At 71.4% G+C, this 42,190-nt stretch carries 31 protein-coding genes (1 of these 31 cut by a window edge); 15 read left to right on the forward strand and 16 right to left on the reverse strand.

Annotated features, from left to right (window positions below):
* Positions 1-1,059, forward strand: partial view of a lipopolysaccharide biosynthesis protein gene (locus tag ACGFZK_RS11115; RefSeq protein WP_393848590.1) — the 3' portion only. Its footprint begins 708 nt before the window's first position; the window shows 1,059 of its 1,767 coding nt (coding positions 709-1,767); its start codon lies off the left edge, out of view; its stop codon occupies positions 1,057-1,059.
* Positions 1,056-2,288, forward strand: coding sequence for a hypothetical protein (locus ACGFZK_RS11120; RefSeq protein ID WP_393848591.1), 1,233 nt, complete (start codon positions 1,056-1,058; stop codon positions 2,286-2,288). Before ACGFZK_RS11115 ends, ACGFZK_RS11120 begins: the two co-directional genes overlap by 4 nt.
* A 153-nt stretch (positions 2,289-2,441) precedes the next feature.
* Here the strand turns inward: ACGFZK_RS11120 and ACGFZK_RS11125 are convergent, their stop codons facing one another.
* Positions 2,442-3,965 (reverse strand): hypothetical protein, encoded by a 1,524-nt coding sequence (locus ACGFZK_RS11125; protein WP_393848592.1) that lies wholly within the window; start codon positions 3,963-3,965, stop codon positions 2,442-2,444.
* A gap of 95 nt (positions 3,966-4,060) precedes the next feature.
* Here ACGFZK_RS11125 and ACGFZK_RS11130 point away from each other — a divergent pair, with 95 nt between their 5' ends.
* On the forward strand, positions 4,061-4,600 hold the full coding sequence (locus tag ACGFZK_RS11130) for a WcaF family extracellular polysaccharide biosynthesis acetyltransferase (protein WP_393848593.1): 540 nt from the start codon (positions 4,061-4,063) through the stop codon (positions 4,598-4,600).
* Positions 4,597-5,709, forward strand: a complete 1,113-nt coding sequence (locus ACGFZK_RS11135) for a glycosyltransferase (protein ID WP_393848594.1) — start codon at positions 4,597-4,599, stop codon at positions 5,707-5,709. Before ACGFZK_RS11130 ends, ACGFZK_RS11135 begins: the two co-directional genes overlap by 4 nt.
* A gap of 22 nt (positions 5,710-5,731) precedes the next feature.
* Here the strand turns inward: ACGFZK_RS11135 and ACGFZK_RS11140 are convergent, their stop codons facing one another.
* The 4 genes from ACGFZK_RS11140 to gmd all read right to left on the reverse strand — a co-directional run bounded on the left by ACGFZK_RS11140 (position 5,732) and on the right by gmd (position 10,864).
* On the reverse strand, positions 5,732-5,947 hold the full coding sequence (locus ACGFZK_RS11140; RefSeq protein WP_393848595.1) for a DUF6458 family protein: 216 nt from the start codon (positions 5,945-5,947) through the stop codon (positions 5,732-5,734).
* A gap of 108 nt (positions 5,948-6,055) precedes the next feature.
* Entirely contained in the window at positions 6,056-6,730 is a 675-nt protein-coding gene (locus ACGFZK_RS11145; RefSeq protein WP_393848596.1) for a hypothetical protein, read from the reverse strand.
* A 96-nt stretch (positions 6,731-6,826) separates the two neighbouring features.
* Entirely contained in the window at positions 6,827-9,604 is a 2,778-nt protein-coding gene (locus tag ACGFZK_RS11150; RefSeq protein WP_393848597.1) for a LamG-like jellyroll fold domain-containing protein, read from the reverse strand.
* 246 nt (positions 9,605-9,850) lie between these two features.
* Entirely contained in the window at positions 9,851-10,864 is a 1,014-nt protein-coding gene (gene gmd, locus ACGFZK_RS11155) for a GDP-mannose 4,6-dehydratase (protein WP_266605102.1), read from the reverse strand.
* Positions 10,865-11,275: 411 nt separating this feature from the next.
* Between gmd and ACGFZK_RS11160 the strand changes: the two genes are divergently transcribed.
* Positions 11,276-12,220, forward strand: coding sequence for a GDP-L-fucose synthase family protein (locus ACGFZK_RS11160; RefSeq protein WP_393848598.1), 945 nt, complete (start codon positions 11,276-11,278; stop codon positions 12,218-12,220).
* A gap of 22 nt (positions 12,221-12,242) precedes the next feature.
* On the opposite strand, the gene ACGFZK_RS11165 is transcribed toward ACGFZK_RS11160, so the two are convergent.
* Positions 12,243-13,718, reverse strand: coding sequence for a sugar transferase (locus ACGFZK_RS11165; RefSeq protein ID WP_393848599.1), 1,476 nt, complete (start codon positions 13,716-13,718; stop codon positions 12,243-12,245).
* A 382-nt stretch (positions 13,719-14,100) separates the two neighbouring features.
* On the opposite strand from ACGFZK_RS11165, the gene ACGFZK_RS11170 reads away from it, so the two are divergent.
* Positions 14,101-16,371, forward strand: coding sequence for a M4 family metallopeptidase (locus tag ACGFZK_RS11170; protein WP_393848600.1), 2,271 nt, complete (start codon positions 14,101-14,103; stop codon positions 16,369-16,371).
* 102 nt (positions 16,372-16,473) lie between these two features.
* On the opposite strand, the gene ACGFZK_RS11175 is transcribed toward ACGFZK_RS11170, so the two are convergent.
* The 3 genes from ACGFZK_RS11175 to ACGFZK_RS11185 all read right to left on the reverse strand — a co-directional run bounded on the left by ACGFZK_RS11175 (position 16,474) and on the right by ACGFZK_RS11185 (position 20,704).
* Positions 16,474-17,121, reverse strand: coding sequence for a hypothetical protein (locus ACGFZK_RS11175; protein WP_393848601.1), 648 nt, complete (start codon positions 17,119-17,121; stop codon positions 16,474-16,476).
* A gap of 166 nt (positions 17,122-17,287) precedes the next feature.
* Positions 17,288-19,924, reverse strand: a complete 2,637-nt coding sequence (glgP, locus tag ACGFZK_RS11180) for an alpha-glucan family phosphorylase (RefSeq protein WP_393848602.1) — start codon at positions 19,922-19,924, stop codon at positions 17,288-17,290.
* A gap of 498 nt (positions 19,925-20,422) precedes the next feature.
* Entirely contained in the window at positions 20,423-20,704 is a 282-nt protein-coding gene (locus ACGFZK_RS11185; RefSeq protein WP_393848603.1) for a hypothetical protein, read from the reverse strand.
* Positions 20,705-21,218: 514 nt separating this feature from the next.
* Here ACGFZK_RS11185 and ACGFZK_RS11190 point away from each other — a divergent pair.
* From ACGFZK_RS11190 to glgB, 4 genes are all read left to right on the forward strand, one after another.
* Positions 21,219-23,213 (forward strand): maltotransferase domain-containing protein, encoded by a 1,995-nt coding sequence (locus tag ACGFZK_RS11190; RefSeq protein WP_393848604.1) that lies wholly within the window; start codon positions 21,219-21,221, stop codon positions 23,211-23,213.
* On the forward strand, positions 23,210-24,928 hold the full coding sequence (gene treS / locus ACGFZK_RS11195; protein ID WP_393848605.1) for a maltose alpha-D-glucosyltransferase: 1,719 nt from the start codon (positions 23,210-23,212) through the stop codon (positions 24,926-24,928). The genes ACGFZK_RS11190 and treS overlap by 4 nt, the downstream gene beginning before the upstream one ends.
* 155 nt (positions 24,929-25,083) lie before the next feature.
* Positions 25,084-26,529, forward strand: a complete 1,446-nt coding sequence (locus ACGFZK_RS11200) for a maltokinase (protein WP_393848606.1) — start codon at positions 25,084-25,086, stop codon at positions 26,527-26,529.
* Entirely contained in the window at positions 26,526-28,820 is a 2,295-nt protein-coding gene (glgB, locus tag ACGFZK_RS11205) for a 1,4-alpha-glucan branching enzyme (protein WP_393848607.1), read from the forward strand. Before ACGFZK_RS11200 ends, glgB begins: the two co-directional genes overlap by 4 nt.
* Before the next feature lie 19 nt (positions 28,821-28,839).
* On the opposite strand, the gene ACGFZK_RS11210 is transcribed toward glgB, so the two are convergent.
* The gene (locus ACGFZK_RS11210; RefSeq protein WP_393848608.1) at positions 28,840-29,181 is read right to left on the reverse strand and encodes a thioredoxin family protein; all 342 of its coding nucleotides are present in this window, start codon (positions 29,179-29,181) and stop codon (positions 28,840-28,842) included.
* Positions 29,182-29,201: 20 nt separating this feature from the next.
* Complete coding sequence (locus tag ACGFZK_RS11215) at positions 29,202-29,594, reverse strand: MerR family transcriptional regulator (protein ID WP_393848609.1); 393 nt, start codon at positions 29,592-29,594, stop codon at positions 29,202-29,204.
* Positions 29,595-29,987: 393 nt separating this feature from the next.
* Between ACGFZK_RS11215 and ACGFZK_RS11220 the strand changes: the two genes are divergently transcribed.
* The gene (locus ACGFZK_RS11220) at positions 29,988-30,611 is read left to right on the forward strand and encodes an XRE family transcriptional regulator (RefSeq protein ID WP_393848930.1); all 624 of its coding nucleotides are present in this window, start codon (positions 29,988-29,990) and stop codon (positions 30,609-30,611) included.
* A gap of 67 nt (positions 30,612-30,678) precedes the next feature.
* Here the strand turns inward: ACGFZK_RS11220 and ACGFZK_RS11225 are convergent, their stop codons facing one another.
* Positions 30,679-31,704: an ATP-dependent 6-phosphofructokinase gene (locus ACGFZK_RS11225; RefSeq protein WP_393848610.1), complete on the reverse strand. Its 1,026-nt coding sequence runs from the start codon at positions 31,702-31,704 to the stop codon at positions 30,679-30,681.
* Positions 31,705-31,928: 224 nt separating this feature from the next.
* On the opposite strand from ACGFZK_RS11225, the gene pta reads away from it, so the two are divergent.
* From pta to pyk, 3 genes are all read left to right on the forward strand, one after another.
* On the forward strand, positions 31,929-34,085 hold the full coding sequence (pta, locus tag ACGFZK_RS11230) for a phosphate acetyltransferase (RefSeq protein WP_393848611.1): 2,157 nt from the start codon (positions 31,929-31,931) through the stop codon (positions 34,083-34,085).
* Positions 34,086-34,138: 53 nt separating this feature from the next.
* Positions 34,139-35,353 (forward strand): acetate kinase, encoded by a 1,215-nt coding sequence (locus ACGFZK_RS11235; RefSeq protein WP_393848612.1) that lies wholly within the window; start codon positions 34,139-34,141, stop codon positions 35,351-35,353.
* A 63-nt stretch (positions 35,354-35,416) separates the two neighbouring features.
* A complete protein-coding gene (pyk, locus tag ACGFZK_RS11240; protein WP_393848613.1) occupies positions 35,417-36,847 on the forward strand; it encodes a pyruvate kinase in 1,431 nt (476 codons plus the stop codon).
* Between the two features lie 111 nt (positions 36,848-36,958).
* Here the strand turns inward: pyk and ACGFZK_RS11245 are convergent, their stop codons facing one another.
* The 4 genes from ACGFZK_RS11245 to ACGFZK_RS11260 form a co-directional block, all read right to left on the reverse strand.
* Positions 36,959-38,242 (reverse strand): hypothetical protein, encoded by a 1,284-nt coding sequence (locus ACGFZK_RS11245; protein ID WP_393848614.1) that lies wholly within the window; start codon positions 38,240-38,242, stop codon positions 36,959-36,961.
* Positions 38,232-38,822, reverse strand: a complete 591-nt coding sequence (locus tag ACGFZK_RS11250; protein WP_393848615.1) for a DUF6114 domain-containing protein — start codon at positions 38,820-38,822, stop codon at positions 38,232-38,234. The genes ACGFZK_RS11245 and ACGFZK_RS11250 overlap by 11 nt, the downstream gene beginning before the upstream one ends.
* Before the next feature lie 107 nt (positions 38,823-38,929).
* Entirely contained in the window at positions 38,930-39,571 is a 642-nt protein-coding gene (locus ACGFZK_RS11255; protein WP_393848616.1) for a DUF6230 family protein, read from the reverse strand.
* A 628-nt stretch (positions 39,572-40,199) separates the two neighbouring features.
* Positions 40,200-41,204 carry a tetratricopeptide repeat protein gene (locus ACGFZK_RS11260; RefSeq protein WP_393848617.1) on the reverse strand — a complete coding sequence of 335 codons (1,005 nt, stop codon included), beginning with the start codon at positions 41,202-41,204 and terminating at the stop codon, positions 40,200-40,202.
* A gap of 249 nt (positions 41,205-41,453) precedes the next feature.
* Between ACGFZK_RS11260 and ACGFZK_RS11265 the strand changes: the two genes are divergently transcribed.
* Positions 41,454-42,074 carry a TetR/AcrR family transcriptional regulator gene (locus ACGFZK_RS11265; protein ID WP_393848618.1) on the forward strand — a complete coding sequence of 207 codons (621 nt, stop codon included), beginning with the start codon at positions 41,454-41,456 and terminating at the stop codon, positions 42,072-42,074.
* The last annotated feature ends 116 nt before the right edge of the window (positions 42,075-42,190 follow it).

Consider the following 42,190-nt stretch of genomic DNA (forward strand, 5'->3'; position numbering starts at 1 on the left):
GCGCCCCCCGGAGCCGACGGCCCCGGCATCCTGATGTCCCTCGCGCTCGGCGCCGCCGTGGGCCTCGCCCTCGGCCTGCTGGCCGCATGGGTCCGGCTCGTCTTCGACCCGGCCCCGCGCTCCGAGGGCGATGTCGCACGGGCGCTGCGCGCGCCCGTCCTGGGCTATCTGCCCCGGGACCGGACGGGCGGCGGACCGCTGCTCGCCGCCGGTGAGGCCGATCCCCGGCTCGCCGAGGAATACCGCTCGGTGGCCTTCCGCCTCGCCTACGACTCCCGCTTCGCCGACCGGCGCCGCCTGCTCGTCGTCGCCCCGCGCGGCAGCAGCGAGACCGCCGCCGCGGTGGCCGTGAACCTCGCCGCCTCCTTCGCGGAGACCGGCAAGGACGTGCTCCTCATCGAGGCCGACCTGCGCACCCCGGTCCTGGCCAGCCAGTTGCCGACGGACGCCGGCGGCCGGCCGCGCTGGAGCCAGACCCCGGGCAGCCCGACCGGCGGCGGACGCCACTCGGACACCGAGTGGCCCGACGGACGCCAGCTCGTCGTGGACGCCGGGGAGTCCGGCTCCTTCGACCTGATCCCGGGCGAGCGCGCGCGCAACGTCCCGCGCTCGCTGACCTCCGCCCGCGCCACCCGGCTGATCTCCGAGGCCGACTCCCCCAACTCCACGGTGGTCGTGCTCGCGCCTCCCGTGCTCTCCTACGCCGACGCCCTCGCCCTCGTCGACCGCGTCGACGGCGTCCTGGTCGTCTGCGACCCGCGCGCCGTGCACCGCACCGACCTGTCCCGGATCCGCGAGCTGATCAGCGGCGCCGGCGGCACCGTGCTCGGCGCGGTGCTGCACGCGCCGCTGCCCGGCGAGAAGCGCGGGCGCGGCAAGGACAAGGGCGGCCCGGCCCCGACCGGCCCCGGCGGGGGCCCCGGGACCGCCCCGAAGCCCGGGAAGTCCGTGCCGCAGCCCCAGCCGATCCCCTACGAAGTGGCCGAGCCCGAACAGCACATCCCCGGTGACGGCACCGACACCGTCGCGCTGCGCACCGTCCGCATGGGCCGCAGATGAGCCGACGCGGCCTCGCCGCCGTCGCGTCCGTCCTTGACCAGGCAGCGTCCAGCGCCACCAACATCCTGGTGCTGGTGCTGGCCGCCCGGCTGTCCTCGGCGTCCGGCTTCGCCGACTTCTCGATGGTGTACGTGACCTTCAGCGTGCTCCTCGGACTGAACATGGCCTACGTCGGCCAGAGCCTGGTGCTGGAGAAGGGCGGGCGGCTCGGCGCCGCATGCCGCTCGGCCGTGGGCTTCACCGCCGCCGCGTCGGCCGCCGTGGGCGCGCTGCTCGTGGTGGTGGGCCTCGTGCTGCCCGGGGCCACCGGGACGGCGTTCCTCGCGCTGGGCCTCGTCCTGCCCCTGGTGCTCCTCCAGGACGGCCTGCGGTACTGCTTCTCCGCGCTGCGCGCCCCCGAGCGGGCGCTGGCCGCCGACGCGCTGCGGCTGGCGTGCGTGGTCGCGGCGCTGGCCGTGCAGCCCGAAGGGGCCTCGGCGGGGCGGCTGGTGCTCGCGTGGGGGCTCTCCGCGCTGCCCGCGCTGGGGGTGGGGCTGTGGCTGCTGCGGCCGTACGTGCGCGGCAGCCGGGCCGACCTGCGTCCGTACCTGCGGCGGGGTCACCTCGGGCAGCGGTTCGTGGTCGAGTTCGCGGTGGGCAACGGCTCCAGCCAGCTCGCCGTCCTGGGCCTCGGCGTCTTCGCGACGCCGCTGGCCGTCGGCGCGCTGCGGGGTGCGACCACGCTGTTCGGGCCGCTGAACGTGCTGTTCAACTCGGCGAACGCCTTCGGGCCGCCGGTGCTCGGGCGGCTCGGCGGCAAGCGGGCCACGGTGCGGGCCACGGCCGCGCTGGGGCTCGTCCTCGCGGCGGTCGGCGCGGGCTGGGCGACGGTGCTGTACCTGCTGCCGGAGCGGCTGGGCCGGGAACTCCTCGGCGACACGTGGGGGGCGGCGTCGGCGCTGCTGCCGGCCACGGGGGCGCAGTACGCGGTGATGGGGCTCGGCACGTGCGCCTTGCTCACCCTGCGGGTGCTCGCGCCGAAGGCCACGTTGTCGTTGCAGGTGGTCTTCTCGCTGCTGTCCGTGGGGCTGTTGCTGGGCGGGTACGCGGTGTGGGGGGTGGCGGGCGCCGCGTGGGGCCTGGCGGCCGGCTCGGCCCTCAAGGCCCTGGCCGCGTGGTGGCGCGTCACGCGCCTCCCGGCCGGCGCCGCCTCGCGGGACACCGAGCCCGTGCCGGCTCCTGCCGCCTGATCCGCTGCGCGGCGCTTCTCCCCGCCCCGCCCTTCCACCGTTCCCCGGGCTCTGCCCGGACCCGGTCCTCAAACGCCGGACGGGCTGAAAGAGCCCCGCCGGCGTTTGAGGCGCGGGGTCCGGGGCGGAGCCCCGGGAAGCGGCGGGGCGCGGTCAGCGGAGGGTGGTGGACTTGTCCGTGCGGTAGGTCGCGACCAGCGCAAGGCAGAGGGCCGCGATCGCCACGCGTCCGGACGCCTGGAGCAGCGGTCCGCGCAGCAGGATGAAGGAGTAGCCCGCGACCAGCGGGACCACCACCGAGATCAGGCTGCCCGGTGGGCTCCGCCGGGTGGCCCGCTTCGCATAGCGCCGGTCGACCCGCGCCGAGGCGTACCCCATGCCCAGCAGCCCCGCACCCATCCCGAGCGGCCCGAAGTCGAGCCACAGCTCCGCCCAGATCGGGGAGGAGAGGTTGGTGTTGACCGTGCCCATCCACTGCCCGACCATCACGCCCGTGTCCCGCGGCTTGCCGGGCCACACCGCGCGCGGCACCGCGAAGAACACCGATCCCGCGAGCTGGCGGCCGTAGAAGTGGCCGGGGCCGGAGTTCGAGAAGGTGATGGTGTTCGCGAACATGCCGATCTGGTCGTAGTCCTTGAGAGCCATCGGCTCCAGGAAGGACGTGGTCTCGACCGGCCGGTAGTTCTTCTCGTCGTAGCGGAAGCGGTCCGCGAACGGGAAGACCAGGAGGGCGACGACGACCGCCATCGACAGCGCCACCCGGTACATCGCCGCGCTCACCGGGAAGACGGTGAACAGCAGCGCGAACATGACCGTCAGGAACCAGTAGCGCGGGTTCGAGATCGGGTTGTTGACGATCAGGTTGAGGCCGGCGAGCGCCGCCCACGTGACGATGATCGACACCTTGCGGCGGGCGAACTTCGAGGTGATCAGCCAGCGGGTGTACAGGAGCAGCGCGAGCAGCGCCGGTACGGTGCCGAAGCCGCGCAGCAGGGCCTGGCCGGCCTGGCCGTCGCCGTTGGAGACGCCCGCCTCCTCGATGCCCGCGATGATCTCCTGGCGGCTGGAGAAGAAGACCGCCGGGCCGCCGAGCTTCATGATGAAGACGGCGCTGCACAGGAACGACAGGACCGTCAGGAGCTGGAGCCGGCGCCGGTGCGTCATGACGGGCTTCGACTCCTTCTGGGAGCCGCCCGCGCGCCCGGCCGGCCGGTGCCGGGCCAGCAGCACGCCGACGTCGAAGGCCGTGCAGCCGAGCAGGACGAGCCCGATGGCGACGGTCAGGTCGGAGCGCGGGCCGACGACCGGGGTGGGGACCTGGCCGAGGACGGCCTGCGCGAGCGGGGCCACCCCCATGGCCATGTAGACGAAGAGCCAGAAGGAGCCCTGGAGCAGCTTGCGGCGGCTGGTGAGCACCATCGCGGAGAGCCGGGCGCCTGCGTACATGGTGAGCAGCAGCTGGAGCCAGAACGCCGCGTCGCGGGCGCCGGCGCCCGACTGGAGGGCGACGAACAGCGGGAGGAAGACGGTGAATCCGAGCGCGAGCGGGACGGACAGCGCGCGCGAGAGGAGAGTGCGCGGGAGGGTGGCCCGGCCCCACAGGCTCTCGTCCTCGAAGGGGGACGGAGCGGGCTGCTTCGCGGGCGCTGCGGAGGGCTTGCGTATGTCCGTCGTCACTGCCGCCCCCACCCGATGTGCCTGGTCCGCGCGCAGTCTAGTCTGAGCGGGCCACGCCCGGGGAGGCGGCGGCGGAGTGCAGATGGGGGCGACAGTTGCGGGATCTTCCTTCCTTCACGCTGGCCGGGTACGACAAGGGGCGCGGGCTGCTGATGCAGGCGCTCTGGTTCGCCGTGATGAACACGCTGTTCATGAGCTGGTTCTGTCCGGCGCGGCTGCGGGTGGCGCTGCTGCGGGCGTTCGGGGCGAAGATCGGCGAGGGCGTGCTGATCCGGCACCGGGTGCGGGTGCTGTGGCCGTGGAAGCTCGAAGTCGGGGACCACACCTGGATAGGTGAGGGCGCCTGGCTGCTCAACCTGGAGCCGGTGACCATCGGGGCGAACGTGTGCGTCTCGCAGGAGGCCATGCTGTGCACCGGTTCGCACGACCACCGGGTCGCCGACTTCCGCTACCGCAACGCCCCGATCGTGGTCGAGGACGGCGCGTGGGTGGCCGTACGGGCGACCGTGCTGGCCGGGGTCACGCTGGGCCGCTGCGCGGTCGCGGGTGCCGGTGCGGTGGTCCACAGAGACCTTCCCGCACTGACCCTGCAGACGATGGACGGGCAGCGCCGCCCGGTCGAGGAGCCCAAGTGAGAGTCCTGCACGCCGTCACGCTCCACTCCCCCTCGCACGCCTTCGGCGGTCCGGTCCGGGTCGCGCTGAACCTGGCGAAGGGGCTGCGGGACCGGGGCCACGAGGCGCGGCTGCTCGCACTCGGCGAGGGCTTCGAGGAGTGGCCGACCTCCGTGGAGGGCGTTCCGGCGAAGCTGTTCCCGGCCCGCCGGCTGCTCCCCCTGGGCTTCAGCGGGATGACCTCGCCGGCGCTGCTGGCCTCGGCCGGGCGGCTGGTGCGGGACGCCGATGTCGTGCACGTCCACCTGGCGCGTGACCTGGTGACGCTGCCGGTGGCCCTGGCGGCGCTGCGGGCGGGCAAGCCGCTGGTGCTGCAGACCCACGGGATGGTGGACCCGAGCGAGAAGCTGCTGGCGAAGGTGCTGGACGCGGTGGCGGTACGCCGGCTGCTGCGCGGCGCGGACGCGGTGCTGTACCTGACCCCGCACGAGCGGGAGGGGCTGGACGCGGTGGTCGGGGCGCCGCTGGCGCAGGCGGTCCGGCTGGTCAACGGGACCCCGGCGCAGGAGGAACGGCCGCCGCTGAGCGGCCCGCCGCGCATCCTGTACTCGGCGCGCCTGCAGGCCCGTAAGCGGCCGGTGGACTTCGTGGACGCGGCCCCGGCGGTCCTCGCGGCGCACCCGGAGGCCCACTTCGTGGTCGCGGGACCGGACGAGGGCGAACTGGCTGCCGTGCGGGACCGGATCGGGGCCCTGGGCCTCACCGGCCGGTTCACGGTCCCGGGGGCCCTGTCCAGTGCGCAGGTGCTGGCGGAGCTGCGGCGGGCGCACGTGTACGTCCTGCCCTCGGTGGACGAGCCGTTCCCCATGTCGGTCCTGGAGGCCCTCGCGGTGGGCGTCCCGTCGGTGGTGACCCACTCCAACGGCCTGGCCCGGGACATCACACGGGCGGGCGCCGGCCGCGCGATCGAGCCGGGCCCGGCGGGCGTGTCCACCGCGGTCCTGGACCTGCTGGACCCCGCCACCGCCCGGGAGACCTCCCGCGCGGCCCGCGAACTGGCCGCGGAGTCCTTCTCCATGGACGCCGTCCTGGACACCCTCCTGCCGGTCTACGAGAACATCCGCCACTGAGGAAACGGCTCCGGCCGCGGCGTCAGATGACGTCCCGGCGGTGTTCCTCCACCACCGGGATCGCGCCCGCGGCCCGGCGGCGCTTGTAGATGCTGGTGTACACGGCGAGGCCGATGCCGCCCACCGCCATCATGATCAGGCCGACCAGGTCGAGGTTGACGCTCTCCATCTCCCAGTCGCTGGCGAAGGTGAGGATGGCACCCACCACGATCAGGACGATGCATCCGCCGATGCCCATGGGTCCGCCTTCCGCTGTTGTGGCTGTGACGGCGCGGGTACCCGGGTTCCGGGTACGAAAACGCCCCCGGGGGCCGGGAGTCCGGTCCTCGGGGGCGTTGTCGGTCGGCTACGCGGGGATCCAGGCGTAGCAGCCGGAGGAGTTGAACTCCGCCGTGCCGGCCGGGATCGCCGCCGTGATCTTGTCGCCCGCCTTGGGCGGGGTCTCGGGGCCCGAGGCGAGGACGGCGCCGTCCTTGCCCTTGGCCTCCCAGGTGCAGTTCGTCGCCTGGGTCAGCGCCCGGTAGTTGCCTGCCGCGGGCGAGGTACGGGGGCCTTCGGGGAAGCCCTTCTCCGCCGCGGCGAGGATCGGCTTCTGGTCCGGGCACAGGATCGTGATCGCGTCCTTGGCGCCCGCGATCTCGCCCGTGATGACCGCGCCGGTCGCCGCGTCCTTGTCGCGCTTCGCGGTGCGCGCCACCCGCTGGCAGGCCTCCTGGCCCGTCTGCAGAACGGCCGCCGGGTCCATCTTCTCGGGGACCCGGCCGCTCAGGTACTTCTTCTCCTGCGCCGTGAAGCTGCCCGTCTTCGGGGTGAGCTTCGCGTCGGGCAGGACGGGACCCGTCGGCTTCGCGTCGGCCGCGGAGCCCGACGGCTGCGGGGTGTCCGCGGGGTCGGGGGCCGACGACGAGGCCGGGGGCTTGGGCTTGGCGCCGGAGTCGGCCTTGTCCCCGCCCGAACTGCAGGCGGTGAGCGTCAGGGCGGCGGTCAGCAGGACAGCAGCCGCTGCGGAGCGTCGGTACATCGGATGGCTCCCGTACTCAAGGGGGTGTGCAGCGGGGCCCGGCCACGTAGAGCCGGGCCCCGCACGCCGTCAGGCGCTTGTTTCGGCTTTCGTCGCTTACTTCGCGCCGAAGGTGAGGACCAGCTGCGGAGTACCCTCCGCCGCCGTGGCCTCGGAGGACCAGATCCACAGCGGGTCGGTGCCCGTGCTCGTCAGGCCCAGGCTGTAGCTGTTGCCCAGCACCGCGGAGAGCGCGGTGGTGTCCAGCTCCACGTTGTGCACCGCGGAGCCGTCCGGCACGCCCGCGATGCTGCCGAGCGGGGTGGTGCCGAGGGTGGGCTTGGTGTTGAACGTGGTGCCCGCGCCGCTCCAGGTGCCCGTGACCGGGACGACCTTGACGGTGTCGGCGGTGCCGGCGCCCGCCTGGGTGCTGGTCTTGAACTGCAGCGAGGCGGACTTCAGGACCTGGCCGGCCGGGGCGGCCGGCAGGTTGAAGCGCAGGTACGTCTCGTACGCCGAGGTGCCGCGCACCGCGAGCGAGGTGGACGTGCCGTAGGCGGTGCTCGGAGCGCCCTGGTTGATGTAGGTGTCCTCGGTCGTCTTGACCGCGGAGACCGACTCGGTGGGCGCCTTGGCCAGGTCGAAGTGGTTCTTGACCTGGGCCTGGGTGAGCGTCGACGGGTAGACGGCCGTCTCGTCGATCTGACCGGCGAAGAAGTTGCTCGTCGGGCGGGTCGGCCAGCCGGAGAGGTTGTCACCGCCGACGTGCCAGAAGCCCGCGTAGGCAGTGGTGCTGGTGGCGTTGAGCGAGCCCTTGTTCTGGCCGTCGACGTACAGCGTGATGCCGCCGGGGCCCTGGGTGCCGACCACGTGGTGCCACTTGTTGTCGTTGTACGTCTCGAAGAGGCCCGTCGAGACGGTCCGCATCGACCCGTTGTGGACACCGAAGATCAGACGGCCGGTGTTGGTCATGTAGATCTGGCGGTCGAACGAGCCACTGTTGCGGTCGGTGTTGTTGCCGAAGCCGATCAGCTTGCCGCCGCGCGTGGTGTTCGTCTTGAACCAGGTCTCGACGGTGAACGTGCTGCCGACCGTCTGACGGTGGTCGCTGTACACCTGCTGGCTGGTCCCGTTGAAGCCCATCGCCGTGCTGGTGCCGGAGAGCGCACCGGGCGTCTGGCGCAGGGCCGGGGCGTTGAGCTGGACACCGCTGGTGTTGCCACCGTTGGAGGAGTCGGCGACGTACGGGCTGACCGTGTCGTCGTAGCGCCAGTACAGCTGGGCGCCGTCCGTGCGGACCTGGTTCGGGTACGTCTGGACCGAGGTCGGGACCGTCACCGAGGCCACGGCCGACAGGGCGCTGGTGTTGCCCGCCGCATCGGTCGCGGTCACCCGGTAGGTGTAGCTCTGGCCGGCCTTGACCGTGGTGTCGTTCCAGGAGGCCTGGGGACGCGTCCACTCCAGCGAGCTGGCGGTGACCGTGGCGGCCGGGGTGGCCGAGCCGTTGCGGTAGATGCGGTACGTCAACTTGCTGTCGTCCGCGTCGTAGCTGGTGCGCCAGCGGACCTGGGCCTCGCCGGGCTTGACGCTGGAAGCGCTGGCCACCGGGGTGGTCGGGGCGCCGACGTCGCCGGTGGAGGCGAAGCGGGTCAGAGCCTGCTGGGCCTTGCCGTTGATGAGGGTGAACTCACCGCCGACCCACATGTACTTGACGTCGTTCTTCTCGGCCACGGACATGACGCGCGGGCCGATGCCCTCGCCGAGGCCGTCGTTGGCCGTGGGGTGCCAGCCGAGCTTGCCGGGGCCGCGCACGAAGCCGTCCACGGGCGCGGGGGCGGCGCCTTCGTGGTTGGTCGGCTGGGCCAGCAGGAAGTTCCGCTTGCCGTCGGGGAACTCCAGCTCGGTGGAGCAGTCGTGCCCGTGCGAGGAGCTGTAGAGCACTCCCTCGTACGGCAGGACGTACTGGGTGGCGCCGAGGCAGCGGTCGCGCCACTTCTCGGTGAAGTCGCTCAGCCGCAGGCCGATGCGGCCGTCGAAGACGCCGCCGCCGGAGCCCTCGTGGCCCGTGTAGAAGCCGGTGTCGTCCGTGGAGATGTCCTTGACGACCGAGTTCGACGGGATGTTGCCGTACGTCTTGGTGACCGCGCCCGTCGTGGCGTTGACCACGGCCAGGGCGTGGCTGTTGGAGTTGTTGACGGTGAAGAAGTCGCCGCCGAGGAGGACGTTCTTGCCGTCGGGGGTGACCTCGACCGCGCGGCCCGGCTCGTCGACGTTGGCGACGAAGGGCTTGAGCGCACCGGAGGAGGCGTCCACGGCGGCGAACCGCTCGCGGGTCTGGCCCTCGACGGTGGTGAAGTCGCCACCCGCGTACAGGGTGTCGTCGGTGACGGCGAGCGCGCGCACGGTGGCGGGGAAGCTCGGGTGGAACGAGGCCTTGGGGGTGCAGCTCGCGATGTCGATGGCCGCGATGCTGGAGACCGGGGTGCCGTTGACGGCGCCGAAGTAGCCGCCCGCGTAGAGGGTCTTCTTGTCCTTCGAGACGACGAGCGTACGCACGGTGGCGGTGCCGTCGCCGATGGTGAAGGCCAGCTTGCAGGAGGTGGGGTTGCCCGTCGCGGCGTCGAGCGCGACGAAGTTCACGGCATCCTGTTCGGCTCCGGCCGCGCCCTCGGGCGGGCGGACGGCCGAGAAGGTACCGCCGGCGAAAACGGTGCCGTTCGCCTGGGCCATCGCCCAGACGATGCCGTCCGGCTGCCAGGTCGGCAGCGCGTCGGCGGTGAATGCCACAGGCGGCGTGATGGCGGACGCCTGAGGCATCAACACCAGGCCTATGCCGGTACCCGCACCGGCCAGTGACAGGACGAGGGCAGCAGTCAGCCCTCTGGATCTACGCATGAGCCCCCCAGGGCAATCGCCCGGTTTGATGGCTGGAACTATCCGAACAGCCATATGTACTGGCGCAGACTAGGGCTCATACGAAGGCCCGGTCACCTCCCTTGACCCATTGCATACCAACTTGGAATCAATAGGTTCAGCATGGAGGGTGCACAAGGGACATACGGCAGGTTTACCCCGGCCACACCCCCGCAGAGCTGCGGCGTATGACCGGAACACGGCAAACCGTAGGGGAAATATAAGGCCTCAGCGGTCGATCCGGACCGTCACGCCCGCCAGTTGGTCCTCAACCTGACGGATATCGGCGTCGACCATGATCTGCGCCAGCTCCGCCACCAGGACCGTCGGCTTCCAGCCAAGCAGGTCATGGGCCTTGGAGGCGTCGCCGATGAGGGCGTCGACCTCGCTCGGGCGCTCGTACTTGGGGTCGTAGCGCACGTGCTCGGTCCAGTCGAGACCGGCGTGCGTGAAGGAGGACTCGACGAACTCGCGGACGGTCGCGGCCACCCCGGTGGCGACGACGTAGTCGGTGGGCTCGTCCTGCTGGAGCATCCGCCACATGGCGTCCACGTACTCGGGGGCGTAGCCCCAGTCGCGCACCGCGTCGAGGTTGCCGAGGTAGAGGTGGTCCTGGAGACCGGCCTTGATACGGGCCACCGCGCGGGTGATCTTCCGGGTCACGAAGGTCTCGCCGCGGCGCGGGGACTCGTGGTTGAAGAGGATCCCGTTGACGGCGAACATGTCGTACGCCTCGCGGTAGTTCACCGTGGTCCAGTACGCGAAGACCTTCGCGGCGCCGTACGGGCTGCGCGGGTGGAACGGGGTGGCCTCGTTCTGCGGCGGCGGGGTGGCCCCGAACATCTCGGAGGACGACGCCTGGTAGATACGGGTGTCCACACCGCTGGCCCGGATGGCCTCCAGCAGCCGCAGCGCGCCGAGGCCGGTCACGTCGCCCGTATAGAGCGGGGCGTCGAAGGAGACGCGGACGTGGGACTGCGCGCCGAGGTTGTAGACCTCGTCGGGGCGTATGTCGCGGAGCAGGTTCACGAGTGCGACGCCGTCGGAGAGGTCGGCGTGGTGCAGGACGAAGGACCGGTTGGCGGTCTGCGGGTCCTGGTAGATGTGGTCGACCCGCTCCGTGTTGAAGCTGGAGGACCGCCGCACGAGACCGTGCACCGTGTAGCCCTTGGAGAGCAGGAGCTCGGCGAGGTACGAGCCGTCCTGTCCGGTGACACCGGTGATCAGTGCGGTCTTGCCCATGGGGTCCCCTTGATGGTGGTTGCTGTCGGTCGTGATGAGGCGGTGCCTCGGGGTGAGGCGGTGCCTCGGGGTGGGTGCGGAGCGGGCCTTCGGGCGTCGCACCGAACGGCCCGGCCGCGGCCCGGGGGCCGGATTGCGTTACCGTACACGGCTGCTCCGGGGCCGCCCCGGCGGGGCGGACGCCCCTGCCCGGAGCGGACGCAGGCCGGGCCGGCCCTGGTTCCGGTCGCCGCCCCGGCGCCGTCCGGGCCCGGGCCGAGGGCCGGTCCCCCCGCCCCGGCCGGCGGGCCGGGGCGGGGACGGCGTCCGGGCCCGGGCGGGGCACCGGGGCGGGCCTCCTGCCCCCGGGCCGGAGCCCGCCCCCGTGGACCCCTGCGAGCCCCGCGGGAGCGGACTGGCATCATCGGCGGTATGACAAGTTCGCTGCCGCTCCTGCCCCCGAACGCCCGCGTCTTCGTCGCGGGCCACCGCGGCCTCGTGGGGTCCGCGGTCGCCCGGCGGCTCACCGCCGACGGCCACGAGGTGCTCACCCGGGGCCGGGCCGACCTCGACCTGCGCGACGCCGCCGCGACCGGGGCGTACCTGAAGGACGTCCGCCCGGACGCCGTGGTGCTGGCCGCCGCCAAGGTCGGCGGGATCATGGCCAACAGCACGTACCCGGTGCAGTTCCTCGAGGAGAACCTGCAGATCCAGCTCAGCGTGATCGGCGGCGCGCACGCCGCCGGCGTGGGCCGGCTGCTGTTCCTCGGGTCGTCCTGCATCTACCCGAAGCTGGCCCCGCAGCCGATCCGCGAGGACGCCCTGCTGACCGGCCCGCTGGAGCCGACCAACGAGGCCTACGCCCTCGCGAAGATCGCCGGCATCGTCCAGGTCCAGTCGTACCGCAAGCAGTACGGGGCCTCGTACATCTCGGCGATGCCGACGAACCTCTACGGCCCGGGCGACAACTTCGACCTGGAGTCCTCGCACGTCCTGCCCGCCCTGATCCGGCGCTTCCACGAAGCCGCCGCCGAGGGCCGTGACGAGGTCACGCTGTGGGGCTCGGGCACCCCGCGCCGGGAGTTCCTGCACGTGGACGACCTGGCCGCGGCCTGCGCCGTGCTGCTGAACACCTACGACGGCGACGAGCCGGTCAACATCGGCTGCGGCGAGGACCTGACCATCAGGGAGCTCGCCGAGACGGTCGCCGAGGTGACCGGCTTCCGCGGCCGGCTCGCCTGGGACACGTCCAAGCCGGACGGGACCCCGCGCAAGCTGCTGGACGTGAGCCGCCTGACCTCGCTCGGCTGGAAGCCCGGCGTCCCGCTGCGGGACGGCATCGCCGCCACCTACCGGTGGTGGCGCGAGCAGAGCTGATCGCACAGGCGGCCCAGGTTCCTCAGTACGCTCCGCGACCGTCGACGACGGCGCGGAGCGTACGGCCCATCACGTCGACATCGCTGGTGAAGGACCAGTTGTCGACGTACTGCAGGTCAAGCTGGATCGTTTCGTCCCAGGACAGGTCGGACCTGCCGCTGATCTGCCACAGCCCCGTCATCCCGGGCCGCACGGTGAGCCGGCGCAGCTCGACCTCGTCGTACTTCGCCACCTCCTCCGGAAGCGGCGGCCGCGGGCCGACGAGCGACATGTGGCCGGTCAGTACGTTGATGAGCTGGGGGAGTTCGTCCAGCGAGGTGCGGCGCAGCAGCCGGCCCACCCGGGTCACCCGGGGATCGCGGCGCATCTTGAACATCAGGCCGTCGTTCTCGTTGGACCCGGACAGCTCGGCCTTGAGGGCGTCGGCGTCCATGACCATCGTGCGGAACTTCCACATGACGAACGGGGCGCCGTCGCGGCCGATCCGCCGCTGGCGGTAGAAGGCCGGGCCGCGCGAGCCGAAGCGTATGGCCAGGACGATCCCCAGGAAGAGCGGGGAGAGCAGGAGCAGGCCGGCCGCGGCCCCCACCCGGTCCAGGGCCGACTTCAGCAGGGTCTGCACCCCGCGGCTGACGGGCGGTGCGACGCGCAGCACGGCGAGCCCGCCCGCGGACAAGGTCTCCAGCCGCTTGACGGAGACCTCCACCAGGCCGGGGAAGACGGCGAGTTCCAGGCCCGCGTCGTGCAGGGCCCAGGCGATCCGGCGCAGCCGCTCCCCCGTGATCCGCACGCCGGGGGCGACGAGCACCAGGTCGGCGTGGTGGCTGGCGACGGCGCCGAGCACGGCCGCGGAGTCACTGTTCGGGACCTCGGGCGTATATCCGTCGAGGCGCGCCGCGACGGGTACCCCGCTGGCGAGCGGCCCGGCACCGACCGGGACCACGCCGACGACCACGTACGGGTGGTCGGTGCGGGCGGCGAGGTGCGCGATGACGTCCTCGGCCGCGTCGGGCTCGCCGACGACCAGCACCCGGCTGACGGCCTGGGCCTCGCGGCGGGCGGCCGAGAGGTGGCGGTAGGTCAGCTTGTGGACGGCGACGGTGATGAGCAGAGCGGGCAGCAGGGCGCCGAGAGCGGACAAGCGGGGGGTGGCCTCCTCGGTCACCACGCGCGCCACGGCCAGGACGCCGATCAGAATCAGCCAGTCATGGACGACCGGTAGCACACCGCGGGACTCCCCGAGCACCCGGGCCGCGTAGCGCCGGCGCAGCGCCTGCACCCCGGTCCACGCCACGGCGGCGGCCAGGGCGCAGTAGACCGGCCGGACCTGCTGCGCGGCGTCGAAGACGAGTCCTACGGGAATGGCGGCGCCGAGGAAGTCGGCGGTGATTGCGGCCGGGCGGTACCAACGGGCCTTGTCCCCGAGGCGCCGTGCGGGCGCAAGGGACTCCCGGGCCGCCCTGGCCACTCTTTGCGCAGGAAAATGGACATGCCTCATGGGCCCCCCTGGCACGTGGTTTATGACCGTGACAGGTGTCCGTGGCTTCCCCTGGCTACGAACATCTGCCGCACCGGGAAACAGTACGACAAACACCCGTACGGTAAATGCCGTTTGGGTCAACGCAGTCTCTTGTTGCGCAAGTGTTAGCAACCGGTACCAGGCGTTCCACATGCCGGACGGCGCAGGACGCACACGAAGGTGAATGGTCCGGATACCGGATACGTATCTTCGGACAACGAACCGTTTCCGGCCAACCTTTTGACGCGCCCCTGACATCTGGGGCTGCGAGTGGCAATCTTCGACCGTTCATCGCACCAGCCCTGTTCTGCCCGGAGGCCCACCCAGCCATCCGGAACCCCCCTTGCAGAAGGAGTCTGCGTTGAGGTCCACCCCCCAGAGGCGTGCCACCGCAGCCGGCGCGCTCGTTGCCGCGGCAGCCCTGCTCGCCGTAGGTATACAGACCGGCACCGCGACCGCCGACGCCACCGCGTCGCAGGCACCCAAGGCCGCCCAGTCCAACCCGGGCGCGGCCAACCGCGCACTCAGCGCCTCGGAGCGTGCGACGCTCCTGGCCGCTGCCAACTCGACCACCGTGCAGGCCGCCAAGGCGCTCGGCCTCGGCAGTGGCGAGAAGCTCGTCGTCCGCGACGTGGTCCAGGACGCGGACGGCACCACGCACACCACCTACGAGCGCACCTACGACGGGCTCCCCGTCCTCGGTGGTGACCTCACCGTCCACGCCAAGGACGGCGTCACCAAGAGCGTGACCAAGGCGACCAACCACGAGATCAAGGTCGCGGACACCAGCGCCACGGTCACCCCGGCCGCCGCCGAGAGCCAGGCCGTCTCCGCCGCCAACGCCGAGGGCTCCAAGGAGGCCAAGGCTTCCAAGGGCGCCCGCAAGGTGATCTGGGCGGCCGACGGCGCGCCGGTCCTCGCGTTCGAGACCGTCGTCGGCGGCCTCCAGCACGACGGCACGCCCAACGAGCTCCACGTGGTGACCAACGCCAAGACCGGCGCCAAGATCACCGAGTGGCAGGCCATCGAGACCGGCACGGGCAACACGATGTACAGCGGCCAGGTGACCCTCGGGACCACCCAGTCGGGCAGCACCTGGAACCTGACCGACGCCGCGCGCGGCAGCCACAAGACGTACAACCTCAACCACGGCACCGGCTCCGGCACCGGCACGCTCTTCTCCGGCCCGGACGACATCTGGGGCAACGGCCTGCCGTCCAACCTGGAGACGGCCGGCGGTGACGCCCACTACGGCGCCGCGGTCACCTGGGACTACTACAAGAACGTGCACGGCCGCAACGGCCTGCGCAACGACGGCGTGGCCCCGTACAGCCGGGTCCACTACGGCAACAACTACGTCAACGCGTTCTGGAGCGACTCCTGCTTCTGCATGACGTACGGCGACGGCGAGGGCAACAACAAGCCGCTCACCTCCACCGACGTGGCCGCGCACGAGATGACGCACGGCCTAACCTCGGTCACCGGCAACATGACCTACAGCGGTGAGCCCGGCGGTCTGAACGAGGCGACCTCGGACATCATGGCCGCGGCCGTCGAGTTCTACGCCAACAACCCGCAGGACGTCGGCGACTACCTGGTCGGCGAGAAGATCGACATCAACGGCGACGGCACCCCGCTGCGCTACATGGACAAGCCGAGCAAGGACGGCGCCTCCAAGGACAGCTGGTACTCGGGCCTCGGCGGCATCGACGTCCACTACTCCTCGGGCCCGGCCAACCACTGGTACTACCTGGCCTCCGAGGGCTCGGGCGCCAAGGTCATCAACGGCGTGAGCTACAACTCGCCGACCGCGGACGGCCTGCCCGTCACCGCGATCGGCCGTGACGCCGCCTCGAAGATCTGGTTCCGTGCGCTGACGGTGGGCTACTTCAAGTCGAACACCAACTACGCCGAAGCCCGCGTCCAGACGCTGAAGGCCGCCGCCGACCTCTACGGCCAGGGCTCGGCCATCTACAACAACGTCGCCAACGCGTGGGCCGGCATCGCCGTCGGCACCCGCATCTCCAACGGCGTCACGGTCAGCCCGATCGCCAACCAGAACACGGCCACGGGCGGTGCCGTCAGCCTGCAGGTCCAGGCCACCAGCACGAACCCGGGTGCCCTGAGCTACGCGGCGACCGGCCTGCCGGCCGGGCTGTCGATCAACTCCTCCAACGGCCTGATCTCGGGCACGGCCACCACCGCGGGCACGTCCAACGTGACCGTCACGGTGACCGACTCGCAGAACCAGACCGGCACCGCGGCGTTCACCTGGACGGTCGGCACCTCGCAGCCGAACGTCTTCGAGAACACCACGGACTACCAGATCAAGGACAACGCAACCGTCGAGTCCCCGATCAGCGTGACGCGCACGGGCAACGCCCCGAGCGCCCTCAAGGTGGACGTGAACATCGTCCACACCTACGTCGGTGACCTGCGGGTCGACCTGGTCGCCCCCGACGGCACCGTCTACAACCTGCGCAACCGCACCGGCGGCAGCGCGGACAACATCGTCCAGTCCTTCACCGTGAACGCCTCCTCCGAGGTCGCCAACGGAACCTGGAAGCTGCGGGTCGCGGACCAGGCGAGCCTCGACACCGGCTACATCAACAGCTGGAAGCTCACCTTCTGACCCCACGGGGGCAGGGTGAACGAGAGCTGAGCAGATAGACACGGGGCCGCCCGGGAGGAATCCTCCCCGGGCGGCCCTGTCCCATGGGCCCCCGCCGCCGGGTCAGCCGATGGCGCGGAAGACGGCGGTGAGGAAGTCCTCTTCCTCCTCTTCCTCTTCTGCCGGGCTCTGGCTCTGGTCGGGCCGGCCGGTCTGGCCGGTCTGGTCGTCGCGCGACTGGTCGTCCCGGCCCGGCCAGGTGCCGTTGCCGCCCTGGTCCCCGTCCGTCTCGTCGTCACGGCCCTGGTCGTCCCGGCCCGGCCAGGTGCCGTCGCCACCGTCGCCGCCGTTGCCGCCGTTGCCGCCGTTGCCGCCGTTGCCGCCGTTGTCGCCCCGGCCGGCGTCGGCCTCGTCGGCCGGCTTGAAGTAGACCGAGACGACCTCCACCCGCTTCGCCTTCTCCCCCGGCTTCAGCACCTTCTCCGCCTCGCCGTTGCAGCTGCGGTTGTCGAAGAGGACCGCCAGCGACTCCGTCTCGTTGCGCACCTCGATGGCCGGCTCGTCGCGGGAGGTGCGCGTCAGCAGGTAACAGGTGTCGTTGTCGGCGGGCCGGATCTGCCCGTTCCGTTCGGAACCGGCCTCGTCGAGGTACCGGTAGTGCAGCGTGCCGAGGGCGCGCTCGCCGTGGTCGTCGGCCAGCGACGGGCCGGCGGTGGGCAGGGCGAGCGCGAGAGCGCCGACGATCACGGCGGCGGTCGAGCGAAGACGCATGGGGGAGTCCGTTCCTCGGGTTCCGCGGATGCAGGTCCGGTGGCATCCTCGGGCAGCGTAGGAGCGCGACCCCCCGCCGGAACGTTTCAGCCGACCCGGCGCGGGCGTGGTTCACCCATGAGGCCGGGCGGCGCGCACCCGCGGCGCGCCGCCCGGCCCCGCGCGCTCAGCGCAGGATGACCCCGCCCCCCGCGTCCGTCGCCACCGGGGCCGCGACCAGCCCCAATTCGGCCGGGGTCGCCAGCAGCGGGTGCGCGGGCAGGATCCGGACCGTATAGCCGAAGGGCCCCGTACGGTCGAGGGCGAGCGGGCCCTCGTACACCCAGCGCCCGTCCAGGTCGGGCCCCGCGGCCGGCTTGAGCGGGAAGCTCCGCCCGTCCCGGATCACGTCCTGCGGGTCCACCCGGCCGGCGAAGGCCTGCACCTCCACGTCCTCGGGGGCGAGCGCGTCCAGCGCCACCTGCACGCGCAGGGTCAGGGTGGCGCCCAGCTCGGCGGTGCCGTTGACCGGAGCCGCTGCCAGCGTCTCCACGTGCTCGACGGAGATCCGCGGCCAGGCCGCCCGGACCCGCCCCTTCCACCAGGCGAGGTCGCGCGCCGCCTCGGCGTCCAGGGCCCGGTGGGCGAGCGCGGCCGGCGTGTACAGCCGCTCCACGTACTCCCTGACCATGCGCCCGGCGAGCACCTTCGGCCCCAGCGAGACGAGCGTGCGCCGGACCATCTCGATCCACCGCACCGGGAGCCCGGTGCGCCCGGCCCGGTCGTAGAAGCGGGGTGCGACCCGGCTCTCGATCAGCTCGTAGAGGGCGCTGGCCTCCAGGTGGTCGCGGCGGTCCTCGTCCGCGCCGAGCCCGTCGGCGGTCGGGATGGCCCAGCCGAAGTCCGGCTCGAACCACTCGTCCCACCAGCCGTCGAGCACGGACAGGTTGAGGCAGCCGTTCAGCGCGGCCTTCATCCCGCTCGTCCCGCACGCCTCCAGGGGCCGCAGCGGATTGTTCAGCCAGACGTCGCAGCCCGGGTAGAGCTTCTGTGCCATGGCCATGCCGTAGTCGGGCAGGAAGACGATCCGGTGCCGTACCCGCGGGTCGTCCGCGAAGCGCACCAGTTCCTGCACGAGCCGCTTCCCGCCGTCGTCGGCCGGATGCGCCTTGCCGGCCACGACGATCTGCACCGGCCGCTCCGGGTCCAGCAGCAGCCGGCGCAGCCGCTCCGGGTCGCGCAGCATCAGCGTCAGCCTCTTGTACGAGGGCACGCGCCGGGCGAAACCGATGGTCAGCACGTCGGGGTCGAGTACGGAGTCCACCCAGCCCAGTTCGGCCGCGGCGGCCCCGCGCTGGCGCCACGAGGCCCGCAGCCGGTCCCGTACCTCCTGCACCAGCTGCTCGCGCAGCACCCGCCGCAGGTCCCACACGTCCTGGTCGGGGATGTCGGCGACCGCGTCCCAGCGGGGGGAGCCGCCCACCGACAGGGCGTCCTCGGCGCGGCCCGCGCCGATCTGGCGGGCGCCGAGCCGGATCACCTCGGGGGCCACCCACGTCGGGGCGTGGACCCCGTTGGTGACGGAGGTGATGGGCACGTCGGCCGGGTCGAAGCCGGGCCACAGCCCGGCGAACATCTCCCGGCTGACCGCCCCGTGCAGGGTGGACACCCCGTTGGCCCGCTGGGCCAGGCGCAGGCCCATCACGGCCATGTTGAACACGCCGGGGTCACCGCCGGGGTAGGTTTCGGCGCCCAGTTCCAGGATCCGCTCGACGGGTACGCCGGACAGTTCCCCGCTCTCCCCGAAGTGCCGGGCGACCAGGGCCCGCTCGAAGCGGTCGATCCCGGCCGGGACGGGGGTGTGCGTGGTGAACACGGTTCCGGCGCGCACCGCCTCGACGGCGGCGTCGAAGCCGAGGCCCTGCTCGCGCTCCAGTTCCCTTATGCGCTCGAGGCCGAGGAAGCCTGCGTGGCCCTCGTTGGTGTGGAAGACCTCGGGGTCGGGATGCCCGGTGATCCGGCAGTACGTGCGCACCGCGCGCACGCCGCCGATGCCCAGCAGCATCTCCTGGAGCAGCCGGTGGTCGCTGCCGCCGCCGTAGAGCCGGTCGGTCACCTCGCGGGCGGGGGCGTCGTTGTCCTCGACGTCGGAGTCGAGGAGCAGCAGGGGCACGCGGCCGACGCGGGCCTGCCAGATGTGGGCGTGCAGGGTGCGTCCGCCGGGCAGGGTCAGCGAGACGCGGGCGGGGGTGCCGTCGTCCTGGCGGAGCAGGGCGAGCGGGAGTTCGTTGGGGTCGAGGACGGGATAGTGCTCCTGCTGCCAGCCGTCGCGGGAGAGCGACTGGCGGAAGTAGCCGTGCCGGTAGAGCAGGCCCACTCCGATGAGCGGGACGCCGAGGTCGCTGGCGGCCTTCAGGTGGTCCCCGGCGAGGATGCCGAGGCCGCCGGAGTACTGCGGCAGGGCGGCGGTGATCCCGAATTCCGGCGAGAAATAGGCGATGGCGGCGGGCAGTTCCGCGCCGTTCTCCTGGCTCTGGTACCACCTCCCGCCGTTCACGTAGTCATCGAGGTCGGCTGCGGCGACGGCGAGCCGGCGCAGGAACCGGCGGTCCGCGGCCAGTTCCGCGAGCCGGGCCGCGGAGACGGCGCCGAGCAGCCGGACGGGATCGCCGCCGGCGGCCTGCCAGCCCTCGGGGTCGACGGATTGGAAGAGTTCACGGGTCTCGGAGTGCCACGACCAGCGCAGATTGCGCGCGAGGCCGGTGAGCGGCAGCAGGGATTCCGGGAGGACGGGGCGCACGGTGAATCGACGGATAGCCTTCACGTGTTCCACCTTCGCAGGGGATTACGGATCGGAGCGGCCGCACCACGCTGTGCACCCGCGCATCACCCCGGGAAGGCTAGCGACGCCCGCGGGTTCCGGCCATGGCGCCTGCGCCCGGCCCGGGCCGTGCCGCCGCACGAAGGGCGGGGCCGGCAACGGCTCTCAGGGCGCGTCCGGGTGTGCGCGGGCGCCGCCGGACAGGCGCCGTTCGCTCGGGCTGTTCCGTACGCCTCGCGGAAGGCGCGGCTGAAGACGGGGGCGCCGGCGAAGCCCCAGCGGGCGGCGACGCGTGGATGGGGCGGGTGAGCAGTTCGGGCCGGACGAGGTCGGCGTGGCAGCGTCCCAGCCGGCGCCGGCGGATGGCGGTCGCGACGCTGTCCTGCTCGTCCCGGACCATCAGGTGCAGCCGGCGCACCGAGATCCGGTGGCGGGCGGCGATGGCCCGCGGGGTCAGGCCCGGGTCGCCGAGATCGTGGTCGATGATGTGGATCCGCTCCATCAGCGCACGGGTTGCGACTCGGCGGGAAGGTCGCCGTGGGTGTCGCAGCGCTCGGCCGGGCATGCGGTGATCAGGTCGCGCGCGACCCGTCCCACCCGGTCCAGATTTTCGGGGGCGCATTCGGGTCCGTGCGCTCCCATGGTCCGCAGGAACTGGCCGAGGATCGCCCCCCTGCCCGTCCCGGCGGGGATCCGCTGGACGAGCAGCAGCTCCGCTTCGCCGGTCGGGAGCGGCAGCGCACTCCCGGACGGCCGGACGGCGACCGGCGCCTTCGACCGCATCGCTCAAGAGCCCCGTTTCGCTGGTCACTCCCGCCTCTCGGCATGACGGCCATTGTCTCCCGGCGCGGCCCCGCCGGCCCTTCCGCCGGGAGCCCCGGGGCCCGTGGGACACGTGGTGCGCGACCCCGGTCGCGACCCGGCCCGGCGCCGCGGCCGGACCCGCGTCGCACGGTCCCGGCCGACCTGACGCAGCCCGGCCGAATGTCGACCCGACGCCCCGTCATGCCCGTGCCACTACGTACGAGTAGTTAACCGGACACCCGGATTGGGCGGGATGAGAGTGGGAAGGGCTCCCCGGGTACACGTCGTAGTAGAACGTCGTACACGCACGGCGCACCCGCCCACAAACCCTCTCCCCGCCACCCGAGTGAACGCGGACAGGAGCGGCCATGCCCGCAGCCCAGCCGTCCACGGAGCGGCTAGAAACAGAGCGAACAGAGCGTGCACTACCAGCCGCGATTCCGGCTGGCCTGTTGTCACCGAGCCCTGCGAACTGCCCCCAGGTGATCCCATCATGATCGGTCGCATTCCCGTGCTGGACGTCCGCCCCGCCGTCGACTGCGGCGCCAGACCCGCAAAGGCGGTCGTTGACGAGGTCTTCGAGATCTCCGCCACCGTGTTCCGCGAAGGACACGACGCCGTCGCCGCCCACCTCGTCCTGCGTGATCCGCGCGGGCGGCTGCGGGCCCCCGTGCCGCTGCGCGAGCTCGCCCCCGGTACCGACCGGTGGGGAGCCAGGATCTCCGCCGAGGTCGAGGGGAGGTGGACGTACACCGTCGAGGCCTGGAGCGATCCGGTCGCCACCTGGCGGGCCCATGCCGCGATCAAGATCCCCGCCGGGATCGACACCGGGCTGATGCTGCTGGAGGGCGCGGAGCTCTACGAGCGCGCCGGGGCCCGGATCCCCAAGCGGGACGGGCGCGAGGCCGTGCTGTCCGCCGCCGAAATCATGCGGGACGAGGACCGGCCCGCCGCCGAGCGGTACGAGGCCGCCCTCGATCCCGCCGTGGACGCGGCGTTCGCCCGGCGCCCGTACCGGGAGCTGGTCACGGCCTCCAAGCCGCTGCCGCTCCTGGTGGAGCGCAAGCGGGCCCTTTTCGGCTCCTGGTACGAGATGTTCCCGCGCTCCGAGGGAGCGGTGCTGGAGCCCGGCGAGGCTCCGGTCAGCGGGACCTTCCGGACCGCCGCCGAGCGGCTGCCCGCGATCGCCGCGATGGGTTTCGACGTGGTCTACCTGCCGCCCGTCCACCCGATCGGGTCCACCTACCGCAAGGGACCGAACAACACCCTTTCCGCCGGTAGTTGGGACCCGGGCGTGCCGTGGGCCATCGGATCCACGGAGGGCGGGCACGACGCGGTCCACCCGGAGCTCGGCACCATCGAGGACTTCGACGCCTTCGTCGGGCGCGCCCGCGAGCTGGGCATGGAGATCGCACTGGACTTCGCCCTGCAGTGCTCCCCCGACCACCCGTGGGTGGAGAAGCACCCGGAGTGGTTCCGCCACCGCGCCGACGGGACGATCGCGTACGCCGAGAACCCGCCGAAGAAGTACCAGGACATCTACCCGATCCACTTCGACACGGACATGGCCGGCATCGTCGAGGAGACGTGCCGGATCCTGCGGCACTGGATGGACCACGGCGTCCGCATCTTCCGGGTCGACAATCCGCACACCAAGCCGGTCGTCTTCTGGCAGAAGGTGATCGCGGACATCAACAAGTCCGACCCGGACGTGATCTTCCTGGCGGAGGCCTTCACCCGGCCCGCGATGATGCGGGCGCTGGCCGCCGTCGGCTTCCAGCAGTCGTACACGTACTTCACCTGGCGCAACACCAAGGCCGAGCTGACGGAGTACCTGACCGAGCTGGCCGCCACCCCGTCCGCCTCGGTCATGCGGCCGAACTTCTTCGTCAATACGCCGGACATCCTGCACGAGTACCTGCAGCACGGCGGCCGCCCCGCCTTCGAGGTCCGGGCCGTCCTCGCCGCCACCCTCTCGCCCGCCTGGGGGGTCTACGCCGGCTACGAGCTGTGCGAGAACACCCCGGTGCGCGAGGGCAGCGAGGAGTACCTGAACTCCGAGAAGTACGAGCTCCGGCCGCGCGACTGGGCCGAAGCCGACCGCACCGGCGCCACCATCGCCCCGCTGATCACCTCGCTGAACCGGCTGCGCCGCCGCAACCCGGCGCTCCAGCAGCTGCGCGACATCCACTTCCACTCGACCGACAACGAACAGGTGATCGCCTATTCGAAGCACGCCGGAGCCAATTCCGTACTGGTGGTCGTCAACCTCGATCCGCACCACACCCAGGAGGCGACGGTGTCGTTGGACATGCCGGTACTCGGCCTCGACTGGCACGGGTCCCTCGCGGTGCGCGACGAGCTCACCGGCGAGACCTATCACTGGGGCAGGGCGAACTACGTGCGCCTAGAGCCGGGCCGCACGCCCGCGCACGTACTGGCCGCTCTGCGACCGTCCCCGCCCACCGGAGGGTCACCCACCACATGATGATCAACGATCCCGTCCACGACACCTTCGAGGACACCCCCGCCAAGGACCGCGATCCCGACTGGTTCAAGCGGGCGGTCTTCTACGAGGTCCTCGTCCGCTCCTTCCACGACAGCAACGGCGACGGCGTCGGGGACCTCAAGGGGCTCACCAGCAAACTGGACTACCTCCAGTGGCTCGGTGTCGACTGCCTCTGGCTGCCGCCGTTCTTCGCCTCACCCCTGCGCGACGGGGGTTACGACGTCGCCGACTACACCTCCGTGCTGCCCGAGTTCGGCGACCTCGCCGACTTCGTGGAGTTCGTGGACGCCGCGCACACCCGCGGCATGCGGGTGATCATCGACTTCGTCATGAACCACACCAGCGATCAGCACGAGTGGTTCCAGCAGTCGCGCAAGGACCCGGAGGGACCGTACGGCGACTACTACATGTGGGCCGACAACGACAAGCAATACCAGGACGCCCGCATCATCTTCGTCGACACCGAGACCTCGAACTGGACGTACGACCCCCTACGCAAGCAGTACTACTGGCACCGCTTCTTCTCGCACCAGCCGGACCTGAACTACGAGAACCCGGCCGTGGTGGAGGAGATCGTCTCCGCCCTGCGCTTCTGGCTCGACCTCGGCATCGACGGGTTCCGCCTCGACGCCGTGCCCTACCTGTACGCCGAGGAGGGCACCAACTGCGAGAACCTGCCCCGCACCCACCAGCTCCTCAAGCGGGTCCGGGCCGAGATCGACGTGCACTACCCGGACACCGTGCTGCTCGCCGAGGCCAACCAGTGGCCCGAGGACGTCGTCGACTACTTCGGGGACTACGCGAAGGGCGGGGACGAATGCCACATGGCCTTCCACTTCCCCGTCATGCCGCGCATCTTCATGGCCGTACGAAGAGAGTCCCGCTACCCGGTCTCCGAAATCCTGGCCAAGACCCCGGCGATCCCGGACCGCTGCCAGTGGGGCATCTTCCTGCGCAACCACGACGAGCTCACCCTCGAGATGGTCACGGACGAAGAGCGCGACTACATGTACTCCGAGTACGCCAAGGACCCGCGGATGCGGGCCAACATCGGCATCCGTCGCCGGCTCGCCCCGCTGCTGGACAACGACCGCAACCAGATCGAGCTGTTCACCGCCCTGCTGCTGTCCCTGCCCGGATCGCCGATCCTCTACTACGGCGACGAGATCGGCATGGGCGACAACATCTGGCTCGGCGACCGCGACGGTGTGCGCACGCCCATGCAATGGACCCCGGACCGCAACGCCGGTTTCTCCTCCTGCGATCCGGGCAGGCTGAACCTGCCGGTCATCATGGACCCGGTCTACGGGTACCAGGTCACCAATGTCGAGGCGGCCATGGCGTCGCCCTCGTCACTGCTGCACTGGACCCGGCGGCTGATCGAGATCCGCAAGGCGAACCCGGCCTTCGGACTCGGCTCGTACACCGAACTGCCGTCGTCGAACCCGGCGGTGCTCGCGTTCCTGCGCGAGTACGGGGACGACCTGGTGCTGTGCGTGCACAACTTCTCGCGCTTCGCGCAGCCCACGGAGCTGGATCTGCGGTCGTTCAACGGGCGGGTCCCGGTGGAGCTCACGGGTGATGTGCGCTTCCCGCCGATCGGCGAGTGGCCGTACCTGCTGACCCTGGCGGGCCACGGCTTCTACTGGTTCCGGCTGCGGACCGAACAGCGCGTCGACAAACGCGCCGAGTAGCGGGCCGAGGACGGGGCGGGCAGCTCGAATGGGTCAATCGCCCGCCCCTGTACGGACCATCCTGACCCGACACTCGCACATGCCGGAGAAGCAACTGCCGCGCATCCGGGACACTCTGCGCATTCTGTGACGGCCCGGGGAAAGGACGCGACGCCATGTCGGAGGCTGCATCCGCCCGGAGCCGGCTGACGGCCGACCGGGCCGCCGGGATCGCTCCGCTGGAGCCGATGCTGAGGGCCTGGCTGCCCGCACAGCGCTGGTTCGCGGGCAAGGGCCGCACCATCAGCAGACTCAGGACCGTCTCGGCGGCCGAGCTGCTGCCGCCGGGATCCACTCCCGGCCTGCTGCACCTGCTCCTCGACGTCGACGGGGACTGCTACCAACTGCTGCTGGGCATCCGCCCCTCCCTGCCGCCCGCCCTCGCGCCCACCCTGATCGGCCATGCCGAGGACGGCCCGTACGCCGGCCGGGCGGTCTACGAGGCGCTCGGCGACCCCCGGCTCGCGGCCATGCTGCTGGAGCGGCTGCGCTCCCCCGGCGTGCTGGGGCCGCTGCGCTTCGACCGGGATCCGGCCACGCCGATCCCGGCCGGGCTCACGCCCCGGCCGCTGTCCGGGGAGCAGACGAACTCGTCTCTGATCTACGGAGATTCGTTCATCCTGAAGGTGTTCCGCCGGGTCGGCCCCGGGGTCAATCCGGACCTGGAGCTGCCCAGGGCGCTGGCCGCCGCCGGCTGCGCCCGCGTCCCGGCGCCCGTCGCCTGGTACGAGGCCGAGCCGCCCGGCAGCGAACCGCTGACCCTGGGGGTGCTCCAGCCGTACCTGCGCGGCTCCGACGACGGCTGGCAGCTCGCGCTGCGCCGGCTCGGCGCCGGGGCCGACTTCACCGCCGAGGCGCACGCCCTGGGCCGGGCCACCGCCGAGGTGCACAGTGCGCTGGCCGCGGCGCTGCCCACGGTCGCGCTCGGCCCGGAGCAGACCGCCCGGCTCGCCGCCGGGATGACGGCCCGGCTGGCCGCCACCGCCCGGGAGGTGGCGGCGCTGCGGCCCTACGAGGCGGGGCTGCGGGGTGCCTTCGACGCGCTGGCCGCCTCCCGCGGGGCGGGGGTGCCCGCCCAGCGGATCCACGGGGACCTCCATCTGGGTCAGACGCTGCGCACCCTCGACGGCAGCTGGTCGTTGATCGACTTCGAGGGCGAGCCGGCCCGGCCGCTGGCCGACCGGCGCCGCCCCGAACCGGCGGTGCGGGACATCGCCGGGATACTGCGCTCCTTCGACTACGCCGCGCGCTCGCACCGGCCGTTCGCCCCTGCCTGGGCGGACGACTGCCGGGCGGCCTTCTGCGAGGGCTACGCCCGCACCACCGGCCGGGACCCGCGCGAGGATCCCGTACTGCTGCGCGCGTACGAGACCGACAAGGCGGTGTACGAGGCCCGTTACGAGTCCCGGCACCGACCCGACTGGCTGCACGTCCCGATGGCCGCGATCCGGCGGCTCTCGGAGCCCGTACGGCCCGCCCACCGCGTACCGCCGACCCCGCCCGCCCCCGGCTCCATCTCCCCGCACCCCCATCCGAAGCCCCCGAGGAGGCCGCTCGCGTGAGCGCCGCACGACAGCCGTCACCGACCGTCCGCGACGAAGCCGCACCCGCCCCCGCGGCGGCGAAGAAGGCCCGGACGCCCCGGGCCCGCCGCGCCGCCCCTGCGCACGGCGTCCGGCCGGCGCCCGCACTCGGCTCCGACGAACGGGCCCGGCTGCTGGAGGGCCGCCACCACGATCCGCACGCGGTGCTGGGAGCCCGTACCCAGCGGGGCGGGGTGGCCTTCCGGGTGCTGCGCCCCCACGCCAAGGCGGTCACCGTGGTCGCGAAGGGGCTGCGGGCCGAGCTCGTGGACGACGGCGACGGGCTGTTCTCGGGGCTGCTGCCGCTGACCGGCGTGCCGGAGTACCGGCTGCTGGTCACGTACGACAGCGACGAGATCGAGGTGCACGACCCGTACCGGTTCCTGCCCGCCCTGGGCGAGCTGGACCTGCACCTGATCGGCGAGGGCCGCCACGAGCAGCTGTGGACGGCGCTCGGCGCCCGGCCGATGGAACACCAGGGCGTGGCCGGGACCCGGTTCACGGTGTGGGCGCCGAACGCCCAGGGGGTCCGGGTCGCCGGGGACTTCTCGTACTGGGACTCGGTCGCCTATCCGATGCGCTCGCTCGGCTCGACGGGTGTGTGGGAGCTGTTCCTGCCCGGGGTGGGCACCGGGACGCTCTACAAGTTCGACATCACCCGCCCGGACGGCAGCCACACCCTGCGTGCCGACCCGATGGCCCGGTCCGCGGAGGTCCCCCCGGCGAACGCCTCGGTGGTCACCGCCTCCCGGTACGAGTGGCAGGACGCGGCGTGGATGGCCGAGCGCGGCGCCCGGCCCCCGCACCAGGCCCCCTTCTCGGTGTACGAGCTGCACCTGGCGTCCTGGCGGCCCGGGCTCTCCTATCGGCAGCTCGCCGAGCAGCTCCCCGCGTACGTCAAGGAGCTGGGCTTCACGCACGTGGAGCTGATGCCGGTCGCCGAGCACCCCTTCGGCGGCTCGTGGGGCTACCAGGTCACCGGTTTCTACGCGCCCACCTCACGGATGGGCACCCCCGACGACTTCCGCTTCCTCGTGGATGCGCTGCACCGGGCCGGGATCGGCGTGATCGTCGACTGGGTTCCCGCGCACTTCCCGCGCGACGACTGGGCCCTCGCGGAGTTCGACGGGCGGCCGCTGTACGAGCACCACGACCCGCGCCGGGCCGCGCACCCGGACTGGGGGACGCTGGAGTTCGACTACGGCCGCAAGGAGGTCCGCAACTTCCTCGTCGCCAACGCCGTGTACTGGTGCGAGGAGTTCCACGTGGACGGCCTGCGCGTGGACGCGGTGGCCTCGATGCTCTACCTCGACTACTCGCGCAATGAGGGCGAGTGGGCGCCCAACGAGCACGGCGGGCGGGAGAACCTGGACGCGGTCGGCTTCCTCCAGGAGATGAACGCGACGGTGTACCGGCGCTGCCCGGGCGTGGTGACGATCGCGGAGGAGTCCACGGCCTGGACGGGCGTGACCCGGCCGACGGACTCCGGCGGGCTCGGCTTCGGCCTGAAGTGGAACATGGGCTGGATGCACGACACCCTGCGCTACATGTCGAAGGAGCCGGTGCACCGCAAGTACCACCACAACGACATGACCTTCGGGATGATCTACGCCTTCAGCGAGAACTACGTGCTGCCGATCTCGCACGACGAGGTGGTGCACGGCAAGGGTTCGCTGGTGTCGAGGATGCCCGGGGCGGACTGGTGGCAGCAGCGGGCCTCGCACCGGGCGTACCTGGGCTTCATGTGGGCCCACCCGGGCAAGCAACTGCTGTTCATGGGACAGGAGTTCGCACAGGGGTCGGAGTGGTCGGAGGCGCACGGGCCGGACTGGTGGCTGCTGGACTCCTCCTACACGGCGGCCGGCGACCACCGGGGCGTACGGGACCTCGTGCGCGATCTGAACCGTACGTACGCGGCGGCGCCCGCCCTGTGGGAGCGGGACACCGTGCCGGAGGGCTTCGCCTGGGTGGAGGCCGATGCCGCGGAGGACAACGTCTTCGCCTTCCTGCGGTACGCGCAGGACGGCTCGCAGCTGCTGGCGGTGTCGAACTTCTCGCCCGTGGTCCGGCACGGCTACCGGATCGGGGTGCCGGGGGAGGTGGCGCTGTGGCAGGAGGTGCTCAACACCGACCTGGAGGTCTACGGCGGCAGCGGCATCCACCACGCGCAGCCGCTGCGGCCGGAGCCGGTACCGGCGCAGGGCCGCCCGGCGAGCCTGCGCATGACCCTCCCGCCGCTGGCGACGGTCTGGTTCCGGCCGCAGGGCTGAGGCCGCCGGGTCCGTGGGCTCAGGCCGTGGCCAGGTGCTCCTCCAGTTCCTGGAGGAGCCGGCGCCTGGCCCGGGCCCCGACCAGCTGCCGGACGGGCTCGCCGTCACGGAAGACGAGCAGGGTCGGCATGGACAGCACCCCGTACCGGGTGACGGCCCCGGGGTTGCTGTCCGCGTCGATCTGCACGACCTTGAGCCGGCCGGCCTCCTCGGCGGCGATCGAGGACAGGACGGGGGCGAGCTGGCGGCAGGGGCCGCACCAGTCCGCCGTGAACTCCACGAGGACGGGCCGTCCCCGCTCCGCGAGCACCTCGGTCTCGAAATCCCCGTCGGTCACCTGCGCCACACCGTGGGCCTTCATGTCAGCGTCCTCCCTCTCCCTCATCCGGTCATCTCGCACTTCGGCACGGCCGCTTCGCCGGCCGCCCGCTCCGCGTCGGCCAACTGCCGCCCGAGCTGCTCGCGTACGTCGGTCAGCTGGCCGATCAGGCCGTCGAGCTCCGCGAGCTTGCGCCGGTACACGGCGAGCGAGGCGGGGCAGGAGTCGCCGGCCGGGTGGCCGGCCCGCAGGCAGTCCACGAAGGGCCGGGTCTCCTCCAGCTCGAAGCCGAAGTCCTGGAGCGTGCGGATCTGGCTCAGCAGCCGCAGGTCGTCCTCGTCGTAGGTCCGGTAGCCGTTGCCGGCCCGCCGTGCGGGGAGCAGCCCGCGGGACTCGTAGTACCTGAGCGTCCGGGTGCTGGTTCCGGCCCGCTCCGCCAGTTCGCCGATGCGCATGGGGCGACCGTAGTCCTTGACGCCGACGTGAAGGCAAGGGAAGAAGAGGCGGGGGGGCGGGGCCCTCGCCACCCCCGTGCGCGAGGGCCCCGACAGGGATCACGCAGAAAAGGCGTCGGCGGTTCACAACGTGCGGGGCCTGTGAAGGGTCTTGCATCGGCGGGCGTTGGCTGGAACCGTACCCATGGAAAGGATCTTCGGGGTCACCGGTTACCGGACAGTCGCCCAGAAAACCGACGAAAGCCCTTTACTTCATAGGACGTTCCTACGAGGTATGGGCTTGTTTGTTTGGTCTGTAGGCGCCACAGCCTGGCCACTTCTACGGTGTGCGGTGTGCACTCCAGCCCACCTTTCAATGCCCCCGCCGCGCGTCGCCTGCGCGCGGCCCTGGGCATGGCTCCCGGTCACGTCGCCTATGGCCTGCGCGCCCAGTACGGACTCGTCGTCGCGCCCGAGACCGTGATGGCCTGGGAGCGTGGCGAGATATCACCCTCCTCCGCCGAGCTCACGGCGCTCGCGGGCGTCCTGTGGTGTTCCCCTGGGGAACTCCTCGCCGAACCGGTCACCCTGCGGGAGCACCGGATCGCCCGGGGGCTCGTGGCGGACGAGCTGGCCCGGCGGATCGGCCTGGAGACGACCTCGTACCAGAAGATGGAGGACACCGGACGCTGGAAGGGCAACGAGCGGCAGTCCGCCGCCCTCGCCACGGTGCTGGGTCTGACGCTGGCCCAGTTCGTGACGGCGACCGGCAAGCACGAGGAACTGGCCGAGCTGCTGCGCAGTGCGGTGACCACCCGCTGGCAGGCGTACGTGAAGCCGCTGGGCAAGCTGCTGCCGATCCCCAAGCACCATCTGGAGGCGGTGCTGGAGCAGCTGCACGGGGACTACCAGTCGCGGATGGTGGCGACGCTCAGCTGGGGCGGCGGGCAGGGCGAGGCGGGCAGCGGGGACGCCGGCCGGGAGTTCCTCGTCGAGATCGTGGACCGGTTCTGGCACCTGGCGGGCGGTGCGTCGTAGGACGCCCCGGGCAGGCACCGAGGACGTTCGGCCGGGGAAGCCGGGGCGGAGGTCCCGCCCAGGCCACCTAGAAGACGGACTCGGCCTCGTACATGCGCTCCTCGGGGACGGTCTTCAGCTCGGTGACCGCCTGGGCGAGCGGGGCCATCACGATGTCGGTGCCGCGCAGGGCGGTCATGTTGCCGAACTCGCCGCGGTGCACGGCCTCGACGGCGTGCCAGCCGAAGCGGGTCGCGAGCACCCGGTCGTAGGCGGTGGGGGTGCCGCCGCGCTGGACGTGGCCGAGGATGACCGGGCGGGCCTCCTTGCCGAGGCGGTGCTCCAGTTCGATCGCGAGGCGGTTGCCGATGCCGGCGAAGCGCTCGTGACCGTACGCGTCGATCGCGCCCTTCTCGTAGGGCATCGAGCCCTCGGCGGGGTGCGCGCCCTCGGCGACGCAGATCACGGCGAACTTCTTGCCGCGGGAGAAGCGTTCCTCCACCATCTTCACCAGTGCGTCCACCTCGAAGGGGCGCTCCGGCAGGCAGATCCCGTGCGCGCCGCCGGCCATGCCGGACTCCAGGGCGATCCAGCCCGCGTGGCGGCCCATGACCTCGACGACCATCACGCGCTGGTGCGATTCGGCGGTGGTCTTGAGGCGGTCGATCGCCTCGGTGGCGACCATGACCGCGGTGTCGAAGCCGAAGGTGCGGTCGGTGGAGGAGATGTCGTTGTCGATGGTCTTCGGTACGCCGACGACCGGCATCCCGGCGTCCGACAGCATCCGGGAGGCGGTCAGGGTTCCCTCGCCGCCGATCGGGATGAGGGCGTCGATGCCGTAGCGCCTCGCCAGCTCCTGGGCGTTCTCGGCGGCTTCGTGGAGACGGGCGCGCTCCATGCGCGCCGAGCCGAGAATGGTGCCGCCACGGGCGAGGATGCCACTGACGGCGTTGATGTCGAGGGAGCGGAAGTTGCCGTCGAGGAGGCCCTTGAAACCGTCCTCGAAACCGATGACCTCGTCTCCGTGCCCGACCACGGCGCGGTGTACGACCGACCGGATGACAGCGTTGAGGCCCGGACAGTCGCCGCCTGCGGTGAGAACTCCGATACGCATCGTGCTGTGTCTCCTGCCGTACATATGAAGGGCGTAATGGTGAAGCCTGTCCGATTGTTCCACGGGCCCGGGGTGGCGCGCGTTTTCGGCTGCTCCGCTCCGCAGGCCTTTCGGCCCTCCCGGCCAGGCCTTTTCCCGGGGGGCGCCCTATCCATTGACAGAGGTATTGTCAAGGGGTCAAGCCAGACCAATAAGGCATTCACAGCATGGGACGGAGTGCGGGCGTGACGCGCAGCGTGTACGTGACCGGGATCGAGCGGGGGGACGGCCGCCAGGTCGTCGAGCTGGGGATCATGGAGCTGCTGACCCGGCAGACGGCCCGGGTCGGCGTCTACCGTCCGCTGCTGCACGACGCACCGGACCGGCTCTTCGACCTCCTCAAGGCCCGCTACCGGATCGAGCAGGACGCCTCGACGGCCTACGGGATGTCATACCGGGAGGCCTCGGCGATCCTGGCCGAGAAGGGCACCGACGAACTGGTGTCCCAGCTGGTCGACCGCTACCACCGGGTGGCCCGCGACTACGAGGTCATGCTCGTCCTCGGCACCGACTACGCGGAGACCAACCTCCCCGACGAGCTGGCGCTCAACGCCCGGATCGCCAACGAGCTGGGCGCGGTCGTCGTCCCCGTCGTGGGCGGCACCCGGCACCAGGCCGAGGCCGTGCGCGCCGAGGCCCGCAACGCCTTCCGGGCCTACGAGACGCTGGGCTGCCACGTCGTCGCGATGGTCGTCAACCGGGTGGCCGCGGAGGACCGCGACCTCATAGCCGAGCGGCTGGCCGCCCGGCTCCCCGTGCCCTGCTACGTCCTGCCGGACGACAAGTCGCTCTCCGCCCCGACCGTCGCCCAGATCACCCGGGCGCTCGGCGGCGAGGTGCTCCTCGGTGACGAGGCGGGGCTGGCCCGCGACGCCCTGGACTTCGTCTTCGGCGGCGCCATGCTGCCGAACTTCCTGAACGCCCTGACCCCCGGCTGCCTGGTCGTCACCCCCGGGGACCGCTCGGACCTGGTCATCGGCGCACTGGCCGCGCACACCTCGGGAACCCCGCCGATCGCCGGTGTGCTGCTCACCCTGAACGAGCGCCCGGGCAAGGACATCCTGACGCTGGCCTCGAAGCTGGCACCGGGCACGCCCGTGGTGTCGGTGGCCGGCAACAGCTTCCCGACCGCCGCCGAACTCTTCTCGCTGCAGAGCCGGTTGAACTCCGCGACCCCGCGCAAGCTGGAGACCGCGCTCGGCCTGTTCGAGCGGCACGTGGACACCGGCGAGCTGCGCGGTCTGCTGTCGGTGGCCCGTTCGGAGCGGGTCACCCCGATGATGTTCGAGCACGAGCTGCTGGAGCGGGCCCGCTCGGACCGCCGCCGCGTCGTCCTGCCCGAGGGCGCCGAGGAGCGGGTGCTGCGCGCCGCGGACGTGGTGCTGCGCCGGGGGGTCTGCGACCTGACCCTGCTGGGCGAGGAGCAGGCGATCCTGAAGAAGGCCGGCGACCTCGGCATCGACATCTCGGGAGCGCAGCTCATCGACCCGGCGACCTCCCCGCTGCGGGAAGGTTTCTCCGAGTACTACGCCCAGGTCCGCGCCCACAAGGGCATGACCGTCGAGCTGGCCAACGACGTGGTCACCGACGTCAACTACTTCGGCACCCTGATGGTGCAGCGGGGCCTGGCCGACGGCATGGTCTCCGGTTCGGTGCACTCCACCGCGGCGACCATCCGCCCGGCCTTCGAGATCATCAAGACCGATACAGCCGCGCGAAGCGCGTCGGACAGGGTGGTGGCGGGCGACGGGAGGGCGAAGCCGGAGGCGTCGATCGTCTCCTCGGTGTTCTTCATGTGTCTGGCCGACCGGGTCCTCGTCTACGGCGACTGCGCGGTCAACCCGGACCCGAACGCCGAGCAGCTCGCCGACATCGCCGTCCAGTCGGCCGCCACCGCGGCCGCCTTCGGCGTCGAGCCGCGGATCGCGATGCTCTCGTACTCGACCGGCACCTCCGGCAGCGGCGCGGACGTCGACAAGGTCCGCAAGGCCACCGAGCTCGTCCGCGCGCAGCGCCCCGACCTTCTGATCGAGGGTCCGATCCAGTACGACGCGGCCGTGGAGCCCTCGGTCGCCGCGACCAAGCTGCCCGGGTCCGAGGTGGCCGGCCGTGCGACGGTGCTGATCTTCCCCGACCTGAACACCGGCAACAACACGTACAAGGCCGTGCAGCGTTCGGCGGGCGCGGTCGCGGTCGGCCCGGTGCTCCAGGGTCTGCGCAAGCCGGTGAACGACCTCTCGCGCGGCGCGCTCGTCCAGGACATCGTCACCACCGTGGCCATCACCGCGATCCAGGCCCAGGGCGCGCCGACGCCCGGGTCCGCGCCCGCGGCCACCGCCTGATCCGCCCGCACCGCCCCTCCCCCACCGCCCGCGACAAAGAAGGACCCCTCATCGTGACCGCATCGCGCGTGCTCGTCCTCAACTCCGGCTCCTCGTCGGTCAAGTACCAGCTCCTCGACATGGCGGACGGGTCCCGGCTCGCCTCCGGCCTGGTGGAGCGGATCGGCGAGGAGACCTCCCGGCTGGTGCACGAGCCGCTCGCGGGGCCGGGCGGCGCCGGTGGCAGGCGGGAGCAGCTCGGCCCGATCGCGGACCACGGGGCCGCGCTGAAGGCGGTGGCCGCGGAGCTCGCCGCCGACGGGATGGGCCTGGACTCCCCCGAACTGGCCGCCGTGGGACACCGGGTGGTGCACGGCGGGACGCGGTTCACCCGGCCGACGGTGATCGACGACGAGGTACTGGCGGAGATCCGGAACCTGATCCCCTTGGCCCCGCTGCACAACCCGGCGAACGTGACGGGCATCGAGGTGGCGCGCTCGCTGCGGGCGGACGTTCCGCAGGTCGCCGTGTTCGACACGGCCTTCCATTCGACGATGCCGGAGTACGTGGCCCGCTACGCGATCGACGCCGAGACCGCGGACGCGTACTCCATCCGGCGGTACGGCTTCCACGGCACCTCCCACGCCTACGTCTCCCGGGCGACGGCCCACCTGCTCGGCAGGCCGGTGGAGGACGTCAACGTGATCGTGTTGCACCTGGGCAACGGCGCCTCCGCGTCGGCCGTGCGCGGCGGGGTGTGCGTGGAGACGTCCATGGGCCTGACCCCGCTGGAGGGTCTGGTCATGGGGACCCGTTCGGGCGACGTCGATCCGGCGGTCGTCTTCCACCTGGCGCGGGTGGGCGGCTTCTCGGTGGATGAGATCGATTCGCTCCTGAACAAGAAGAGCGGTCTGCTGGGCATGTGCGGCGACAACGACATGCGCGAGGTGCTGCGGCGGGCGGGCGAGGGCGACGAGGCCGCGAGCCTCGCCTTCGCCGCGTACGTCCACCGGCTGAAGAAGTACATCGGGGCCTACTCGGCGGTGCTCGGGCGGGTGGACGCGGTGACCTTCACGGCCGGGGTCGGCGAGAACGCCCACCAGGTCCGCGAGGCTGCTCTCGACGGTCTGGCCGGGCTGGGCCTGGTGCTGGACCCGGAGGCCAACGCGCTGCGCTCCGCCGAGCCGCGGCTGGTCTCGGTGAAGGACGCCCGGGTGGCGGTGGCGGTGGTCCCGACCGATGAGGAGCTGGAGATCGCCACCCAGACGTACGCGCTGGTTACCCGCTAGTCACTTGGACTTTCCACCAGACGGAATATTCCGCTACGAAACAAACCGGATAGGATCCGCTTCATGCGCCGTTCCAAAATCGTCTGCACGCTGGGCCCCGCCGTCGACTCGTATGAGCAGCTGAAAGCGCTCATCGAGGCAGGTATGAACGTGGCCCGATTCAACTTCAGCCACGGATCCCAGGCAGAACACCAGGAGCGGTACGACCGCGTCCGGCAGGTCTCCGAGGACACCGGGCGCGCCGTCGGCGTCCTCGCCGACCTCCAGGGCCCGAAGATCCGTCTGGAGACCTTCGCCGAGGGTCCCGTCGAGCTGGTGCGCGGTGACGAGTTCACCATCACCACCGAGGACGTCCCGGGCGACAAGTCCATCTGCGGCACCACCTACAAGGGCCTCCCGGGCGATGTCGCCAAGGGTGACCAGATCCTGATCAACGACGGAAACGTCGAGCTCCGGGTGACCGGGGTCGAGGGCCCGCGGGTGCGGACCATCGTCATCGAGGGCGGTGTCATCTCGGACCACAAGGGCATCAACCTGCCGGGTGCCGCCGTGAACGTCCCCGCCCTGTCGGAGAAGGACGTCGACGACCTCCGCTTCGCCCTGCGGATGGGCTGCGACATGGTCGCCCTGTCCTTCGTCCGCGACGCCACCGACGTCAAGGACGTCCACAAGGTGATGGACGAGGAGGGCCGCCGGGTCCCCGTCATCGCCAAGGTCGAGAAGCCGCAGGCCGTCGAGAACATGGCGGCCGTGGTCGACGCCTTCGACGCGGTCATGGTGGCCCGTGGTGACCTGGCCGTCGAGTACCCGCTCGAGAAGGTCCCGATGGTCCAGAAGCGGCTCATCGAGATGTGCCGCCGCAACGCCAAGCCGGTGATCGTCGCGACCCAGATGATGGAGTCGATGATCACTAACTCCCGCCCGACGCGTGCGGAGGCGTCCGACGTCGCCAACGCGATCCTCGACGGCGCGGACGCGGTCATGCTGTCGGCCGAGTCCTCGGTCGGCGCCTACCCGATCGAGACCGTCAAGACGATGTCGAAGATCGTCACGGCGGCCGAGGAGGAGCTCCTCTCCAAGGGCCTCCAGCCGCTGGTCCCGGGCAAGAAGCCGCGCACCCAGGGCGGCTCCGTCGCCCGTGCGGCGTGCGAGATCGCGGACTTCCTCGACGGCCAGGCGCTCATCGCCTTCACCCAGTCCGGGGACACCGCCCGCCGCCTGTCGCGGTACCGCGTGACCCAGCCGATCCTGGCCTTCACCACCGACGTCAACACCCGCAACCAGCTCACGCTGAGCTGGGGCGTCGAGTCCTACATCGTCCCGCACGTGGACACCACCGACGCGATGGTCGACCTGGTGGACGGCGAGCTGCTCAAGCTGAACCGCTACAACCAGGGCGACACGATGGTCATCACCGCCGGCTCGCCCCCCGGCGTCCCGGGCACCACCAACATGGTCCGGGTCCACCACCTGGGCGGCGACACCCGCGACTGACGTCGCCCGCCGCACCGGCTCTGCCGCACAGAGGCCGAGGGCGGCACCCGGAATCCCCTGAGGGGATTCCGGGTGCCGCCCTCGGCGTTTTCGCCGGTATCCGGCGCGGGACTACTCCGGCGGGCCGATGTAGTTCTTCAGGCCCGGGACCGTCAGGGTGCCGCCGAACTGGCCGGCCTGGACGACCTTGACGTCCGTGAAGAACGCGAACGGGACGTTCAGCGGCGGCGGGCTGTTCGGGGTGAACTCGATCGGGATCAGACCGAACAGGTTCCCCTTGAGGCTCTCGGTGTACATCGTCACCGTGCCGCCGCGGATCTTGGACGTGGAACCCGGACGCGACTTCAGGTGGGCGACGTTCCCCGACTTGCCGACCGTCTGGTAGAGGTCCTTGATGTCCAGCGAGTCCGCGGTGAACTTCAGGACCTTCTTGGTCTTGCCGCCGGCCGTCTTCACCTCGACGATGCCGTGGTAGTCCAAGCCGTAGAGGGTCAGCAGGGAGCTGTCGAGGTACCAGGGCTCGTCCGGCAGGAGCGGGACGTCCTGCTCCAGCTCGGCGTCGGCCAGCGCCTTGGCGTCGTAGGTCGGGCACGGGAAGGGCTGCTTCCCGTCCGGGTCCTTCGTCTCCTCGTCCTTGGCCTTGTCGTCCTTGGCCTTGTCGTCCTTTTCCTTGTCGTCCTTGTCCTTGTCGGACTCCTCGCCCGTCTCGTCCTTCGGGTCCTTCTCGGTCTTCTTGACCTCGTCGGACAGCTCCGAGACGTCGACTCCGGCCTGCTTCGCCGCGTCGCGGATCGCGTCCGCGGCCGGATCGGGGGCCGGGGTCGCCTTGGCGGTCGTGGACGGTGTGGGCGTCGGGGTCGCCTTCGCCTTCGCGTCCTGGAGGGGCTTGCCGAGCTGGTCGACGAGGCCCTTGAGCGCGTCGCCGACACCCAGCGGGTCGAGCGGGTTCGTGGACTTGGTCTGCTCCGGCGACGGAGTGGCGGCCGGGGCCGTCTCCTTCGTCACGGGGGGCTTGGACGCCGAAGGGGAGGTGCTCGGCTTCGGCTTCGCGGCGGCGGACGCGGAGGGCGTCGCATCGGGCGACGTACTCGGCGAAGGCGTCTTCGAGGGTGTGGGGGACGGGGACTTCGACTCGGTCTCCGCGGGTTCGTCGGACCGCGTCACACACGGCCCGGGCGCGAAGGGGATCTCCTTGTCGTCGGCCACGGCCAGCTTCGGCGCCATGCCCATCCCGACGAACACGGCCGTCGGCATCGCCGCGAGCGCCATCGTCTTGCCGACGGGTATGTGGATCTTGTTCAGCAGCGACTTCCTGGGCGCCGCGTGGCGCGGCCCCTTCACTACACGGGACTCTGCACCTGGGGCCACGCCCCGCTGCGTCTCGTCACCCCGCACTGTTCCTCCCGCCATCGGCGTGGGCAGTCGTCTCGCTCGCATGTGCCGTTTCCGTCCCACGGGGACCCGGGATGCCGTGGGTGCCCATGTCCGCCGTCGCCGCGGCCTTGGTCAGGCCGACCGCGCCCGGCTGCTGCTGCTCGGCCCTCGGCTCCTCACCCTCCTCGGCCGGCTGTCCCGGCGCCCAGGCCAGGGCGAGGGCGCCGCCGACCATGGAGAGGGTGAAGCCGACGAAGAAGCCGCCGAGGTTGGACACCGGGATCGAGACCAGGGCGAGCAGGATCGCGGCGACGCCGGCGAAGACGCGGATGGTTTCCTGGAACCAGAGGGCCAGGCCCAGCGTGATCAGCAGTACACCGATGATCAGTGCGCCCGCGCCGCCGGTGGTGGCCATCGCGAGGCTGACGTTGCCCAGCCGGAGGTCCGCGTACGGGAAGTACGCGATCGGGAGGCCACCGAGGAGCGTGAACAGCCCGGCCCAGAAGGGACGGCGGCCGCTCCAGGCATGGAAGCGGTAATACACCACGGTGGGCCAGGCGTCGTCTTCTGCGCGAACGTAAACCGGGGCCTGGGGGTTCATGGACAACAGCTCCCTGGAAACGGTGGTACGGAGAAATCTGTGGAGCCCGGACGGGCGGAGGACGACGGCTGCCGCCGCCCGCCCGTCCGGTCAGACACGGGGACTGATCAGTCCTTGATGTCCTGGTAGCAGGGCTGGTCGCCACCGAGGAGGCGCAGCTTCAGGTTGGGCAGCTTGAAGGTGCCCGCCGTGGTCGCCCACGCCTTCTGCTTCACGTTCGTCAAAATCGCCCGGTCGGCGCGCTGCGAGAACGCGTACGGGCTGGCGACCGTGCCGGCCTGCGGCTTGGTCTTGTGGCTCGGGTCGCCCACCGCGACACCGATGTCCAGGTTGGTGAACTCGGCATCGGTGTCGAGCTCGGCCACATCCAGGTAGATGTTGCTGGCCTCGGCCGGAGTGCCCTTGTGACCGGTCTTCAGCTGGAGCGTGATGTTGCCCAGCGGAGTCGGGGTGACCAGGGACTGGCACATGTTGGTGATCTTGGCGTTGCTGAACCCGGAGATGGTGACCGGGTGGTGCGCCGCGTTGCCCTTGAGGTCGTGACCCTCGGCGACACCGCCGTACTGGATGAGGTTTTCACCGTCGAGCTTGTCGGCCGAGACCTTGAAGTCCTGGCCGGAGACGCTGAACGACGCCGCGAGGGCACCCTGCGCCAGACCCACACCGACCGCGGCCGTGGCCGCGATGCTCGGCACCATGACGAGCGCAAAGCGCTTCCATCTGGTCCCGCCACGAACCTGAGAACTCATTTCGTTCCTCCTTCTCGGACGTACATCTCCGGTCCGGGCCGTGCCCGTCCTGGGATGGGAGAAGTGCTACGTCCTCGGGAAGGAGCGCAGGCGGCCGAGCCGCGGCTGTGCCACGTCCGGTACACCGGCGATCACCCCCGAGCGACAACCACTGGGCCACGCGTTCGCGCAACCTGGAGGACAGGCCCCGCCGGTGTGGCAGAGACCCCCCTGTCCCACGGCCGGTGCCACTGCCACAGGCCGGCTCGGTGGGGACCCTCCACCGCGGCTCCGAGTGAGCGGCTCTGCGGGAAGGACCGAGCGTCGCCGATCGTGGTCCATTCCAGGCCGGGACACAAGGGGGTTCGTTACTGGCGGGTAACGGCCAGATAACCTGAGTACGACCCCCCGCCGTCGGGCAGCAACACAGGGTGTTACCCAGGGCCACGACAGAACGGGCGAATGATGAACACACCGGACAGTTCACGGGGTTCGATTTACTGCGAGTAACAGCGGCCGCAATTACCAAGTTTTGGCAAAGTGCGGCCGCTGTTTAGCTACCTGTCAATAAATCGCCGGTGTCCCGGTGATGTACGGGAGACTCGCCGGGGCAGGCTCGGAGCGGCCAGGAAGCCGGTCCGGAGCCGTCCTAGAAGAGCACCCGCGCGAGCGCCGTACGCGCCGCCGAGACCCGCGGGTCGTCCGCGCCGATGACCTCGAACAGCTCCAGCAGCCGCAGCCGTACGGCGTCCCGGTCCTCACCGAACGTGACGCGGACGGTGTCCACCAGGCGCCCGAAGGCGTCTTCCACGTGACCGCCGACCAGGTCGAGGTCGGCTGCGGCGATCTGCGCCGCCGGGTCCCGCGGGTTCTCGGCCGCCGCGGCGCGCACCGCCTGCGGGTTCATGTGCTGGACCCGGGCGAGCAGCTCGGCCTGGGCGAGGCCCAGCTTGGCCTCGATGTTGCCCGGGTCGTCCGCGAGTACGTTCTTGTACGCCTGGACCGCGCCGCCCAGGTCACCGGCGTCCAGTGCGACGACGGCCGCCTCCAGCAGCGCGTCGTATGGGCCGGCCGGGATCTCGTGGCCGACCGAGGCGGCCGGAGCGGCTCCCTCCGCGTTCGGGTCCACCTCGATGCCGATGATCCCGAAGCGGTCCTCGGCGACCTGGACCAGCTGGGCGAGGGTCTCGCGGATCTGCTGCTCGGGCACCACGCCCTGGAACAGCGGCAGCACCTGACCGGCGACCACGGCGAAGACGGCCGGGATGCCCTGGATCTGGAACTGCTGCATGAGCATCTGGTTGGCGTCGACGTCGACCTTGGCGAGCACGAGGCGGCCGTTCGCCTCGGTGATCAGACGCTCCAGCAGCGGGCTGAGCTGCTTGCACGGCTCGCACCACTCGGCCCAGAAGTCCAGGACGACCGGAACCTCGGCGGAGAGCTGGAGCACATCGCGTTCAAAGCCGGCCTCGTCTACGTCGACGACGAGCGCGGAGGGCGGGACGGCACCGGCGGACGGACCCGCCCCGCCGGCCTGACCGGCATGACGGGCCGCTTCGGCGCGGGCCTGCTCGGCCTTGGCCTTGGCCTCGCCGGCCGCCTTCACCGCGGCGAGGTCGACGACGCCGCTCATGGACATGTTTCTGGGCTGCATGCGTACATCCTCCCCCGTGTGCGCGCGCCGACGAAAAAGATCGCGTGAATTGGCCGAGCCGCCGTACTGTCGCGATCGTGATGCTGGGCGGCGCCGGGTCCCCACCTGGCGCCTGTAGCTCTTCGCGTGGTTGTCGCTCTTACGCTACGAGCCGTAGCGTAACTCTCCCGGCGGCCCGCCGCTCCCCTTCCGGGCCCGTGATCTGAACCACAGCGGCCGCTTCGGCTACCGGCGGGTATGGTCTCGGCCATGCGCAACCCCAGCCCCGGCCGCACCGGTCGTCCCCGCAGTGCCACCGCGGACGCCGCGATCCTCGCCGCGACCCGGGACGCGCTGGTCGAGCTGGGCTGGTCGAAGCTGACGATGGGGGACGTGTCCGCCCGTGCGGGGGTCGCCAAGACCACCCTCTACCGGCGCTGGGCGGGCAAGAACGAGCTGGTCGTGGATGCGGTGGCCGAGCTCTTCGACTCGCTCGAACTCCCCGACCGCGGTTCCCTCGAGGCGGACATCGAGTACGTGGTCCTGCAGTTCGCGGAGCTGCTGCGGCGCCCGGAGGCCCGTACCGCACTGATGGCGGTCGTCGCCGAGTCCACCCGGGACGAGGCCCTGCGTGACCGGATCCGGTCGGCGATCGTGGACCGGCAGAAACGTCTCGTCGTCCTGGGCCGCGAACGGGCCCAGGCTCGCGGCGAACTCCCGTACGAGGACGACGAGTCCCTCGCGGGCCGCACGACGGACCTGATCTTCGACGTGATCGCGGGCACGGTGGTGCACCGCGCCCTGGTGAGCTCCGAGCCGGTGGACGAACTCTGGGTGGCCACCTTCACGGCCCTCCTGATGCACGGTCTCCAGGGCCCGTCCGCTCCGTGAAACGGGAACGGCCGGGGATGGGGGCCCCGGCCGGGGGCCCACGCAGCGCCGGGCACCCAAATCCGCACCCACAAACCCGCGCCCGGCCCGTCACCCCCCCGCGCGCGGGACGGGTC

Source organism: Streptomyces sp. NPDC048257 (genome assembly GCF_043201855.1).
Taxonomy (GTDB): Bacteria; Actinomycetota; Actinomycetes; order Streptomycetales; family Streptomycetaceae; genus Streptomyces.

Bases quoted from the DNA above. Each gene is read 5' to 3' on its own strand.
- ACGFZK_RS11120 (WP_393848591.1), top strand. From the start codon at position 1,056: ATGAGCCGACGCGGCCTCGCCGCCGTCGCGTCCGTCCTTGACCAGGCA.
- ACGFZK_RS11140 (WP_393848595.1), bottom strand. From the start codon at position 5,947: ATGGGCATCGGCGGATGCATCGTCCTGATCGTGGTGGGTGCCATCCTC.
- ACGFZK_RS11145 (WP_393848596.1), bottom strand. From the start codon at position 6,730: ATGTACCGACGCTCCGCAGCGGCTGCTGTCCTGCTGACCGCCGCCCTG.
- ACGFZK_RS11150 (WP_393848597.1), bottom strand. From the start codon at position 9,604: ATGCGTAGATCCAGAGGGCTGACTGCTGCCCTCGTCCTGTCACTGGCC.
- gmd (WP_266605102.1), bottom strand. From the start codon at position 10,864: ATGGGCAAGACCGCACTGATCACCGGTGTCACCGGACAGGACGGCTCG.
- ACGFZK_RS11160 (WP_393848598.1), top strand. From the start codon at position 11,276: ATGACAAGTTCGCTGCCGCTCCTGCCCCCGAACGCCCGCGTCTTCGTC.
- ACGFZK_RS11165 (WP_393848599.1), bottom strand. From the start codon at position 13,718: ATGAGGCATGTCCATTTTCCTGCGCAAAGAGTGGCCAGGGCGGCCCGG.
- ACGFZK_RS11175 (WP_393848601.1), bottom strand. From the start codon at position 17,121: ATGCGTCTTCGCTCGACCGCCGCCGTGATCGTCGGCGCTCTCGCGCTC.
- ACGFZK_RS11185 (WP_393848603.1), bottom strand. From the start codon at position 20,704: ATGCGGTCGAAGGCGCCGGTCGCCGTCCGGCCGTCCGGGAGTGCGCTG.
- ACGFZK_RS11190 (WP_393848604.1), top strand. From the start codon at position 21,219: ATGATCGGTCGCATTCCCGTGCTGGACGTCCGCCCCGCCGTCGACTGC.
- treS (WP_393848605.1), top strand. From the start codon at position 23,210: ATGATGATCAACGATCCCGTCCACGACACCTTCGAGGACACCCCCGCC.
- ACGFZK_RS11200 (WP_393848606.1), top strand. From the start codon at position 25,084: ATGTCGGAGGCTGCATCCGCCCGGAGCCGGCTGACGGCCGACCGGGCC.
- ACGFZK_RS11210 (WP_393848608.1), bottom strand. From the start codon at position 29,181: ATGAAGGCCCACGGTGTGGCGCAGGTGACCGACGGGGATTTCGAGACC.
- ACGFZK_RS11215 (WP_393848609.1), bottom strand. From the start codon at position 29,594: ATGCGCATCGGCGAACTGGCGGAGCGGGCCGGAACCAGCACCCGGACG.
- ACGFZK_RS11220 (WP_393848930.1), top strand. From the start codon at position 29,988: ATGGCTCCCGGTCACGTCGCCTATGGCCTGCGCGCCCAGTACGGACTC.
- ACGFZK_RS11225 (WP_393848610.1), bottom strand. From the start codon at position 31,704: ATGCGTATCGGAGTTCTCACCGCAGGCGGCGACTGTCCGGGCCTCAAC.
- pyk (WP_393848613.1), top strand. From the start codon at position 35,417: ATGCGCCGTTCCAAAATCGTCTGCACGCTGGGCCCCGCCGTCGACTCG.
- ACGFZK_RS11250 (WP_393848615.1), bottom strand. From the start codon at position 38,822: ATGAACCCCCAGGCCCCGGTTTACGTTCGCGCAGAAGACGACGCCTGG.
- ACGFZK_RS11255 (WP_393848616.1), bottom strand. From the start codon at position 39,571: ATGAGTTCTCAGGTTCGTGGCGGGACCAGATGGAAGCGCTTTGCGCTC.
- ACGFZK_RS11260 (WP_393848617.1), bottom strand. From the start codon at position 41,204: ATGCAGCCCAGAAACATGTCCATGAGCGGCGTCGTCGACCTCGCCGCG.
- ACGFZK_RS11265 (WP_393848618.1), top strand. From the start codon at position 41,454: ATGCGCAACCCCAGCCCCGGCCGCACCGGTCGTCCCCGCAGTGCCACC.